This is a genomic window from Kribbella sp. NPDC026596, from assembly GCF_040638415.1.
Lineage (GTDB): Bacteria > Actinomycetota > Actinomycetes > Propionibacteriales > Kribbellaceae > Kribbella.
The window spans coordinates 1-55,230 of sequence record NZ_JBEZYF010000043.1 but is presented as its reverse complement, the minus strand read 5'-3'; the positions used below and the strand labels follow the sequence as shown (position 1 = coordinate 55,230).

Below are 55,230 nucleotides of genomic sequence, written 5' to 3'. Positions count from 1 at the left end.
GGCCTTCGGCCACCCGGGCGGTCTCGTGCCCGCTCAGCGGCCGGCCCGCGAGTAGTTGCGCAAGGCAAGGATGCTGCAGCATCAGCAGCCGCAGAGACCGGCACACCGCCCGCACCTGGTCCGGCCAGGCCACATCCTGCGGTACGGCGGGCAGCAGCCCCATCAGGTGATCCCGGACGGCGTCGTACAGGTCGTCCTTGTTCCGGAAGTAGGTGTAGAGCGCCATCGGGCCGACACCGAGCTCGGCGGCGACACCACGCAGGCTGAAGGCGTCCGCGCCATTGGACTCCATCAACTCGAGCGCGGTCCGCACGATCAGCTCGGAGCTCAACGTGTTCCGCGGTGTGCGCGCCATGTGACGCACCTCCCTTCGATCTATCTAACGTACAGTGTATAGTACGGTGTATGCGAGCGATTCAGATCACCGAGTTCGGTGGACCCGAGGTCCTGAAGATCAGCGACGTGGCGGACCCGATCGCCGGTGACGGCCAGGTGCTGATCACCGTCGACCGGGCCGGCATCAACTACGCCGACACGCATCAGGTCGAGAACAGCTACCTGTCCAAGACCGAGCTCCCACTGATCCCGGGCGGTGAGGTCGTCGGGCACACCGACGACGGCCGCCGCGTGGTCGCACTGGTCGGCTCCGGTGGGTACGCCGAGAAGGCCGTGGCCCACGCGCCGTACGCGTGGGACGTCCCGGAAGGTGTCAGCGACGGCGACGCGCTCGCCCTGGTCCTGCAGGGCACCACCGCCTGGCATCTGCTGAAGACCTCGACGCACCTGCAGCCGGGGGAGTCCGCCCTGGTGCACGCCGGTGCCGGCGGTGTCGGATCGCTCGCCGTGCAGCTCGCGAAGCAGTGGGGCGCAGGCCGCGTGATTGCGACCGCGTCATCGGACGAGAAGCGCAAGCAGGTGCTCGAGCTCGGCGCGGACGCCGCGATCGACGGTACGCCGGAAGGCCTGAAGGACCGGATCATCGAGGCGAACGGCGGCAAGCCCGTCGACATCGTCCTGGAGATGGTCGGTGGGCCGACGTTCGACGAGTCGTTCGCCGCGCTGGCCCGGTTCGGCCGCCTGGTCACCTTCGGTGCCGCGTCCCGGCAGTCCGCCGCGCCGATCGATCCGAGCCGGTTGATGAAGGGCTCGAAGACCATCGCCGGCTTCTGGCTGGCCGACTGCTTCGGCAACCCCGCGTTGCTCGCCAAGCCGCTGGCCGAGCTGTTCGACCTGACCGTGGCCGGCACGCTCCGCCCGATCGTCGGCGGCGAGTACGCGTTGTCCGACATCGCCACCGCCCACGAAGACCTGCGAGCCCGCCGGACCGTCGGCAAGCTCGTGCTCGACCCCACCCGCTAGGAGAAACCTGATATGACGATTGCAGTGGAGAAGGTTCTGTACACCGCGCACGCCACCGCCCACGGCGGTCGCGACGGCAAGGTCGCCACGAACGACGGCAAGCTCGACGTCACGGTCGCGCCGCCGGTCGAGATGGGCGGCAACGGCCAGGGCACGAACCCGGAGCAGCTGTTCGCGGCCGGTTACGCGGCCTGCTTCCACAGCGCGCTGAAGCTGGTCGCGCGCAAGGCCCGCCAGGACGCCGACGGCTCGACCGTCACCGCGTCGGTCGGCATCGGCCCGATCAACGGCGGCGCCGGCTACGGCCTGGAGGTCGAGCTCGAGGTCAGCCTGCCCGGCGTCGACCGCGCGGTCGCCGAGGAGCTCGTCGCGAAGGCCCACGAGGTCTGCCCGTACTCCAACGCCACCCGCGGCAACATCAAGGTCGACCTGACGGTCGCCTAGTCCATTCGAGCGAGGGCCTCTTTCAGGAGGCTCTCGGTCTGGGAGACGGGTGCGGCCGCGATCGTGAGCCCCTCCATGATCGCGACGTACTCGTCGACCTCTTCGCGCTTGTCCAGGTACAGCGCGCTGGCCGCGTGCTCGATGTAGACGACGTCCGGCAGGTCGCCCTCGGGGAACCGCAGGATGCTGAACGCGCCGCCCGCGCCCGGGTACCCGACGCTGCTGAACGGCATCACCTGCAGCGTGATGTTGGGCTGCTGGGTCCACATGATCAGGTGCTCGATCTGGGCCCGGATGATCTTCTCGCCTCCGACCGGCCGGTGCAGGACCGACTCGTCGATGACCACCCACAGCCGGGCCGGGTTCGGCCGGGTCAGGATCTGCTGCCGGTTCACCCGCAGTCCGACCCGTTGGTCGACCTCGGTCCCGGGCAGGTACGACTTGCCGAGCTGGACGACGGCCCGCGCGTACTCCTCGGTCTGCAGCAGGCCGGGGACGAACATCACCTCGTAGGTCCGGATCAGCGTCGCCGCGACCTCGAGGCCGACGTAGTTGGTGAACCAGCTCGGCATCACGTCGCCGTACCGGGACCACCAGCCCGGGTTGTTCGCGGCCCGGGCCAGCTCCATCATCCGGAAGCGTTCCTCGTCGTCGGCCATCCCGTAGAGCTCGAGCAGGTCGCTGACATCGCGTTCCTTGAACCCGACCCGGCCGAGCTCCATCCGGCTGACCTTGGACTCCGACGCGCGGATCTGCCAGCCGGCGTCGGCACGGCTGATCCCGGCCGCCTCCCGCATCCGCCGCAGCTGTCCGCCGAGCATGATCCGGAGCGCGGTCGGACCACCGTCGCCACCACTCACCGTCACTGGATCACTCACTCGACTCCGAACCCACCCTCGCGCGCATCCACTCACCCATTTCAGCCCGCGATGTTACCGCCTGTCCACGGCAACAGGCCGGTCGGCACCCCGCCGAGTCAGATTGCGGACTCGCCGGGCCAGATATCGCGCGTCCCTGTCCACGCCTTGGATGGTCGCGGACGCCACCGTGAACTGGAAATCCAGTCCCAGGAACAGCAGGCCCGGCTCGGTTGCCACGACGCCGCGCTCGTGCCGGACCCGTCCGCCGTCGAACACCGGCAGGTCGATCCAGCTGTGGTCCGGACCGGAACCGGTGCACCACACCACGGTCGACACCTCATCGAGTACGTCGCCCTCCGCGGTCACCGGCCGTCCGTCGCGCACACCCTCGATCCGCCCGATCCGGACGATGCCGGCGGCGTCGAGGTGGGCCAGTTTGTTCCGGGTCAGCGGGAGGCCGCGCTGCTGGGTGCTCGCGATCGCCTTGCGGCCGATCGGTGTCCCCCGGGTGAGCACGTACTTGAAGAGGAACATCACGAGCGGCGTGGTCAGCCGTCCGATGGTGGAGTCGATGTCGACCGGGATCTGGCCCGGGTGCCGGCCGGCCAGCAGGACGCGATGGGTCTTGGCTGCTTCGAGCGCGACGTCCGTACCGGAGTTGGCGGCGCCGACCACCAGCACCGTTCCGTCCGCGAACTGCGCCGGGTTGCGGTACTCCAGCGAGTGCAGTTGCCGGATCGATGGATCGAGCTCAGCGGCGAATGCCGGCCGATGCGCCGTCGTGTGCATGCCTGCCGCAACGACGACCTGATCAGCTCGCCAGTCCCCACCAGTGGTCTCGATCACGAAGCCCTGATCGTCGCGCGACAGACGCGTCACCCGTACGCCGGTTCGGACCGGCAGCTCGTGGTGGACGGCGTACCGCTCCAGGTAGTCGGCCATCTCGTCGCGAGTCGGACAGCCGCGCGTCCCGATCCGCAGTCCCGGAAGACTCGCGTACCGCGGCCGGCTGAACAGCAATAACGAGTCGTACCGCTCCCGCCAGCAGTCACCGATCCGCTCATCCGCAGCGAGGATGACGAAGTCCTCGCCCGCCTTGCGCAGGTAGTAGCCCATCGCCAGACCGGCCTGGCCGCCCCCGATCACCACAATCCCGTTCCTGTTCATGAGTTCACGCTAGGCGTCGGGTCGCCGTCGCCACATCGGCCGACCACGCCAACTCAGTCCGGCGCCGAGTGGTCATTTCTACCCAGTCAGCTTGTGCTGATACGCCCACGCCGTGGCGGCCGCCCGGCTCGAGACTCCCAACTTGCCGAAGATGTTGCTCACGTGCCGGGCGATGGTCCGCTCACTGAGGAAGAGCTGGTCGGCGATGGCTCGGTTCGTCGCGCCGGTGGCGAGCAACCGCAGTACCTCCACCTCTCGCGGACTCAGCACACTGCTGCGATCCGCTTGATCGAGGGCTGCCAGGTCCGCCACCGCACCGAGTCGCTCGAACACCACCCGCGCGCTGTCGAGTTCCATCTGCTCGGCATCGACATCGCCGAGCGCCCGGCAAGCCTGACCCACCAGCAGCCGGGTCCGCGCACCTTCGTACGGCATCTCCAGTTGCTGCCACAGCGTCCAGGCTCGCCGCAACGACGGGATCGCCCCCTGCGGATCGCCGCATGCGATCCGCACCGCACCCTCGGAGTACGCCGCCAGCGCCCGAAGGTACGGCGAGTCCGCTCGAGCCGCCTCGTTCAGCTCGGAAGCGGCCTTGCGGGCGGTCTCGCGGTCGCCCACCTCGATCGCGAGCTCGGCCTGGGCAGCGAGCAGCATCGGATGGTTCGGTGAGAACGGGTCCTCCGCCAGCGCGCGCTCGAGTCCGGCGATCGCGGCGTCGTACTTGCCTTGCATGGCCCGCAGCCGGGCCAAGCCGGGCTGCACGTCCATGCCGTCCGCGGCGGCCGTCTGATAGGCGCGTTCCGCCGCCGCATAGCGGCCTCGCTGGCGCTCCACTTCGGCCAGTCGGTACCACGCGGAGCCGACCGTACCGGCGGACAGCCGACGGCAGGCGTCCTCGGCGGCGCCTGCCGCCTCGGTCCACGCACCGCGCAACTGGAGGATCTGCGCCCGATGCACCAGACACGCGCCGCGATACGGCACCAGGCCGGACTGCTCCTCACACCAGCCGCTCAGCGCCTGCGTCCACTCCTGTGCGCGGCGGATGTCGTACATGTTCAGGGACACCGCGATGACGGCGCAGTAGGCCATCCCGGTGACCTCCGGTCCGACCCGGCCGCTCGTCACGTGCACCATCGCCTCGTCGAAGGCCGCGAGCGCCTCGGTCCAGCGGCCGACCATCCGCAGACAGTTGGCGTGCCCGAGCAGGCCCAGCACCCTCGTGTCCGGATCGACTGCCAACGGCAGGCTGCGCTCGAACAAGGGGAGTGCCGCAGCCCCATCGCCGGCGTACATCAGCAGCGCCGCGTCGGCCTGCAGGAGCAGCCCGGTCAGCTCGCTGTTGTCGTCCGGGACGAGTCGCTCGGTCCGGGCCCGCCAGCCCGCCGCCCGAGCGACCTCGCCGTGCTGCTGCAGATGGAACCCGAGCCAGAAGGCGCTCCGCAACGCCGGCACCAGCTCACCACGGGCCAGGTGTTCCTCGTGCGCGCGCTCCCGGTAGACGGTGACCTCGTCGTCGTGCCCGAGCACGAACGCGGCGACGGCCAGCCGGTCCAGATCCTCCGGTGGCAGCGGACTACGCCGGTCAGCGGCGATCAGTTCAGCGTATTCCGCCGGCCAGTCATGCTGCTCCATCGCCCCATGCCTCGGTCCATCGCTACTGCTGGGCCAGGTCCAGCACTGTTGCTGTCGGCAACTTCGCCAGCTCGGCGCTGTCGAGGAGCAGCTTGGAACCCCGGATCCCGCTGCCGATCACCACCAGCCCGGCCGCGGTGACGCCCGAGTCCACCAGGATCGGCCAGTCCGCGGGCAGTCCGATCGCGGTGATCCCGCCGTACTCCATACCGGTCGAGGCGACCGCGTCGTCCTGGGCGGTGAAGGAGATCTTCCGGACGCCGAGGTGCTTGCGGATCACGCCGTTCACGTCGGCCCGGTCGGTGGCCAGCACCATGACCGCGGCGTACGTCTCCTCGCCGGCGCGCTTGCCGAGCACGATCACGCAGTTCGCCGACGCGGCCATCGGTACGTCGTACTCCGCGCAGAAGGCCGCGGTGTCGGCCAGGCCGGGGTCGATCGCGGCGGCGTACGCCGGGATGTCGCCGAGGGCCTCGCGCACCGGCGGCGCGAGCAATTCGGGTACGTCGGCCGTCGGTCGCCACTCGAGCTTGCCCAGCACCGGGGCCGTCACTCGGACTCCTCGCCGGGGCGCTTGACCAGGTCGGCGTACTCGGTGTGCTCCTCGAGAAAGTCCTGGTAGAACGGGCAGGCCGGCTTCACCCGGAGCCCTTGCGTCCGCGCCTCGTCGAGCGACTGCGTCGCGATCCGGCCGGCTACGCCCCGACCGCGGAAGTCCGGCAGTGTCTCGGCGTGCAGGAAGGCGATCACACCAGGATGCCGCTTGTAGTCGACGAAGCCCATCAGGTTGCCGTCGGCGTCCAGCGCCTCGTACCGGTTGCGCTCCTTGGCGTCCACCACGCTGATCTCGTTCTCCATGCCGCAACTCTAGCCATCGGGTCGGCGTCGTCACCGAGGGTTTGGAATTTGTGACTCCCGGGGCACCGCCGGAGAGGGCTGGCGGCTGTGCTTCCTGATCGGCCCGGTGACGATCATCTTCACCTACGATCTTCGGCAGGTACTCCGTGGCCGCCGTGGTGCTGTTCATCACCGCGATGCTGTTCAACGCCGGTGCACTGAACGCCGCCTCGCTGACCGCCCTGTGGTGCGTGGTCTTCTTCTTCGCCTCGGCCGGTGCGTCGTCGGCGTACCTGACGGTGAGCGAGATCTTCCCGATCGAGCTGCGTGGCCAGGCGATCTCGTTCTTCTTCGCGATCTCGCAGCTGACCGGTGGTGTGATCGCGCCGTTCCTGTTCGCCTCGCTGATCGGTGAGGGCGACAACCCGGCCCGTGGTCCCCTGACCGTCGGATACGTCATCGGCGCCGCGGTCATGCCGGCCGGCGGCATCATCGCGTGGATCTTCGGCGTCGCCGCCGAAGGCCAGTCGCTGGAGAACATCGCCAAACCGCTGTCGGCGCGCGAGCGCGAGTCGACGCGGTTCCAGGGTGCGGCCCCGCGGCTGCCCAGCACCGACGTGCAGGGACGCCGCATCACCCCGGTCAAGCCGGAGGCCGAGCAGGGCAGGCCCACCGACGAGCCATAAGATCACCGGGTGGGTTCGCTCCTGATCGCTGGTACGACGTCCGACGCGGGCAAGACGACTGTCGTGACCGGGCTGTGCCGGTGGCTGGCGCGCCAGGGCGTCCGGGTGGCGCCGTACAAGGCCCAGAACATGTCGAACAACTCGATGGTCTGTGCCGACGGCGCCGAGATCGGCCGCGCGCAGTGGATCCAGGCCGTTGCCGCGGGCGCCGAGCCCGAGGCCGCGATGAACCCGGTCCTGCTCAAACCGGGCAGCGATCGCCGCAGCCACGTCGTCCTGATGGGCGAGCCGTGGGGTGAGCTGACCGCTCGCGGTTTCCTGACCGAGCGGGCCGAGCTCGCCAAGGCGGCCTTCGCGGCGTACGACGACCTCGCGTCCAGGTACGACGTGATCATCAGCGAGGGTGCCGGCAGCCCGACGGAGATCAACCTGCGGCGCTCCGACTACGTGAACATGGGCCTCGCCCAGCACAGCAAGGCGCCGGTGGTCGTGGTCGGGGACATCGATCGCGGGGGAGTGTTCGCGTCGATGTTCGGCACGGTCGCGTTGCTGGACGCCGCCGACCAGGCGCTGATCAGCGGCTTCCTGGTGAACAAGTTCCGCGGTGACGTCTCGCTCCTGCAGCCCGGGATCGACATGCTCACGTCGGTCACCGGCCGGCCGACGTACGGCGTACTCCCGTGGCTGCCCGAGCTCTGGCTGGACTCGGAAGACGCTCTCGACATCCCCGTACGGCGAACTTCCCCGGCCGACCTGCTCACGGTGGCGGTGGTCAGGTTCCCGCGGATCAGCAACTTCACCGATCTGGACGCACTCGCGGTCGAGCCGACCAACAGCGTGTTCTTCACGACGAGCCCGGCCGAGGTGCGGGACGCGGATCTCGTCGTCCTGCCGGGCTCGCGGGCGACCGTCTCGGACCTGGAATGGTTGCGGTCGCAGGGCCTGGCTGACGCTGTGGCGTCCCGGGTCGCGGCCGGCCGGCCGGTGCTCGGGATCTGCGGCGGATACCAGGCCCTCGGCGCCACGATCTCCGATCCTCACGGTGTCGAGGGCGGCGGCGAGCACGCCGGCCTCGGGTTGTTGCCGGTCGCAACGACCTTCCACGCCGAGAAGACGCTGGCCCGTCCGGCCCCCACGGCGTACGAGATCCACCATGGCGTGGTCACGGTCACCGGGGACGCCACCGCGTTCCCGGGTGGCTGCCGCGCGGGTAACATCTGGGGGACCATCTGGCACGGTCTCCTCGACGACGACACCGCCCGTCACACTTTCCTGGCCGAGATCGCCGAGCTGACCGGCAAGCCCGCGCCTGATGGAACCGTTTCCTTCGCCCAGTTGCGCGAGGCGCGCCTGGATCGGCTTGCCGACACCATCGACGAGTACGCCGACACCGCCGCGCTGCTTCGGCTGATCGAGCAGGGCCCGACCTCGGCGCCGTTCGTACCGCCGGGTGCGCCGGAAACTGTCTGACGCCTCGGCTACCGTCCTCCGCATGAAAGCCGAACTCCAGACGTATCTCCAGGCGACCCGGGCGCTGATGCTCGCGAAACTCGACGGGCTGAGTGAGTACGATCGCCGCCGGCCACTGGTGCCCTCCGGGACGAACCTGCTCGGCCTGGTCAAGCACCTGGTCGGGATCGAGTACGTCTACCTCGGCACGAGCGTCGGTCGCCCACCGGCGAAGCAGTTGCCGTGGGACGCGGACGGCACGGTCTGGGAGGGCGCCGACATGTGGGCGCTGCCGACCGAGTCCAGCGACTACCTCACCGGGCTCTACAAGGAAGCCTGCGCGCACAGCGACCGATCGATCGCCGAGCTCGACCTGGACACGCCGGCCGAGGTTCCACACTGGGCTGAGGGCAAGCGGCGTACGACGTTCGGCGCGCTGCTGGTCCGGGTCGTCGACGAAACCGCGCATCACGCCGGACACGCGGACATCGTCCGGGAGCTGATCGACGGTCAGGGCGGCGCGGATGCGGAGATGCTCGACGAGGCCGGCTGGTCGGAGTACTACCTGAAGATCCAGCGTGCGGCGGAGAGCTTCCTGACAGACTGAGTGCGTGGATGACTTCGAGCGTCTGAGGGGACGGCTGTTCGGGATCGCCTATCGGATGCTGGGTACGGCGACCGATGCCGAGGAGATCCTGCAGGACGCGTGGGTGCGCTGGCAGGGCGTCGACCACGCGACCGTGCGAGACCATGACGCCTACCTGGCCAAGGTGGTCACCAATCTCTCGATGAAGGAGCTGACGTCGGCCCGGGTACTGCGGGAGACGTACCTGGGGGAGTGGTTGCCGGAGCCCGTGCTGACCGGGCGGGCGGAGTTCGACGCGCTCGGGCCGCTCGAGGTCGTCGCGGAGCGGGAGTCCGTGTCGTTCGCGCTGCTGTTGTTGCTCGAACGACTCACGCCGGCGGAGCGGGCGGCGTACGTACTGCATGAGGCGTTCGCGTACGGCTATCGCGAGGTCGCCGAGCTGATCGGCACGAGCGAGGCGAACGCGCGTCAGCTCGCGTCGCGGGCCGGCAAACGGATCGCCGCCGGGTCACGCCGGGAGCAGCCCGTCGATCGGGCCGGGTGGCAGAAACTCGTGGAGCGCTTCCTCGCGGCCGCTCGGCTGGGGGAGATCGAGGAGCTGGAGCAGTTGCTGGCCGAGGACGTGGTGTCCACGGCGGACGGCGGCGGCAAGGTCATCGCGGCCAGGAACGCGATCGCCGGGCGGGATCGGGTTGCTCGCTACTTGATCGGCACGCTCCAGCATTTCGGCGCTGGGATCGAGGCGCAACTGGCCGAGGCGAACGGGCGGCCGGCACTGGTTGCCGTCGGCCCCGCAGGAGTCGTGGCGATCTGCTTCGTCGAGGCCGGACCGGACGGTGTCAGCGACCTGCGCGTCGTGATGAACCCGGACAAGCTCGCGTTCGCCGCGAGCCAGTTGTCACGAATCGGACGGCTACCGGATCTGGGCTGGTGAACGAAAGGACACCACATGACGACCCGGAGCACAGTTATGAAGACCTACGTCCGCACGGTCCTGGTGGTCTTCGCCGCCTACGAGATCATCCTCGGTCTCTGGCTCACGATCGTCCCGAAGACGTTCTACGACCATGTCCCGACGGTGAACTGGACCCCGCCGTACAGCGACCATCTGTTCCACGACTTCGGCGGCGCGACCCTCGGCCTCGGCATCGTGCTCACCGCCGCCGCTATCCGCTTCGACCGCTTCCTCACCACCGTCGCCCTGCTGGCGTACCTGGCTTATGCGGTGCCGCACCTGTTCTTCCACCTCGGGCATCTGGAGGGGGACGAATCCGGCTGGTCGATCGCCCTCGCGGTCGTGCTCGCGCTGAGCGCTCTGATTCCGGCCTCCGCGGTGGTGGCGGCGCGCACAATGACTTGACGACTGTGACAGTAGAACTGTCACAATGGCTCGCATGGGTCCACTCGAGGGCGTGAAGGTGGTCGAGCTGGCCGGGATCGGCCCGGCGCCGTTCGCGTGCATGATGCTCGCCGAGCTCGGCGCCGACGTGCTCCGGATCGACCGCCCCGGCGGCGGACTGTCGATGGGTCCACCGGAGCTCGATCTGGTCAACCGCGGTCGTCGCAGTGTGGCCCTGGATCTCAAGAACCCCGCGGCGCCCGACGTCGTACGTCGTCTCGTCGCGCAGGCCGACGTACTCGTTGAGGGGTTCCGGCCTGGCGTCGCCGAGCGGCTGGGCGTCGGTCCGGACGATTGTCACGCGATCAATCCCAAGCTCGTCTACGGCCGGATGACCGGCTGGGGTCAGGACGGCCCGCTCGCGCAGACCGCCGGGCACGACATCGACTACCTCGCGTTGTCCGGCGCACTGCACCTGATCGGCCGCGCCGGTGGTCCGCCCCAGGTCCCGGCGAACCTGCTCGGCGACTTCGCGGGCGGCTCGCTCTACCTGGTCATCGGCGTACTCGCGGCGCTGCACAGCGCCCAGCACAGCGGTCAAGGCCAGGTGGTCGACGCCGCGATCGTCGACGGCTCAGCCCACCTGACCACGATGCTGCTCGGAGCCCTCGCGGCCGGGACGTGGCGGCAGGAGCGCGGGACGAACCAGCTCGACACGGGGGCGCCGTTCTACGACGTGTACGAGACGTCGGACGGCAAGCACGTCGCGGTCGGTGCGCTGGAGCCGCAGTTCTACGCCGAGCTGATCGAGAAACTCGACCTCACCGTCCCGGACCGCAACGACCCGGCGCAGTGGCCCGAGCTCCGGAAGGTGCTGACCGAGACCTTCCGGCAGCGCACCCAGGCCGCGTGGGCTGAGCTGTTCGACGGAACGGACGCCTGTGTCTCGCCCGTCCTCCCGCTGGCCGCCGATCATCCGCATCTCGTTGCCCGAGGCACCTTTGTGGACCACCACGGCATCCGGCAGGCCGCGCCGGCACCACGCTTCGACCGGACGCCGACCAGCCTCGACCGACCGCCCGCGCGAGCGGGACAACACACCCGCGAAGCCCTGGCCGACTGGGGAATCACCGACGTCGACGACCTGCTCGCCGCGGGCGCCGCCATCCAGAACTGAGAGGAACCGCCCGTGGAACGTCAGCTGTTCGACGCCGATCACGATGCCTTCCGGGAGACCGCGCGAGCGTTCTGCGACAAGGAGATCGTGCCGCACCACGACAGCTGGGAGGAGGCCGGCATCGTCCCGCGCGAGCTGTGGACGGCGGCCGGCCAGGCGGGCCTGCTCGGCTTCATGATGCCGGAGCAGTACGGCGGTGGCGGCGCCCGCGACTTCCGGTTCAATGCCGTGCTGATCGAGGAACTGACCCGGGTACGCGCGAGCGGGGTCGGGTTCGCGATCCACACCGACATCAACTCGGCGTACCTGCTGGACTATGCGACCGACGAGCAGAAGGCGCGCTGGCTGCCCGGGTTCTGCTCGGGTGAGACGATCACCGCGATCGCGATGACCGAGCCGGGTGCCGGCAGCGACCTGCAGGGCATCCGGACCACGGCGCGGCGCGACGGTGACTACTACGTGCTGAACGGCCAGAAGACGTTCATCTCGAACGGGATCCTGGCCGACCTCGTCATCGTCGTCGCCAAGACCGACCCCGAAGCCGGTGCGCAAGGCATCTCGCTGCTGGTCGCCGAGCGGGGGATGCCCGGCTTCGAGCGCGGCCGCAACCTGGACAAGATCGGTCTGAAGGCGCAAGACACCGCGGAGTTGTTCTTCGACGACGTCCGCGTCCCAGCGGGGAACCTGCTCGGCGAGGAGGGGCAGGGCTTCGTCTACCTGATGGAGAAGTTGCCTCAGGAGCGCCTGGCCATCGCGGTCGTCGCGGCCGCCGCCTGCGAGAACATCCTCGACGAGACGTTGCGCTACGTGAAGGACCGCAAGGCCTTCGGCCGGCCGATCGGCTCGTTCCAGAACAGCCGCTTCGTACTGGCCGAGCTCGCCACCGAGACCCAGATCGCCCGCGTCTTCGTCGACCGCTGCATCCAGGAACTGATCGCCGGCACGCTGACCATCGCCGAGGCCGCCATGGCGAAGTGGTGGACCACCGAACTGCAGAAGAAGGTCGTCGATCGCTGTTTGCAACTGCATGGTGGCTACGGGTTCATGACCGAGTACCCGATCGCGAAGGCCTACCTCGACACCCGGATCCAGACCATCTACGGCGGCACCACCGAGATCATGAAGGAAATCATCGGCCGCACGTTGGGGGTGTAGCCCGCTCGCAGGAAACCCGCCACTGCTGCGCCCGCGGATGGCGCAGCGTGGCGGGTCCTGCGCCTGATCCGCCAGCCATCCGGTGGGTGCGACCGAAGCTGACTCCTACCGTGCCAAGCCAACCCCTCCCTGTGGCAGGACACGGCCGGCGCCGGGGACTGGGGCTGCCTGGACAGGCCCGCTCAGCGTAGCCATCGACACCGGACTGCGCCAGACTGTGGATCGTTCTACCGCGAGGGCGGGGAGGGGGGAACGGGGATCGCGATCCGATCCTGGACGACCTCGTCGGCGACCGCGGTCAGGCGGCGATTGTTCGCGCGGGCGTAGGACCGCAGCGCGTTGAACGCCTCGTCGACCCCGATGCCGAGGCTGTGGCTCAGGAAGCCCTTCGCCTGCTCGATCTGGATGCGGCTGTTGAGGGCTGTCTGCAGTTGCTCGGTGACGACCTCGTGCCGGGCCACGGCGCGCTGGTGCACGATGCCGATGGTGGCGGCGTCGGCCAGCGCTTGCCCGAGCGCGATCGTGGCGTCGTCCAGCGGTACCGTCGCGGGGCCGAACAGGTTCACGGCTCCGAGGACGGTGTCACGCAGCCGCATCGGCAACGCCTGCACCGAGAAGTAGCCGGCCGCTACGGCCGCGGCCGCGAACTGTGGCCAGCGCGGGTCACCGGCGCGGAGGTCGGCGTGCACCGGTTGTCCGGTGGCGATCGCGTCCAGGCAGGGCCCCTCGGAGTTCTGCAGCTGGATCAGCTCCACCAGCCGGGCCTCCTCGGTCGAGGCCGCCACCAGGTTGAGTGCGCCGCGGTGGTCGACGACCAGGATGCCGCAGGCCGAGACGCCCAGGAGCTCACTGCAGCGTTCCGCGAGCCGGTCCAGGAAGTCGATGATGTCGAAATCCTCGACCAGCGTGTCGACGAGCTCGATGAACACCTCTCGCACTCTCCGATCTGCTGTGCTCATCAGTTCTCCTCCTGTTTGTGCTCGTTGATGCCTTCGCCGCGGTCGCTCTCCAGGACCAGCCGGCCCGCCATCACCTCGACAGCGATCTCGTGCAACGGGCGTTCCCGGCTGTACGCGTAGGCGCGCAGCCGGCTCAAGGCGTCGGCGACATCGATGCGCTGCTGGGCGGCGACGACCCCGGCAGCCTGGTGCACCTCGGCCCGCCGCGCGGAGAACGCCGCATCGATCACGTCGGTCAGGTCGGTGCTGAGGCCGTGCCGGTGGTCCAGCGCCAGGACGAACACCGCGTCTGCAAACATCAGGGCGTCCTGGAGCTGCTCGGGTCGCAGCGGTCCGGCCTGCTCCCGGTACACGCTCAGCACCCCCAGCCGGGCAGCTCCAGCGCCGACCGGAAACGCGAACAGACCGTGCACGCCTCGCGCGGTAGCGGCTGCGGAGAACGCCGGCCACCGCTGGCCGGCGGAGAGGTCGGAGAGGTCAGCCCGCAGGACCGGCGCACCCGTTGCGACGACGTCACCGGTCGGTCCTTCCCCAAGGGTGGCCTGCAGCTCTTCCAGCTCGGCTGTCTGCGCATCGGAGGCCAGCAACGGCTCCAGGAGCTGGCCGTTGCGCTGCATCGACAACCCGGCGCCCATCGCGTCCAGGGCCTTGGCGCACGCGATCACGGCGTACCGCATGGCCGGCGATGCGCCTGCGCTCTTGGCAGCAGCATCGATCGCCCCCCATACCCTGGCACCGCGGTCGTGATCCACCCATTCCGTCCACAGTCGGGCCGCCGCCGGGCGGATGCTCCACCCTAGCGGTACCACCGCCAGAGATCTCATCATCTCCACGCCGTACCCCGTTGACTGATCTTCACTCGTCCGCCGACGGCTCCTCGAGCGGTGTCTCGGCCGATTCCGAGTCGGCCGTCGGTCGTTCGGCCGGCCGCGCGCCCGCGGTCGGCGTCGTTTCGCCGACGGGTCTCAATCCGAACCATTCGCTCATCGGTCCACCCTCTGGGGAACGGTCGCGCGAAGCGCGCCGCCGAGGTCCAGGGCAGCACCACAGACCTGAAGTCTAGGCCGATTCCGGGCGTGGCGCTCGCCCTCGCGGGCGCGCCGGTTCGACGAATTCCCGGCCAGGGGATGGAGTTCGGGCGGAGCCGTGGTTGACTTCCCCTCAGGATCTTCAGGGAGGTCGACATGGGCATCGTGTCGCCAGGGTTCACCGGTCGTCGCGGGGGTGGGGCGGATCTGCCGCCGGGGCAGTATCTGACCAGGGATTTCCCGGTGTTGTCGGCCGGTCCGACTCCGCACGTCCTGACCGAGCACTGGGAGTTCACGGTCACCACCGAGACGGGCGAGATGTCCCGGTGGGACTGGGCCGGGCTGCTCGCGTTGCCGGCCGAGGACATCACCAAGGACATCCACTGCGTGACCCGGTGGTCGAAGCTGCGGACGGAGTGGAAGGGCGTCTCGCTCGACACACTACTCGCTGATGTCGAGACCGGCGCCGACTTCGCACTTGCGCACAGCTACGGCGGGTACACGACCAATCTGCCGCTGGAGGACCTGCTCGACGGCCAGGCCTGGATCGTGTACGAGTACGACGGTGAGCCGCTGGACCCCGAACACGGTGGCCCGGCCCGCCTGCTCGTGCCGCACCTGTACTTCTGGAAGAGCGCGAAGTGGGTCCGCGGACTGGTCCTGACTGACACCGAGGACCTCGGCTTCTGGGAGACCGCCGGCTACCACGAGTACGGAGACCCATGGAAAGAACAGCGATACGCCGGCGACTGACCTGGCAGACAGCCACAGTCTCCGACGTACGGCGTGAGACGGCGACCGCCCGGACGATCGTGCTCGACGTGCCCGAGTGGCCCGGGCACCTCGCCGGGCAGCACCTGGACGTCCGGCTGACCGCACCGGATGGCTACCGGGCCTCCCGTTCGTACTCGATCGCCTCGGCGTGGACCGGCGGCGACACCATCGAGCTGACTGTCGAGCAGGTGCCCGACGGTGAGGTCTCGTCGTACCTGGTCGACGTACTGAAGGTCGGCGACCCGCTGGAGATCCGTGGTCCGGTCGGCGGGTGGTTCGTCTGGAAGCCGGAGCAGGAGGGGCCGGTCCAGCTGATCGGCGGGGGATCGGGGGTCGTCCCGCTGCGGGCGATGCTGCGCGCCCACGCCGCCGCGGACAGTACGACGCCGGTCCGGCTGATCTATTCGGTACGGCGTCCTGCCTCGGTGATCTACGTGGCCGACCTGAAGGAGCTGGCCGGCTCCGACGATGTCGACGTACGACTCGTCTACACGCGCGAGGCGCCGGCGGGTGAGCCGCGGGTGGGACGGATCGATGCCGACGTGATCGAGCGACTCGCGTTCCGGCCCGAGGACGCGCCGACGACGTACGTGTGCGGGCCGACGCCGTTCGTGGAGACGGTGGCGGATCTGCTGGTCGCGGCCGGGCACGACCCGGCCCGGGTGAGAACAGAGCGGTTCGGACCGACAGGAGGGTAACGATGACTGAACCCAGTTATCTCGACGGCAATGCCGCGGCCGGAGCCATGAGTGAGCTCTTCGCCGTCGACATCACCGCCGCGATCACCCGCTGCGCGGCCTGCGGTCAGATGGGAGTGTTCGCGGACTCGCACGTTTATATGAACGCCCCCGGCCTGGTCGCCCGGTGCCGAGGCTGCGACAGCGTCCTCGTCCGGGTGGTGACGACAGGCGAGGAGACGTACCTCGACCTGCGCGGGCTCACCTACCTCCGCATCCCTAGCGCCTAGACCGCACCACCTTGCAACCCCGGTCACAGACCCGACCGGGGACTCAACGCGCCGCCTGTGCTGGCGGGTGCCGGTGGCAAACAAACGGATGACAACTGGACGGCCGGTGCGGGGTCGCCGCACTGAGCTGGTGATATGCAGACCGGAAGCGTAGCGTGAGCACCGCCCCGGACCCTGGCGCCGATCGTCGCGCTGGAGAGGGTCATGGACTCACAATTCCTGGATCGATTGGCGACGTCCGAGCGCCTGGAATCCTGGCAACCCGGGGATCTCGCGGCCGCGCTGGAGGTCGTCGAACGACTGGACGCCGCGCGTCAGGGACCGGACGGGAGCCTGCGGGCGCTGGACATCAGGCTGGCGATCTGCCGGCAACGGCTGCAGTTCGAGCTCGACCGCCGGGCGGCAGAGACCGGCTAGCGGCATCTTGAACCGCTGGACCGTCCGCGAGTGTCAGGGGAACTCGTGGGGAGGGGACGGTCCAGCCCTCAGCGGCGCTGTTTGCTCTGCGTCCGGCGAATGGTGTCGCGCTGGGTCTCGCCGACGGCGCGTTCGTAGGCGAGCACGAGCCCCTGGATCGTGACCGGCTTGAACCGCTCGACCAGCTGCTGGATGTGCTCGGGCGGTCCGCCGGAGTCCCGGTAGTGCGGCCAGACCTTGGTCCGGAATACCTCGGTCAGTTCCTCGGCGATGGCGCGACCGTGCTCGGTGAAGATCCGGCCCGCGGAGAGCACCGCCTCGACCGGCAGGTCCAGGTCGAGCAGCTCGACCCCGAGGCTGAGGTGCGACGTCGCGACCTGGAAGACGTCCTCGTCGGGCGTCGGCTCCACCACGCCGAGCGCGACCAGCATCTCGATGTCGTCGTCGGTCAGTTCGCGACCGGTCCGGCGTACGAGCGTGGCGCGGTTGAGGGTCTCGGGCAGGTCGCGCATCCACGGCGTGAGCAGGGTGCGGTGCAGCGCGATGTCCTGCGGGGTCGCGTCGGTCGGGATGCGCTCCAGGTACCCCTCGATCGCCGACAGTGTGAACCCGTGCGCCTGCAACTCGCGGACCAGGTCGAGCCGGGCGATGTGCTCCGGCCCGTAGTAACCCACCCGTCCGCGCCGGATTGGCGGCGGGATCAGCCCGCGCCCGGCGTAGAACCGCAGCGTCCGCACTGTCATCCCGACCCGTGTCGACAACTCGTCGACCGTAAGGGTCGCAGCATCCCCCGTGACTTCCGACATGGCGGAGATCATAACGACCCCTCCTTGACCATCGTGACAGCGATACTGTCACAATCGGATGGACTTCTCGACCGACGGGATCATCATGAGTGACGAAGCCTTCCTGTACGACGCGATCCGCACCCCACGCGGTAAGGGCAAACCGGCCGGAGCGCTGCACGAGGTCAAGCCGATCCAGCTGATCACCGGCCTCCTGCACGAGCTGCGGGAGCGGCACCCGGACCTGGATCCGACGGCCATCGACGACGTCGTGCTCGGTGTGGTCACGCCGATCGGCGACCAGGGCATGGACATCGCCCGGACCGCGGTCCTCGCCGCGGGCTACCCGGAGACGACCGGTGGCGTGCAGCTCAACCGGTTCTGCGCCTCCGGCCTGGAAGCGGTGAATCAAGCGGCTCAGCGAGTCCGGTCCGGGTGGGAGGACTTCATCCTCGCGGGCGGTGTCGAGTCGATGTCGCGCGTACCGATGGCCTCTGACGGCGGCGCCTGGGCGATGGACCCGGAGACGGCGCTGCAGACCAACTTCATCCCGCAGGGCATCAGCGCCGACCTGATCGCGACCCTCGACGGCTTCTCCCGCACCGACGTCGACGCGTACGCCGCCGAGTCGCACGCTCGCGCCGCCAAGGCGTGGGCCAACGGATACTTCACCCGCTCGGTCGTGCCGGTGCGCGACCGGAACGGGCTGCAGATCCTCGACCACGACCAACTGGTCCGGCCGGGTACGACGGTCGAGACGCTGGCCGGGCTGCCCGCGTCGTTCGCGGCGATCGGCGAGCACGGCGGGTTCGACGCGGTCGCGCTGGAGAAGTACCTGACTGTTGAGCGGATCGAGCACGTGCACCACGCGGGCAACTCGTCCGGCATCGTCGACGGTGCGGCCCTGGTTGCTATCGGCAACGAGAAGGCCGGTGAGGCGCTCGGCCAGGCACCTCGCGGCCGGGTGGTTGCCACCGCGGTGAGCGGCGCGGATCCGACCATCATGCTGACCGGTCCGGCGCCGGCCGCCCGCAAGGCGCTGGCCAAGGCGGGACTCGAGGTCGGCGACATCGATTTGTACGAGATGAACGAGGCATTCGCGGCCGCCGTCCTGCATTTCATGAAGGATCTCGGCGTACCGCACGAGAAGGTGAACGTGAACGGCGGCGCGATCGCGCTCGGTCACCCGCTCGGCGCCACCGGCGCGATGCTGATCGGAACCCTGCTGGACGAACTGGAGCGGCGTGAGCTCCGGTACGGACTGGCCACCCTGTGCGTCGGCGGCGGGATGGGCGTCGCGACAATCATCGAGAGGCTTGCCGCATGATCTCCTGGGACAACGTCGACGGTGTCGTCACGCTGACGATGGACGACCCCGACGCCTCGGCGAACACGATGAACGACACGTACCTCGCGGCGATGGGCTCGGTGGTCGAGCGCCTGCAGGCTTCGTCCGGCTTGAAGGGCGTGATCATCACCAGCGCGAAGTCGACGTTCTTCGCCGGCGGGAACCTGCAGATGCTCTCGCAGATCCTGCCGTCACAAGCGGCTGAGGTCTTCGAAACAGTCGAGGAGGTCAAGCGTCAGCTGCGAATCCTCGAAACCCTGGGTGTGCCGGTCGTTGCGGCCATCAACGGGTCGGCGCTCGGGGGTGGGCTGGAGATCGCGCTTGCCTGTCACCACCGGATCGTGGCCGACGACAACCGGATCGAGCTCGGCGTACCCGAGGTCACCCTCGGACTGCTGCCGGGCGGCGGCGGAGTGACCCGCAGCGTCCGCATGCTCGGGCTGCAGGACGCGCTGATGAAGGTGCTGCTGCAGGGCCAGCGGATGAAGCCCGCGCATGCGTTGAGCGTCGGCATCGTCGACGAGGTGGTCCCGGCTGATCAACTGCTCGACGCCGCGCAGGCCTGGATCGCGTCGTACGACGGCGACGCGAAGCAACCGTGGGATCGCGATGGATACAAGATCCCAGGCGGTACGCCGGCCTCGCCGAAGCTGGCCGCGTTCCTGCCGGCGTTCCCGGCCAACCTGCGCAAGCAGTTGAAGGGTGCGCCGTACCCGGCACCGCGGGCGATCATGAGCGCCGCGGTCGAGGGCAGCCAGGTCGACTTCGCCACCGCGTCGCGGATCGAGTCCCGGTACTTCGTCTCGCTGGCGACCGGGCAGATCGCGAAGAACATGATCCAGGCGTTCTTCTTCGATCTGCAGGCGATCAACGCCGGCGCCTCGCGGCCGAGCGGCGTACCTCGGTACTCCGCGCGCAAGGTCGGCGTACTCGGTGCCGGGATGATGGGCGCGGGGATCGCGTACGTGTGCGCGAAGGCCGGGATCGAGGTCGTGCTCAAGGACGTCTCGCTGGAGGCCGCCGCTCGCGGTAAGGAGTACTCCGAGAAGCTGCTGGCCAAGCGGGTGCAGAAGGGGCGGAGCTCCGCGGCCGACGTGGAGGCGTTCCTGAGCCGGATCACGCCGACCGCGGACCCGAACGACCTGGCCGGGTGCGACCTGGTGATCGAGGCCGTGTTCGAGAGCGAGGAGCTCAAGCAGAAGGTGTTCGCCGAGATCGCCGGCGTGGTCGAGCCGGACGCGCTGCTCTGCTCGAACACCTCGACCCTGCCGATCACGTCGCTCGCCGACGGGATCGACCGGCCGGACGACTTCATCGGCATGCACTTCTTCTCACCGGTCGACCGGATGCCGCTGGTCGAGCTGATCGTGGGGGAGAAGACGTCGGATCGCGCCATCGCCAGGGCGTACGACGTGGTGCGGCAGATCAAGAAGACACCGATCGTGGTCAACGACAGCCGCGGCTTCTTCACCTCGCGGGTGTTCGGCACGCTGATGATGGAGGGCGCGGCGATGGTGGCCGAGGGCGTCGACCCGGTGATGATCGAGCGGGCAGCGACGCAGGCGGGCTTCCCCGCGCCGCCGTTGGCGATGCTCGACGAGGTCACGCTGACGCTCCCGCAGAAGATCCGCGATGCGGCCAGGGCGGCCGGCGAGAGCGCGGGTGCCTTCGGCGACCACCCGGGGATGGCGGTGACGGATCGGCTCGTCAACGAGTTCGATCGCCGTGGCAAGGCGGCCGGTGCCGGGTTCTACGACTATCCGGCCGACGGCGCCAAGCGTCTGTGGCCAGGGCTGTGGGAGCACTTCGCGCGTGACAACGACGTACCGCTGGCGGATCTGCAGGAGCGGATGACGTTCGCGATGTCGCTCGAGACCGTGAAGTGCCTGGACGAAGGTGTACTCCGTTCGGTTGCCGACGCCAACGTGGGTTCGATCTTCGGCATCGGCTTCCCGCCCCTGCACGGCGGGGCGTTGCAGTACATCAACGCCTACGGGTTGCCCGCCTTCGTCGAGCGGTCCCGCGAACTGGCCTCGTCGTACGGCGCACGCTTCGAGCCTCCTGCCCTCCTGGTGCGGAAGGCGGAGGCCGGCGAACAGTTCCGCTGATCACGGCGCGGTATCAACTCCAGCAAACCTCGACATATTCGAACAAACAAGAGCGCGTCCGGTCTTGCGCCGGACGCGCTTTTGAGACATTGTGCTGACACTTCTACAACGATTGACCTTGACCTGGATGGCGTGGCGGCTTCCGATGCGGCGGCTTCCGTGCCAGAAGGGTCCCTGGCGAAGTCTGTTGTGGTGTTGGTTTTAGTTGTACCGTGTGCGAAATCGGAGATGCTTAACGTTGTTAAGTAACTCGGAACCGTCGGCGTCGTACCCCTGCGGCGTCGCTTTCGGGAGGTGGAATACGTGCCTGCTCATGTTCCGAACGCCGGCCTGACCCGGCGGGATCTGCTGAAGCGGACCGGAGGTCTGGCCGCACTCGCAGCGCTGACCGCGGCCTGCGGTGGCAACAGCGGCCGGCCGTCGTCGGACAGCGGCGGAGGCGGCGGAGCGAAGGTCAATCTGTCCCAGTGGTACCACCAGTACGGCGAAGCCGGGACGCAGCAGGCTGCGACGAAGTACGCCAAGGCCTACACCGACGCGAATGTCTCCGTGGCGTGGACCCCCGGTGACTACGCCAGCAAGCTGTCGTCCGGCCTGCTGTCCAACAAGGGCCCGGACGTGTTCGAGAGCCAGCTCAACATCGGCATGGTGAAGAGCAACCAGGTGGTCGCGCTGGACGACATCCTGGCCGAGGTGAAGGACGACTTCCAGCCCGGTGACCTGGCCACCAACACCGTCGACGGCAAGATCTACGGGATCCGGATGATCGTCGACCCGCAGGTCATCTACTACCGCAAGTCCCTGCTGGACAAGGCCGGGATCAAGCCGCCGGAGACCATCGACGACCTGATCTCCGCGGCCAAGGAACTCACCACGAACAAGGTGAAGGGCATCTTCGTCGGCAACGACGGCGGCAACGCGATGGGCGGGCCGGCGATGTGGGCCTCCGGCGGCAACTACCTGACCGACGACAACAAGCCGGGCTTCACCGGCGACAGCCAGGCCAAGGCGTTCGGCAAGCTGCACGAGCTCTACGCGAGCAAGAGCGTCCTGCTGGGCTCGCCGACGGACTGGACCGACCCGGGTGCGATCAACCAGGGCCTCGCGGCGATGCAGTGGATCGGCATGTGGGCCGTGCCCGGGATGCAGAAGGCCCTCGGCGACGACCTCGGCGTGATCCCGTTCCCCGCGCTCGACGCGCAGAACAAGCCGGCCGTGTACTCCGGCGGCTGGACCCAGTTCGTCTCGGCCAAGAGCCCGAACGTCGACGCGGCGAAGAAGTTCGTGAAGTGGCTGTGGATCGACAAGGAGGACTTCCAGGAGGACTGGTCGCTGAACTACGGCTTCCACATCCCACCGCGGAAGAGCCTTGCGGCCAAGGCGTCCAAGCTGCAGAGCGGTGTCGCGGCCGACACGGTCAAGCTGACCCAGGACTACGGCCACACCGACAACCCGGCCTGGACTCCCAAGATGGGTACGGCGTTCGGTGACATGCTCACCAACATCATCAAGAAGGGAGCCGACCCCGCCGCCGAAATCACCAAGGCCGAGAAGACCGTCAACGACGAACTGACCCGGTTGTTCGGATGAGCGCTTCGGTCAAGACTCCCCGCACGACGGACCCCGCCGCCACTGGTGAGCGGCGGGGTTCCCGGCGCCGCAAGGGCATCGCCGGGAACACGATGTGGTTCTGGATCTTCGTCGGCCCGTTCGTGATCGGGCTGCTGGTCTTCTCCTACCTGCCGATCATCTGGAGCCTGGTCCTCAGCTTCTTCGAGGCCTACAACACGGTCACGCCGTCGAAGTTCGTCGGGCTGCAGAACTACATCGACATGCTGAAGGACCACAACTTCATCTCCAGCCTCGGTACGTTCACGATCTTCGCGATCTTCATCGTGCCGCTGACGTTCATCCTGTCGCTGGCCTTGGCGTTGCTGGTCAACCAGGTGAAGATCGCGCGGGCGTTCTTCCGGTCGGTGTTCTTCCTGCCGACCGCGTGTTCGTACGTGGTCGCGTCCCTGATCTGGCGGCTGTCGATCTTCAACGGCGTCCGGTTCGGGCTGGCCAACACGATGCTCGGCTGGTTCGGTGCCGACGGGATCGCGTGGCTGTCGACGGTCGACCCACCGTGGTACTGGCTCCCGATCGTGACGGTCCGGCTGTGGTTGCAGCTCGGGTTCTACATGATCCTGTTCATCGCCGGTCTGCAACGGATCTCGCCGACGCTCTACGAGGCGGCGTACGTCGACGGGGCGAAGCCCGGGTGGCAGGTGTTCCGGTACATCACGCTGCCGCAACTGCGGGCGACGTCGGTCGCCGTACTGATCCTGAACCTGATCGCGGCGTACCAGGCGTTCGACGAGTTCTACAACCTGGTCGGCAACGTGAACTACGCCCGTCCGCCGCTGGTCTACCTGTACGGGATATCCCTGGGGTCGATCCAGGACCTCGGCCACGGCTCCGCCGGTGCGCTCATCCTCGCGGTCATCATCATGATCGTGACGCTGCTGCAGAACCGGATCTTCGGTTTCGGAAAGGCGGGTGACTGATGGCTGTCGCCGAGCGTACGACGGGAACCCCCCAGCCGATCGGCTTCAACCGGAGCGCGATGGGCCGGGTCGGCCTGGTGCTGCGGTGGGTCGCGCTGTTCGTCGCAGTGGTGCTGTTCCTGCTGCCGTTCTACCTGATCCTGCGCAACGCCCTGTCCACCGAGGCCGACATCACGGCGCCTTCGTGGACGTTGTTCCCTTCGCATCTGCAGTGGAGCAACATCACTGAGCTGTTCAACGACACCGAGGTCCCGATGGCGCGGGCGCTCTACAACTCCGCCGTCGTGGGGATCCTGGGTACGGCCGGACAGTTGCTCCTGGCATCAATGGCCGGCTACGGGCTGGCCAGGATCCCGTATCGCCACGCCGACAAGATCTTCTACGCGATCGTCGCGACCCTGATGATCCCGGGTGCGGTCACCTTCATCCCGAGCTTCATCGTCGTGTCGTCGCTGGGCTGGGTCTCGTCGCTGCGTGGTCTGATCATCCCGACGTTGTTCAGCGGGTTCGCGGCGTTCCTGTTCCGGCAGTACTTCCTGGGCTTCCCCAAGGAGCTGGAGGAAGCCGCGCGGGTCGACGGTGCCGGGCACTTCGGTGTGTTCTGGCGGATCGTCGTACCCAACTCCCTGCCGTTCTTCGCGGCGCTGGCGGCGATCACCTTCATCGGCAACTGGAACTCGTTCCTCTGGCCCTTGGTGATCGGCCAGGACTCCTCGTCCTGGACCGTCCAGGTCGCGATGTCGACGTTCGTTACCGCCCAAACCATCAACATCCACGAACTCTTCATGGCAGTAGCCGTCTCCATCCTCCCCTTGGTCCTGATCTTCGCCTTCCTCCAGCGCTACCTGATCCAAGGAGTAACCCAATCCGGCATCAAAGACTGAAAGACAACTGAAGAGAAGTCGGACACCGCTCCGCGGCGGCTGTCTTGTTGGCCGCCTCCGGCGGCGCGCCAACCGCGGACACGGATCGGCGCACCCGGCGAACAAACAACTGAAGAAAACCGACACCGGACGCCGCTACGCGGCGGCTGTCCTTTCGGCCGCCTCCGGCGGCAGTCGCCGACTGCGGATCCGGATCAGGCGCTCGGCGGACGAACCGAGCACAGGCGGACTGCGATCTGGTCCACCGCAAGGCAACAGAAAGCTCCGGCGGGGAGTCCACCAGGCTCCCCGCCGCCGATTCAGCCACCAGCACTCGCGAACGGGCGCCGCTCCGCGGCGACAGTTGCTTTGGTCGCCTTCGGCGCCGCAAATGCCGGCACGGATCGGTGCGTTCGGCTGATGAACTGTGCTCGGCGTCTGCGGAGGGCCGGCGATCGGCTGTTCCTTGCACCGCCAGCCGGTATCGCCTGAACCGCTTTGATACTCCGTTGCCGGAGCAGCGGTGATTCGGTTGGATGCGGACATGGCATCGGACACGAGGCTGGTTGTGCTGTGTGGGTCCTCGTTCTCCGGGAAGAGTACGGTGGCGCGAGCGCTGGCGCCGAGGCTGGCTGCGAGCATCGAGTCTCGACGAGATCAACGAGCGTCGCGGGTTATGGGGTGGTGACGGCATTCCGGTCGAGGAATGGATGCAGACCCATGAGTTCGCCTCCGCCGAGGTTCGTGGGCTCCTTGGGTCAGGGACGTCGGTGATCGTCGATGACACCAGTTCGCCGCGGTTCCTGCGCGACGGCTGGCGGTTGCTGGCCGAGGTGGCTGGGGTCCGATTCACTCTGGTCTACGTCGACGTGGATCACGCGACGATTCGCCGGCGCCGGGCCGACAATCAGCAGGATCCACGTCGGCGGGATGTCGCGGACGCCGTACTGGACCAGCACCTCGCCGACTTCGAGCCGCCGGGGGCCGACGAGCACGCCGTACGGATGGAGTCTGCCGCCGACCTGCAGTACTTGAGGATCTGACCGCCTCATGCGTGGAGCGCCACTCGGTGGTACGGGTCAGCGGTGGGATCAGAAGAGGGCGTGGCCGGCGGTGCCTTCGGGGACGTACTCCTGGGAATCTACCGTCAGGCCGGCTTGGGTTAGCCAGGTGCGGTTGGTGGTGGCGTCGGTGTGGCTCCACCACATGGGGTTCCGCCGTCGAGCCAGTTGTCTTCTACGCCGGTCCACTCGCTTTCGCCGGTCGTGCAGAGGAACACTCCGCCGGGGCGGAGCCAGGTTGCGATCTTGTGCAGGAGTTGCTGTTGTTCGTCCTGCGGGATGTGGATCAGCGCGTAGAGGGACACCACGGCGTCGAAGGACTCGGGTGGAAAGTCGAGCGAGGTGGCGTCTGCGCGGATGAAGTCGGCCTGTGGGACGAGTTGGCGGGCGCGGCGGATCTGTACGTCGCTGATGTCGACGCCGGTGACGTGGTGTCCAGCGGACGCGAGGTCACGGGCCATCGGTACGCCGCTGCCGCAGCCGATGTCGAGGACTCGGCTCGACTCCGGGAGTTGCGCGATCAGGGAGTCGATCCAGGTCCGGTATTTGGAGTCGGCGCCGGTGGCTTCGTCGTACCGCACCGACAAGGCGTCATAGCCACGCCGAACCAGCTGCTTCGGATCGTCCGCAGTCATGTTCGTCGACGCTAGTGACGGTCACAACGGTAGGCAACGGAGTTTGTGCCAGGGGTTGCGGACGTGTGGCACTCACCAACTGCGTGGGGTTGGGGCGGATCACGCTCAGTTCGCGGCTGGTGGTGGGTGTTCGCGGGGTTGGTGAGTGCGGCAGGTCCGCGATGGCGGCGGATGTCATCGCGGTGGGGGGCGAGCCGGGTGGCGCGGACGTGGAGGCCATCACATTGGCAGTGCTCGGGTCGCGCCCCGCGGGGGACCGCGGTGAATCCCCGGTTGTGATGGCCTGGCGGTTCGCTGCCCACCGCACGGAGCTACTCGATCAGGCCCATGGACGGCAGGCGGTTCGGGTCGCTGATGGGCGGTCCTGAGAGGGTGAGGTGGTGGCCTTCGGCCAGGATGAGAGTGAAGGTTCGGCGGTGCCACGGGGTGTCGGTGGGGGGAGTGGAGTCCACCAAGCCGGCCGACACGGCCGCGTCGTACAGGGGGTCGACCAGTACGCCGACGTCGAAGGTGATGGTGGTTGGGGCGATCTCGGCTGTTGCGCGTTGTACGTCGAGGCCGCTGCCGCCGTTCCAGGGAGTGAAGCCGAGGGACGCGAACTCCGGCTCTGGTTCGCCGAACTGGAAGTGGGTGTGCAGGCCGAGCAGGTCGCTCAGGAGGGTGACCGTGGCGGCGACGTCGCGGACGTGGAGGACGGGACGGACCGCGAAGGTGGTCGGGTCTGATGGATGAGCGGCGCGGGCCATGACTACGGACTGGGCGATTTCGCCCTTGTCAGATCGAGGGAGTCGGCCGACGAGGTCGAGACCTGCATGGCGCGCGACGCCGATCGAGCGCGTGTTGCGGGAATCGATCCAGGCTTCGACCCCGGCAATGCTGGGCTGCGACAGGAGGTAGTCGACGACCGTACGCGCCGCCTCGCTCATCAGACCGGAACCCCAGTGATCGCGCTGGAGATACCAGCTCATCCCGCGGATCGGCGTGCCCTGGTCCGAGAAGACGCCGATCACTCCAACGGCGGTCTCGTCCGGCCGGATCCGCAGTACCCAGGTCCAGCCGCCGTTGTCGCCGAACTCCCGTTGCAGCCGGTCGAGACTCTCGTCCTCGCCACGACTCGGCGCGGAGTACCCGGCGCGTGCCCACTCCGGGTCCGCGAACATCGCATGCAGCGCGCCGAGATCGCGGGCAGCGTCGTACGGCGCCAATTCGAGCCGTCGGGTCGTCAGCAGCTCCATCGTCCAAGTCTGCCGCCCGGAGAGGGTCTACTACTCGGTCAAGCCCATGGAGGCTAGGCGGTCCGGGTCGCTGACGGAGGTGATGCCGGTGATGCGGTCGTTGACGATGGTGCAGGCCATCACGCCCAGGAGGTTGCCGTTCGCGCCGTAGGTGACGATGCCGGGCTCGCCGTTGACGAGGGCTGCGCGGGCGGTCACCGTGGCGCGGGCGCCGCGCTGGACGCGGGTGGCGACCTCGGTCGCGCCCTGGCGGACGACCAGGCCGCGCCGGGTGTGGGAGTGCCAGATCACGTCCGGGTCGAGCATCCGCAGCAGGCCTTCGAAGTCGCCCTCGCGGGCTGCCGCGAGGAAGGCGTCGACCACCGCGCGCTGCCGCGACTCGTCGGCCGGGTGCCGCGTGCCCTGCACCTTCCGGCGGGCCCGGCTGGCGAGCATCTTGGTGGCGTCCGCGGACTTGCCGACGATCTGACCGATCTCCGCGAACGGCACCGCGAACAGGTCGTGCAGTACGAACGCCAGCCGCTCGCTGGGACCGAGTGTGTCGAGCACCACAAGCAGCGCCACCCCGACCGACTCGGCCATCAGCGCGTTGTCCTCGGGTGCCTCGGCGCCGTCCTCGATGACCACGAGCTCGGGCAGCTGGTCGTCGTACGACGCCTCGGGCCGGGTCTTGCGGGAGCGCAGTACGTCGATGCAGACCCGGCCCACCACGGTCGTGAGCCAGCCGGAGAGGTTGTCGATCGAGCTGGCATCCTGGCGCGCCAGGCGCAGCCAGGCCTCCTGTACGGCGTCCTCCGCGTCCGCCCGCGATCCGAGCATCCGGTGGGCCACCGCCACCAGCCGTCCGCGCTGTTCCTCGAACGCTCCGGCCAGGGCGTCATCCGGGGTCATCCAGTTACCTTCCTCCAGCGAGTTCCGTCATGACCATGACGAGCCCAGACCGGCGAAGGTAACTGGACGACCCGGGGACTACTCGGCGATCTGGTAGGTCGGAGTGATGATCGCCCGGGCCAGCGTGTGGAAGGCCAGGTTGAAGCTGACCACGGCCGGGCTGGCGTCGGCGTCCACGTCCAGGGCCTCGACGTCGATCGCGTGGACGGCGAAGTAGTAGCGGTGGACCTGGTCACCGGGCGGCGGGGCGGCGCCGCCGAAGTTCTTGGTGCTGAAGTCGTTGCGGACGTGGAAGGCACCGTTGTCGAGGCGGTCGGTGCTGCCGGCGCCGGTGGGGAGCTCGGTCACGGTCGCGGGGAGGTTGACCAGGACCCAGTGCCAGAAGCCGGACGGGACCGGCGCGTCAGGGTCGAAGCAGGTGACGACGAACGCCTTGGTCTCGGCCGGGAAGCCGGACCAGCTGAGCTGCGGCGACTTGTTGCCGCCGGCGAAGGTGTGGTCATCGGACAGCTGCTCGCCGTCGGCGACGTCCGTACTGGTGACCGTGAAGGAACCGGCCTTGGGGAGCAGTTCGTACGGGTCCGGGGTGACGGGACGATCGAGCGACATCTGGATCCTCCGGGATCTCGCGACGTGTGGTGATTCCGACATTACTGTCCACCGGAACCGGATCCGTCCCGGGGCAGGGGTCGGAGGATGCGAAGATCGGGGGCAGCGGAACGGTCGCGCCGCGGACGTGGCGGCCGGCAACGGAGTGGAGGAGCGCGGTGGAGCAGTACCTGGACCGGATCGGACCGGCGGACGAGGTCGCGATGCGAGCGGCCACCGAGCGGCAGGCCGGGTTGACGAAACCGGCCGGTTCCCTCGGTGTGCTCGAGGAGCTGTCCGTCCGGGTGGCCGGGATGACCGGCAGTTGCCCGCCCGCGGTGCCGGCACCGGCCGTGGTGACGGTCTTCGCCGCCGACCACGGCGTGCACGCCCAAGGAGTCTCGCCCTGGCCGCAGGAGGTGACCGCCGCGATGCTGGCGAACTTCGCCGCCGGCGGTGCCGCGGTGAACGCGTTCGCCGCGAACAACCGCGTCGACGTCCGCGTGGTCGATGTCGGGGTCGCGACGCCGGTGGACGAGCTGGACATCGTGCACGCGAAGGTCCGGCCCGGTACGCGCGACCTGTCCACGGAGGCCGCTCTCACCGAGGACGAGGCCCGCGCGGCGATCGCGGTCGGGTTCGACCTGGCGGACACGCTCGTCAGGGACGGCTACCGCTGCCTGCTCACCGGCGACATGGGGATCGCGAACACCACCGCGAGCGCCGCCCTGATCGCCACCTTCACCGGCTCGACCGCCGACGTGGTCACCGGCCGTGGCACCGGTATCGACGACGCCATGCTGGCCCACAAGACCGCAATCGTGCGGTCCGCTCTGGCGCTGCACGACGTACCGGCGACCGATCCGCTCGGCGCACTGCAGGCGTACGGCGGCCTCGAACACGCGGCGTTGGCCGGGTACATCCTGGGGGCCGCGGCCAACAAGGTGCCGGTGATCCTGGACGGCGTGATCGCGGGCGCCGCGGCGCTCGTCGCGCAGGCCCTCCACCCGGCGGTGATCGACTACTGCGTCGCCGGCCACCGGTCCGCCGAGCCCGGGCATGCGGTCGCGCTGAAGACTCTCGGGCTGCAGCCGCTGGTCGATCTCGATCTGCGGCTGGGCGAGGGGACCGGTGCGGTACTCGCATACCCGATCCTGACCTGCGCCGTCCGCGCGCTGGCCGAAATGGCGACGTTCGAGTCCGCGGGGATCACCTCGTGACGAGTCAGTACCTGTCCGGCCTGGTCCTCGACGGGCGGCGCGTTGTCGTCGTCGGAGGCGGCGGCGTGGCCCAGCGTCGGCTGCCCCGGCTGCTCGAGGCGGGCGCCCGGATCGACCTGATCTCGCCGTCGATCACGCCGACGATCGAGGGCCTCCTCAGCAACCCGTCGCTGACCTGGATCGAGCGCGGCTACACCGTCGGCGATCTCGACGGCGCTTGGTACGTCGTGGTCGCGACCGACGACACCGCAGTGAACGACCAGGTCTCGGCAGAGGCCGAGGAGCGGCGGATCTTCTGTGTCCGGTCCGACGACCGTTCGCGCGCGACCGCGTGGACCCCGGCGTCCGGACAGCACGACCATGTGACCATCGGCGTACTCGGTGGCGGCGATCACCGACGCTCGGCCGCGGTCCGGGACGCGATCCTGGAGGGTCTGCGGACGGGGGAGTTGGGAGCGCGCGAGGTCGACAAGCACCCCGGCGTGTACCTGGTCGGCGGGGGACCGGGCGATCCGGATCTGATCACCGTCCGCGGGCGGCGGTTGCTGGCCGAGGCGGACGTGGTGGTGGCGGATCGGCTCGCGCCGCAGCCGTTGCTGGACGAGTTGCATCCGGACGTCGAGCTGTTCGACGCGGCCAAGCTGCCGCGTGGACGAGCGGCTCAGCAGGAGGAGATCAACCGGATCCTGGTGGATCGCGGCCGGCAGGGGAAGGTCGTCGTACGGCTGAAGGGCGGCGATCCGTACGTGTTCGGCCGCGGCTTCGAGGAGGCGCTCGCCTGCGCGGAGGCCGGTGTGCCGTGGACGGTCGTGCCGGGGATCACCAGCTCGATCTCGGTGCCGGCGGTGTCGGGGATTCCGGTCACGCATCGCGGCGTCACGCATGAGTTCACGGTGGTGTCGGGGCACATCCCGCCGTCGCATCCGGACTCGTTGATCAATTGGGACGCGCTGGCCCAGCTGAGCGGGACGCTGGTGCTGTTGATGGCGGTCGAGAACCTGCCCGCCATCACCGAGCGGCTGATCGCCGCCGGGCGGCCCGCGACGACACCCGCCGCGGCGATTGCCGACGGCACCCTTCCGGGGCAGAAGATGGTGACGTCGGAGCTGGCCGGAATCGCCCAGGCGATGAAGGAAGCGGGCGTCGGAGCACCGGCGATCGTTGTCATCGGCAACGTGGTGGCGGTGGCCGAGCAGGCCCGGGGCGCCGGCGGTCGACCGGCGTGAGCCCATTGGTGCCGCTCGATGATCCGGCCGATAGCCGGTTGGCGGACTATGTGCAGTTGCGCGAGGTGAGCCTCCGCCGGTTGCTCGAGGAAGAGCACGGGCTGTTCATTGCCGAGGGCGACAAAGTGATCCGCCGCGCCGCGGACGCCGGTTACGAACCGCGGTCGTTCCTGCTGGCGCCCCGCTGGCTCGATTCGTTGAAAGACGTGCTCGAGAAGTGGCCTGACACCCCGGTGTACGTCGTCTCCGAGGAGCTGGCCGAGCAGGTCACGGGCTTCCACGTGCACCGTGGCGCGCTGGCGTCGTACAAACGCCGCGCCGCCGTCCCGCTGACCGAACTCCTTCGCGATGCTCCCCAGCGGATCGCGATCTTCGACGAAATTGTCGATCACACCAACGTCGGCGCCGGGTTCCGGGCGGCCGCGGCGATGGGCGTCGAGCTCGTGCTGGTGACGCCGACGTGTGCGGATCCGCTGTACCGGCGTTCGATCAAGGTCTCGATGGGCACGGTCTTCCAGGTCCCGTGGACGCGGCTGGAGGCCTGGCCCGGAGATCTGGAACTCCTGCAGGACAATGGATACGTCGCCGCCGCGTTCGCGCTCACCGACGACTCGATCACCCTCGACGACCTCGCGGCGCGCCACGACGAGCGGCTCGCGCTGATCTTCGGCACCGAAGGCCACGGCCTCAAACCCCACGTGCTCGAAAAGGCAGACCTCACCGTGCGCATCCCGATGACCGGCGGCGTCGACTCCCTCAATGTGGCATCCTCGGCAGCAGTCGCGTTCTACGCCACACGACCTTAGGCCGTGTCTGGTGACCTAGGGGGAAGCCATGCGTACGACGGAACGCCTGCTGCTACGTCCGTTTCGTGAAGAGGACCTGGAGCCGTGGGCCGCGCTGAACGCCGACCCGGAGGTGACCGAGTTTCTCGGGGAGCCGTTGAGCCGGGAGGAGTGCGATCGGATCGCGGCGGCGGTGAACGAGCAGTACGCCGCTGAGGGGTTCGGGTTCCTTGCGGTCGAGCGTCGTACGGACGGGGCATTCCTGGGCGCGGCCGGTCTCAGTCGTGAGCAGTGGTACCCCGAAGATCTCGAGATCGGCTGGCGGCTGGCCCGCGAGTACTGGGGTCAGGGCTACGCCACCGAAGCGGCAGCGTCCTGGCTGGACCACGGCTTCACCACGATGGGCCTGCCCCGTATCATCGCCGTCACCGACACCCCCAACCACCGCAGCATCGCCGTCATGCGCCGCCTCGGCATGACCTTCGACCACGAGGCCGTCCTGGCAGAAGACGGCATCGAGTTCGACGCCACGGTCTACTCGATGACGGCGGATACCTGGCGGCACCGGGCGTAGTCTGGCCGTCATGCAGGCGGTCGGTGAATTAGGCACGTTCCTCCGCGCCCGGCGGGCCAGGGTCGAGCCGTCCACGGTCGGTCTTCCGAGCGGTGGTGACCGTCGAGTGGCGGGCCTGCGCCGTGAGGAGGTCGCCGTACTGGCCGTTGTCAGCGCCGACTACTACACACGTCTCGAGCAAGGACGGGAGCGGAATCCGTCGGCGCAGGTGCTCAACGGGATCGCGCACGCGCTGCGGTTGGACGCGGACGGGCGGACGCATCTGTTCCGGCTCGCCGGGCTGGCGCCGGCGCCGCGGCTTGGGGCCGCGCGGGATCAAGTCCATCCGGCGCTCCTGCAGCTGCTGGACAACTTTCCCGCCGCGGCGGCCTATGTGCTGAACCCGGCGTACGAGATCCTCGCCACGAACCGGATCGCCGAGGCGCTGCTGGCACCGTTCGGGATGACCAACATGCTCCGGATGATGTTCGAACACCCACAGGCCCGGACGATCTTCGGCGACTGGGAGGCGGTGGTAGGGCGGGCTGTGTACGCCGTGCGCCTCAACGCGGGGACGTATCCGGCAGACCCCGAGATCAAGGCGCTGGTGAGCGATCTGCTGCCGGACGCCGGGTTCCGCGCTCTCTGGGAGGACCAGACGGCGCGTGGGCTGAGTCGCGCGTACAAGATCTTCCACCACCCGACGGCCGGCCGGATCGAGCTGACCTACCAGACCTTCGACGTACGCGCGGCGCCCGGTCAGCAGCTGCTCGTCGGTACGGCGGAACCGGGCAGCGCGAGCGCGACCGCGCTGGCCGGGCTCTGAACTTCCTGGGTGCGCTGCACCCAGGAAACGGCGACCTTCTCCGTGGCGGCGGGTGGTCGGAGGCTGATCGGTATGACGAACCTGACTTATTCGACCTACGTAGCTCCGTCCAAGCCGGTCGTGTCCGACGACCTTCCGCCGGGCGAGGTACGGCGGCTGTGGTCGCCGACCGCGGCCACGCTGATCCACGGTGACCACGATGCCGTCCTGGTCGATCCGCTGATGACGGCGGCCGAAGGCGAGGACCTGGCCGGCTGGATCGCCGCCACTGGCAAGAACCTGACCACGATCTTCGTCACCCACGGGCACGGCGACCATTTCTTCGGCGCCGCGCCGGTGCTCGAGCGCTTTCCGGCGGCCCGGATGGTCGCAACGCCCGCAGTCGTCGAGGGGATGAGACAGAACCTCAGCCCGGCGTGGCTGGACGGCTTCTGGCGGGCCAGGTTCCCGGGCCAGTTGGCCGATCGCCTGGTCGTCGCCGAGCCGCTCGAGGGTGACGCCTTGGCGCTGGAAGGCGAGGAACTGGCCGCGATCGACCTCGGCCACACCGACACCGACGGCACCACCGCGCTGCATGTCCCATCCATCGGTCTGGTGGTGGCGGGCGATGCCGTGTACGACGACGTCCACCTCTACCTCGCCGAATCGGTGGCCGGGGGCATCGATCACTGGCTGGCCGCACTGGAGGTGCTCGAAGGCCTGCGGCCTACCGCGGTGGTCTCCGGCCACCGCCAGGCCGACGCCTCGGACGATCCACGCTTCATCGACGAGACTCGCAAGTACCTGAAGGTCTTCGCGGCCGCGCAGGCTCGGACGGAGACCGCTCTCGACCTCTACAACGCCGTACTCGCGGCCTACCCGGACCGGCTGAACCGCGGGGTGCTGTGGAACTCGGCGCGGGCGGTCAAAAGCGATGGACACCGATGATGTGATGAGAGCATGCCGAAGGTAGTGCTCGTCACCGGGATGCAGGCCGCGGGGAAGTCGACGGTCGCGCCGCTGCTGGCCGCGCGACTCGGTCCGCCGGCAGCGACGCTGGACGGGGACGTGTTCTATCGCGGCGTGGTCGCAGGCGCCGAGATCATGACGCCGGAGCCCTCCGCGGAGGCTGTGCGGCAGTTGGAGCTGAGGTACGACGCCTCCGCGCTGGTGGCGCAGCACTACGCGGACGCCGGATTCGATTTCGTCTGCAGTGACATCATCCTGGGTGAGCACGTCGAGCGCTGGTTCGACCGGTTGCACGCAGTGGCGACGTACCTGGTGGTGCTGATCCCGTCGGTGGAGTCGATCGTCGAGCGGGAGATCGGTCGAGGCGGCAACAATTCGTACCGCGACTGGGGTCCCTCGCTCGAGGACGGCGTCCGTGCGTTGCAGGCAGGTTTGGAAGAGATCCCGCGCCGGGGGCTGTGGCTCGATACGACCGGACAGACCCCGGAGCAGACCGTCGACGTGATCGTCGCCGACCTGGAGAAAGCCCGCTGGTAGACCGTCAGGTGGCGGGAGTGTCCTCGTGCGCGTCCTCGTGCTCGATCATCGGGGAGACCGGCCAGTCGGACGGGTAGTCGGGGGCGAGCTCCTCGGCCTCTCCGAACAGGCGCTTGCGGTACTTGCGGGACACGCGGTCGCCGAAGACCGTGCCCTGGGTGTGGTCGGTCTCGTGCTGCAGGCAGCGGGCGAGCAGACCGTCGCCCTCGAAGGTGACCGGCTCGCCGTGCTGGTCGACGCCGGTGACCCGGGCGAAGTCGGGGCGGGCGCACTTGGTGAACGCACCCGGCAGGGACAGGCAGCCCTCGTCGCCCTCGTCCAACTGGCGGTCCTTGCCCTCCGGGAGCTCGATCACCGGGTTGCAGACGACGCCCTGGACCCGGTTGCCGTCCTTGTCCGGGCAGTCGAACACGAACAGTTGCAGGTCCACGCCGACCTGGTTCGCGGCCAGGCCGACGCCCTCGGCCGCGTTCATCGTCGCGACCATGTCGGCGACCAGCGTCTGCAGGTCGTCGCCGAAGTCGGTGACCGGCTGGTTGACCCGGTGCATGACGTCCTCACCCCAGCGGGTGATGGGCCGCACCGAACCGTTCTCAGGCAACGTAGACATGCCGGAAATCCTAGCGGGACACCGTTGCGTCCGGAGAACCGTGCGCAACGGCCCTCCGGACGCAGCCGGACTACTTCGCGTTCAGGTCGTCGCGCCAGGCGACCCAGTCACGCAGCAGGCCCAGGTCGTAGTCCGGGCCGGAGGCGTGCACGGTGAACAGCCGGGTGCCGACGTCGAGGAGCGACTTGCCGGTCTCCTCGGGCGTCTTGGTGCCGACCGCGGTCGAGCGCTCGATCTCGCCCGGGTCGCGGCCGATCGTGCGGCAGTGCTCGTCGAGGACGGCGTGCTTGTGCGCGATCGTCTCGGCGTCACCGAAGCCGTGCCAGATGTGCGCGTGCTGGGCGACCAGCTTCAGCGTCTTCTTCTCGCCGCCGCCTCCGATCAGCACCGGGATGTCCCGGGTCGGCTTCGGGTTCAGCTTGGCCCAGCGCTGCTCGATCCGCGGCAGCGCCTCGCCGAGGGCGTCCAGCCGGCCGCCCGCCGTACCGAACTCGTAGCCGTACTCGTCGTAGTCCTTCTCGAACCAGCCCGAACCGATGCCGAAGATCAGCCGGCCGTCGCTGATGTGGTCGACCGTGCGGGCCATGTCGGCGAGCAGGTCGGGGTTGCGGTAGGAGTTGCAGGTGACCAGGGCGCCGATCTCGACCCGCTCGGTCGCCTCGGCCCAGGCGGCCAGCATGGTCCAGCACTCGAAGTGCAGGCCTTCCGGCTCACCCGACAGCGGGTAGAAGTGGTCCCAGTTGAAGAGGACGTCGACACCGATCTCCTCGGCCGCGGCGGCGGTCCGCCGGATGTCGGCGTACTGAGCATGCTGGGGCTGGAGCTGCAGGCCGATCCGAACCGGGAAGGCGGCGTACGGGCGGTCGGTGGACTCGGAATCTGTCATGGTGGTGATCCTATCCGGCGTTGCGGAGGGTCCTCCGGATCGCCCCGGATAGCGGACCACGAGGGGGTACGGCGCGATGCCGGACGAGAACGGGATCGACGAGTTCGCACGGCTGTTCCGGGGCTTCCTGGAGCGGATGCAGTCTCCCGGGCCGAAGAACGCCCGGGAGAGCCTGAGAGAGCGGTTGCGGACGCATCTCGGCGTCGACCCCGAGCAGGTACCGGTGGTGTCGTCGAGCTTCCCGTCGTACGACCTGCCGAACGTGCAGCGCGCGATCGAGGCGTGGTTCGACGAGTTCGAGGTGCTTGGGCTGGCCGGATCGAACCGCGGTCACCACTCGCTCGGCGAGCTGCTCGAACTGGCCGAGTACGACCGGTTCGGGATCGGCGCGGTGGACTACCAGCGGCTGCAGATCGACGTCGACGAGGAGATGGACTGCGTCGCGTTCGGGTTCTACCTCGGTGTCCACGGCGAGGACCGGTACGTCGCTCTGTTGCGCGCGGCGAACCCGCAGTACGGGCGCTCGAGCGTCGACCTCGAGGTGCTGGCACCGGTGAAGGAGGCGGGGGACCGCTTCCTGAGTGCGCTGCCGGACCTGATCCGCGAGCACAACGTGTTCCGGGGCAAGGTGGTGTCGTTCGAGGGGCACGAGTTCGGGCAGGGCGTGGGTCCGTTCCGGCTGCATCCGCGGCCCGGGATCAGCCGGCAGGACGTCGTACTGCCGGACGGTGTGCTGGAGCGGGTCGAGCGGGAGGTCGTCGGCATCGCGGAGCACCGAGAGGCCCTGCTGAGCGCCGGCCAGCACCTGCGTCGCGGTGTGCTGCTCTACGGGCCGCCAGGGACCGGGAAGACCCACACCGTGCGCTACCTGCTGTCACGGCTGCCGGAGTTCACCGTAGTCCTGCTGGCCGGGACGAGCATCCACTTCATCGCGCAGGCGTGTTCACTGGCGCGGATGCTGCAGCCGGCTCTCGTCGTACTGGAGGACTGCGACCTGGTCGCCGAGGCCCGCGACTTCTCGCACGGCGCCGAGAACCCGCTGCTGTTCCAGGTCCTGAACGAGATGGACGGGCTGGCCCAGGACGCCGATGTCGCGTTCCTCCTGACCACCAACCGCGCGGATCTGCTGGAGCCTGCGCTCATGCAGCGCCCGGGCCGCGTCGACCTGGCCGTCGAGGTGCCGCTGCCGGACACTGACGGCCGCGCCCGCTTGCTGCGCCTCTACGGTCCGAACCTCGACCTGACGAACGACGTGATCGAGGAGATCGTGGCTCAGACCGAGGGGACCACCGCGTCCTTCGTGAAGGAACTCGTCCGCCGCACGATCCTGCTTGCCGCCCAGTCGAACGCCACGCCAGCTGCCAGTCACCTCCGCGAAGCCGTCACCGAACTCCTGTCGTCACGCGATGCCCTGACCCGACGCCTCCTCGGAGCAACCGGCGCAGACACAGCGGACTACAGGCCAGGCCCGGCCCGCGGGCCCGTTCCCGGCGTCTACAAAGGCCTCATCGGCTGAGAGTTTCGGCGGGTGGTGCCTGGGATGACGAGCCCTGACTCGTAGGCCGCGATGACGGCCTGGGTGCGGTCGCGCAGGCCGAGCTTGCCGAGCAGCCGGCTGACGTGGGTCTTGACCGTCTCCTCGCTGACCACGAGTCGGCTCGCGATCTCCGGGTTGGACAGACCCTCGGCGATCAGGCGGAGCACCTCCACTTCGCGCGGTGTGAGGCTCCCGAGCGGCACGCCCGATTCCGCTGCGGGCCGGAGTCGCGCGAACTCCGCGATCAGCCGGCGGGTCACAGTCGGCGCGAGCAGGCCGCCTCCGGACGCGATCACCCGGACCGCGTCGAAGAGGCGTTCGGCGGTCACGTCCTTCAGGAGGAAGCCGCTGGCTCCGGCGGCCAACGCGTCGTACACGTGCTCGTCGAGGTCGAACGTCGTCAGCATCAGGATCCGTGGGCCTGGTGCGGGGGCAGACTCGGCGACGATGCGCCGCGTCGCCTCGATACCGTCCAGCACGGGCATCCGCACATCCATCAGGACGACGTCGACGGACACGTCGCGGCACAGCCGGACCGCTTCGCTGCCATCGGCAGCGGTACCCGCGACGACGAAGTCCGGCTGGGTGCCGAGGAGTGCGCCGAACCCGGCCCGGACCACCTCCTGGTCGTCGACGACGGCGATCCGGGTCGGCGCCGTCATGGCTCGTCCGGCGGGATCGGCAGCACGGCCTCGACCACGAAACCGCCGCCCGGCGACCGGCCGAAGACCAGGGTTCCGTCCATCATCGCGGCGCGCTCGCGCATACCCACCAACCCGTGCCCACCGGTTCCGTCCTGGTCGAGCGCGGGGCCTGGGCCGTTGTCGCGGATCCACAGGCGCAGTGCCTCGTCGGTGTAGTCCAACTCGACATCCGCGGCCGCGCCAGGCGCATGCCGCCGCGCGTTGGTCAGCGCCTCCTGCACGATCCGGAACGCCGTCAGCTGGACACCGGGGTCCAGTGGCACGACGTGGCCGCGGACGATCAGCCGGGTACTCGCGCCCGACGACGCGCGGGCCTCGTCGACAAGGGTGTTCAGCTGTTCCAGGCCGGGCTGCGGTGACCGCGTGCTGCGGATGCCGCTGTCGACGTCCTCGCGCAGTACGCCGAGCAGCCGGCGCATCTCCGTGAGCGCGGACCGTGCGGTGTCGCCGATCGCGACCAGTCGTTGCGCGCCCTCGGGCGGCATGCCCGGTGTCGTCAGCCGGGTGGTCTCGGCCTGTACGGCGATGATCGAGATGTGGTGCGCGACGACGTCGTGCAGCTCGCGGGCGATCCGGGCCCGCTCACCTCGTGCCGTGTAGTCGAGCAGCGTCTCCGCTGTCTCCCGGCCGGCCGCCGCGGTGGCGGCCGCGGTGCCGCGCTCCCGCACGGCGGCGCCGAGGAGGACGGCGGCCGTCATCAGCACCAGTACGGCGGTCGAGCCCGGCCGCTGCTCCGCGAGCGCGAACACCACGAACGGCAGCAGGAAGGGAAACGCCAGCCGGCGCGATCGGCTCCGCGCCAGCCGGTACAGAGCGACGAGCCCGGCAAGGACCCCCGCGACGTACGGCGCATCGGAGCCGGCGAGCACCACGACGTTCGCGAGCGTGACGGCCAGCGCGACCGGGATCGGATGGGCCGGCAGGAACGCGATCGGCACGGTCGCGCACAGCCCGAGGAGCAGTCCGGTGCCCAGATCCAGGCCGGTCTGGTCGCCTCTGTTGCCGGCCTCCATGAGGGCGACCAGGGCGAGCGCCACTGCCGCGACGACGAACGCTTCGCGGGTGCCGGCGATCCTGCGGACGCTGACCAGCGCGCGGTCGCCCAGCTCACGGGCCTGGCTCACAGCCTCATTGTCCGCCCGGTTCGTCACCCCCGGCGTCCCCCACGCGAGGGACGCCCAGACGGCTCGGCAGCGTGACGACAGCGGCCCGGCGGCTGCGTAGCGTCAACGCCATGGAAGCGAACACCGTCGAGGTGCACGAGCTACACAAGACCTACGGCGCCACGATCGCGGTGGACGGGCTCTCGTTCACCGTCCGGCCGGGTCAGGTGACCGGCTTCGTCGGGCCGAACGGTGCCGGCAAGTCGACGACGATGCGCGTGATCCTCGGGCTGGACGCGCCGGACAGGGGCAACGCACTGATCGGCGGACGCCGCTACCGGGACCTCGAGACGCCGTTGCGCGACGTCGGCGCGCTGCTCGATGCGGCCGCGGTCCATCCGGGCCGCAAGGCACGCGACCATCTGCTGTGGATGGCGCAGTACAACGGCTTGCCGGCCCGGCGCGTGGATGAGGTCCTCGAACAGGTGGGCCTCACCGAGGTGGCGCGACGCCGGGCCGGCGGGTTCTCCCTGGGGATGCGTCAGCGACTGGGCATCGCCGGCGCCCTGCTGGGGGATCCGCCGGTGCTGCTGTTCGACGAACCGGTGAACGGGCTGGATCCGGAGGGCATCGTGTGGATCCGCGGTCTGCTGAAGTCGCTGGCCGCGGACGGCCGAGCGGTGCTGGTGTCGAGTCACTTGATGGGTGAACTCGAGGGCAGCGCGGACCATCTGATCGTGATCGGCCGTGGCCGGCTGATCGCCGACACCACGGTGCACGAGTTGGTGGCCGCCGCATCGGCGGACCGGGTCGTGCTCCGCACGCTGGACCGGACGCAGGCGATGACAGTGCTGGCGACCGCCGGCGCCACCGTCGCCGCCACGGACCATGATCGGGTGACCGTCACCGGGCTGACGTCAGAGCAGGTCATCAAGATGCTGAACCAGCACGGTCTGGCGTTCACGGAGGTGGCCGCACATCGCGCGTCCTTGGAAGAGGCCTACATGGACCTGACCCGGGACGCGGTCGAGTTCGCCGCGCGGACCCCGCCCCAGGAGGTGTGAGCGATGCGCGGCTTCCTGCGGGTTCTGCACGGGGAGTGGACGAAGTTCCGCACGGTGCGCAGTACGGCGCTGTGCCTGGTCGCCGCCGTCGGAGTCAGCGTGCTGCTGGAAGTGCTGGGCTCGTCGGCCGGCAAGACCGATGCCAACGAGCTGCCGCGGTTCTCGGATCAGGCGTACTTCGTGCACAAGCCGCTGGCCGGCAATGGGTCGGTGATCGCCCGGGTCGTCAGCCAGCAGAGCAGTCATGAGTGGGCGAAGGCCGGCCTGCTGGTGAAGGCCGGCGTTGCGCCGGGAACGCCGTACGCCGCTGTGCTGGTCACGCCGGACCACGGCGTACGGATGGAGGCGATGTTCGACACCGAGCAGGCCGGTCCGGCCGACCGGGCGCCGCGCTGGCTCAAGCTGAGCCGGACCGGCAACTCGATCACCGGGTACTCGTCAGCCGACGGCCAGGCTTGGCAGGAGGTCGGCACGATGACCGTGGCTTTGCCGCGCGAGGTCGAGGTCGGCCTGTTCGTCGCGTCGCCACCGCGCTATGTGTCGACACGGACGGGCAGCGGGTCGGCGATTTCGATCGAGAACACCGTGGGTTCGGCGGTCTTCGACAGCGTCGCGCTGGCAGGGGCGCAACCGGGGCAGCAGGACTGGACCGGCCAGAACATCTCGACGCTTCCGTCGAAGCAGACCGGCGGGGTTCCGACCGGCGACCTGCGCCGGTCCGGCGACACGTTCACGATCACCGGATCGGGCGACATCTCCGGCTACGGCATCGGCAGCTGGCATTCGCCGGGGGAGGACGACGTGGTGCTGCTCAGCCTGTTCGGCGTCCGGGTCGGCATGATCGCGGTGATCGCGCTCGGCGTGCTGTGGATGACTGCGGAGTACCGGACCGGAATGATCCGTACGACGTTCGCCGCCGGACCCCGGCGCGGTCACGTGCTCGCCGCGAAGGCGGTCGTCCTCGGCGGCACGGTCTTCGTCGCCGGGCTGGTCGCGAGCGTTGCCTCGTTCCTGCTTGCCCAGCCGGGCATGCACGCGGGCGGTTACAATCCGCCTGCCTATCCGCATGTGTCGCTGCTCGACGGTCCTAGTCTGCGGGCGGTCATCGGTACGGCGATCTTCCTGGCCCTGATCGCGCTGTTCAGTCTCGGCATCGCGGTGCTCAGGCGGCGCACGGTCGGCGCGATCGTGTTCGTGATCGCGCTCGTCGTGGTGCCACAGATCGTCGTACCGGTGATCTCGCCGGAGGCCGATGTCTGGGCAAGCCGGCTGACGCCGATCGCGGGTCTGGCCGTCCAGCAAACCGTCGACCGGGCCGGCCAGGTGATCGGCCCGTGGGCAGGCCTGGGGGTGCTCTGCGCGTACGTCGTCGTCGCGCTCGGCCTGGCCCGCTGGCAACTCGGCCGCCGGGACGCGTGATGCGTGCCGGGCGGGCGTTGCGAGCAGAGTGGACCAAGCTGCGCACGGCGCCGAGTACGGGCTGGACGCTGCTCGCGGTGATCCTGTCGACAGCAGCGGTCGGTGGCTTGGTGACGTGGGATCTGACCCCGCCGAACTGCGCGCGCTCGGACCCGTCCTGCGACTTCGACCTCGCCAAACTCAGTCTGTCGGGCGTGTACCTCGGCCAGGCCGCGGTGATCGTGGTGGCCGCGCTGGCCGTCACCGCCGAGTACGAGACCGCGATGATCCGGACCACCTTGGCGGCCTGTCCGCGCCGATTCGCCGTACTGGCTGCGAAAGCGGTGACCGTCGGCGCGGCGGTCACCGGCGCTGCCGCCCTGAGTGTGCTCACGTCCTTGCTGGTCGGCCGCGGGTTCCTGGCAGCCAACGGGTTCACCGCGGCGGCGGGTTATCGGCCGCTGTCGCTCGCCGACGGGCCGATCTTGCGCGCGTACGGCGGAACCGTGCTGTACCTCGGCCTGGTCGCCCTGATCAGTCTCGGTGTCGCTTTCGTCGTCCGCCATACCGGCGGCACGGTGACGATCCTGCTCGTGCTGTTCTACGTCGCACCGATCGTTTCGATCGCCGTCACCGATCCGCGGTGGAAGGAGTGGATCCTGAAGGTCTCGCCGATGACGGCCGGCCTCGGGATCCAGGCGACACTGCGCCTGGACGCGCTGCCGATAGCACCGTGGTCGGGACTCGGTGTGCTCGCGCTTTATGCCGTGGCTGCCTTGTCTGCGGGCCTGATCCTGTTCCGCTTCCGGGACGCGTGAGCGAGGCTTACCGGCTGAAGTACGACGCCATGTGACCGAGCATGATCGCCACACCGGGCTTGATGGTCTTCTCGCCCTCGGCGGACAGGCCTACGCTCCGATAGTCCAGCTGGGTCCGCCCGCCGGCCAGCTCCGACAGTTGCACGGTGATCTCCTCGGCCGGCTCGTCGAAGAGGAGTACGACGCTGCGCGGCAGATCGACCGCGCCGAAGCGCAGGGTGAACGGCACCTCGGTGTCGCCTTCGCCGACGAACACGGCCGAGATCTGCCCACCGCGCCGCGCGTCGATGGTGACGCGGTCGGCCGGGGTGGTGAAGCCTTCCGCGAGGAACCAGGCGGCGAACGGCTCTGGCTCGGTGAAGGCGCGGGCGACCTCGGTCGGCGGTGCGTCGATGGTCTGGGTGAGGGTGAACATATCGCGGACCTCCTGGAGTCGGGCTGACTCCGGTACTGTGCCGCGACCGGCTTACGGAATCTTTCCGGTCGGGATCAGTCCGGCCGGGGGACTGAGGTCGAGCGACCGAGGCGGAGACTCCAGAGCGGGAAGAGCAGGTAGGTGCCCGCCCAGCTGAAGCCGCCGAAGTAGGTCCAGGCGGGCGCAGCGTCCATGTCGTCGACACCCATGGCGATGCCGGGTGCGCTGACGAAGCCGAGCAGCATCACGATGCCGGCAACCAGGCCGGCTCTCCTCAGCTGACTGAGCCAGGGGTCGTCGGGCCTTCGGTTGATCGCGACCAGCCAGATCCCGATCATCGCGAACCCGAGGCTCGACACCAGACCCGCGAGGAAGAACCCGGTCGCGTCGGTGAGGACCAGGATCGAACCGATGACGGTGATCGCGGCGCCGAGCGCCGCGATCACCACGAACGCGCGCCCAGCGGTCACGCCGGCCTGCTGGCACCGCCAAGCCAGCGCAGCGCTGAGCAGCCCCAGTACGCCGTTGCCGACGTCGTTGACGGCTCCGAACGCGTCGATTCCGAGGTAGAGCAGGATCAGGCACAGGCAGGTTCCGAGGCCGACGATCCCGTGGATCGTCGGCAGCGTCCGGAGGCTTCCTTCAGGCCGGCTCACCCTTGGATGATCGCGCAAATAGCAGGTTGAGGTCAGCCTGCGGGATCTGGTCGGCCGCGAAGGTGATGGTGCCTTTGGTGGCTAGTTCTTCGGCGCTGCGGCGGATGAAGCCGAGGGCCGCTCGGGCGATGCTGCCGCCGAGGCTGATCCGGGCGACGCCGGCGGACTGGAGGTCGGCGACGGTGAGGGTCGACGTACCGAGGCCGATGACGACGTTGAGGGGTCCGTCGATCTCCCGGACGAGGGTGCGGATCTCGTCGAGGTCGTTCACGCCGGGGACGTAGAGGCAGTCGGCGCCCGCCGCGCGGAAGCGGTTGGCGCGATCGATGGAGTCGCTCAGCGAGGTCGGCGTACGCAGCAACTGACCGTCGGTCCGGGCCGTCAGCACGAAGTCGGAGCCGGCGGCCTCGCGGGCGGCGACGATGCGCTCCACGGACAGCTCGACGTCGTACAGCTCCCGCCCGTCGTAGTCCTCGATGTTCCCGCCGGCCAGCCCGGCGTCGCGGGCCAGGGCGATCGTGTCCGCAACCCGTGAAGGCTGAGCTCCGTACCCGTCCTCGAGGTCGCCGTTGACGGGTACGGCGCTCACCGCCGTGATCTCCCGGATCCGCTCGAACATGACCTCACGGGACACCGACGGCGCGCCATCGGGCAGCGTGTGATCGCCCTTCGCCAGCGAGAAGGCGATCCCGGCACTGGTGGTCGCGATCGCCGGAAAGCCCGCCTCCGCGAGGAGTACGGCGCTGCCGGCGTCCCAGGCGTTCGGCATCACGAAGTGACCGGTGTGCAGCCCGCGGAAGCTCGTCATGCCGCCGAGTCTGCCACCCAGACTGTTCGGCGCCCGCCGAAGTCAGCCTTGACTCTCGGACAGTCCTCCAGCGGCTGCTTGGTCGAGCAACCATAGGGTGCGGTCGAGGCCGCGGGGGCGTGCCGCGGGGACGTCGCCGCCGGACAGGGCCTTCGCGACCGCGTCCGCCTTGTCCTCGCCGGAGACCACGAACCACACCTCGCGCGCCCGGTCGATGGCCGGGAGGGTGAGGGAGACCCGGGTCGGCGGTGGCTTGGGGGAGTCGTGGACGGCGACCGCGGCAACGTCGGTGATCTTCACCTGCGGATAGCCCGGGAACAGCGACGCCACATGCCCGTCCGGACCAACGCCGAGCATCAGTACGTCGAAGGTCGGTGAGCCGGCCGCGGCCAACTCGGCCGCGTAGGCCTCGGCTGCTGCCTCGGCGCCCTGGCCCGTGTCGGCCGGCATCGGGTGCACCCTGGCCGGGTCGACGTCCACATGCGAGAGCAGAGCATCCCTTGCCTGCGTCTCGTTGCGCTCCGGATCGCCGTCGGGCAGGAAGCGCTCGTCACCCCACCAGAACTCGACCCGGCTCCAGTCGATCGCGGTCCGGGCCGGCGACTCCGCGACGGCCCGGTGGACGACCGCGGCGACGCGACCGCCGGTCAGCACGACCTGTGCGACCCGACCGTTGCTCTGGGCATCGACCACCGCAGTGAGGAAGCGCGCCGCGACGGCGTGGGCGAGGCCCTCGGCGTCGCGGTTCAGCAGGACGGACGGGACGCTCATGAGCGTCCCGCCACCCGCTTGCTAGCCGTCTTCTTCGCGGCCGTCTTCTTGGCCGCGGCCTTCTTGACCGCCGTCTTCTTGGCCACGGTCTTCTTGGCAGCCGTCCTGCGTACGGTCGCCTTCTTCGCCCCGGACTTCTCGGCCGCAGCCTTCGCGGTCGCAGCCGCCTTCTTCGCCGAAGCCGGCGAGGCCTCGGCCGTCCGGGCTGCCGCTGTCGACACCGCCGACTGCACCGATCGCTTGTCCGCAGCGTCGACCTTCTTCGCGGCTTCCGGCAGGTTCTCCCGGTCGACCATGCACGCCAGCGTCTTCGCGTACACGTCGTCCGGGTCGAGCCGCCGCAACTCCTCGCTCAGCAGCTCGGACGTCGTACGGCGCTTCAACGCCACCGGCCGATCCGGCTGCCCAGGGATGCTGAACGTCGCCACCGAACCGTCCGGCCGGGTCAGCGCGATCGGCCCCGACGGCGTGAACATCCGGACGGCGGTCACGCCCGGGCCGCGCGAGTTCTTCTGCTCGACCGGGACGCCGAGCCGGCACTGCAGCCACGCGGCCATCAGGTCCGCACTCGGATTGCCCTTGGCCGACACGACCTCGGCAGCCGTCACCGTGGTCGGGTACTGATCCAGGGCAGCCGCCATCAGCGCGCGCCACGGGGTCAGCCGGGCCCACGCGAAGTCGGTGTCGCCGGGCTGGTAGCCCTCGGCCCGCGCGGTGAAGTCGACGGAGGCGCGACGGGTCGCCGCCGCGTCCGTCACCCGGCGCCGGCCGAGCCGGCCCAGTGGGTCGTCGGCCGGAACCTTCGGTCCGCCACCCGGCCACCAAACGATGACGGGGGAGTCGGGCAGCAGCAGCGGCGTGACCACGGACTCCGGCACCTTGGCCAGCTCGCCGTGCAGCCGGAGCAGCACCGCCTCGCCAGGGATGCCTTCGCCGACGCGGACCTCCGCGTCCAGGCCGGTCGCGCCGCGGCCGGGCCGCAGGATCGCAACGAGCACCCGGGACGGGTGCTCTCGGCCGGCCTCGTTCGCGGCCTTCATCGCGTCGTGGTGGGAAGCCTCGTCGACGACCACCACGATCGTGCCGACCATGCCCATCGCCGGCGAGCCCGCGTTCCGGCGGGCCTTCAGCAGCGCCGAGGCGATCTCGCTCGACGTCGTGTCGGTGAGGTCGATGATCATGGCCGCCTCCAGGCGCGTCCGTCGCGGGCGAGCATCTCGTGCGCCGAGTCCGGGCCCCAGCCGCCGGACGCGTACTGCTCCGGCGTGCCGTGCTTGGCCCAGTAGTTGATCACCGGGTCGAGGATCTTCCAGCCCAGCTCCACCTCGGTGTGCTGCGGGAACAGCGGCGGATCACCGAGCAGGACGTCGAGGATGAGCCGCTCGTACGCCTCGGGTGAGGACTCCGTGAACGAACCGCCGTACTGGAAGTCCATGTTGACGTCGCGGATCTCCATCATCGTGCCGGGCACCTTGGCGCCGAAGCGCATGGTGATGCCCTCGTCCGGCTGGATCCGCAGCACCAGTGCGTTCTGGCCGAGCTCTTCGGTCTCGGTCTTGTTGAACGGCAGGTGCGGTGCGCGCTTGAACATCACCGCGACCTCGGTGACCCGGCGGCCCAGGCGCTTGCCCGTACGCAGGTAGAACGGAACCCCTGCCCAGCGACGGGTGTCGACGTCGACGCGCAACGCAGCGAAGGTCTCGGTCGCTGAGGACGCCGGGATGCCGTCCTCCTGCAGGTAGCCCTTGACCTTGGTGCCACCGGCCCAGCCGGCCGCGTACTGACCGCGGGCGGAGTGCAGGTCGAGGCGCTCCGGCAGTTGCACCGCGGCGAGAACCTTCTTCTTCTCCTGGCGCAGCGACCAGGCGTCGAAGCTGACCGGCTCTTCCATCGCAACGAGCGCGAGCAGTTGGAGCAGGTGGTTCTGGATCACGTCGCGGGCCGCGCCGATGCCGTCGTAGTACCCGGCCCGGCCGCCGATGCCGATGTCCTCGGCCATGGTGATCTGGACGTGGTCGACGTAGTGGCTGTTCCACACCGGCTCGAACATGGCGTTGGCGAACCGCAGCGCCAGCATGTTCTGGACGGTTTCCTTGCCCAGGTAGTGGTCGATCCGGAAGACCGCCTCGGGCGGGAACACGGACTCGACCACGCGGTTCAGCTCCCGCGCGCTCTTCAGGTCGTGGCCGAACGGCTTCTCGATCACCACCCGCCGCCACGAGCCGGGCGTCTCGTCGGTCAGCCCGTGCTCGGACAGCTGCCGCACGACCTCCGGGAACAGCCCCGGCGGGATGGACAGGTAGAAGGCGTGGTTGCCACCGGTACCGCGGGTGACGTCCAGCTCGTCCACGGTTTCCCGCAGCCGCTTGAACGCCTCGTCGTCGGTCAGGTCACCCGGCACGAACCGGAAGCCCTCGGCGAGCTGCTGCCAGACCTCCTCGCGGAACGGCGTCCGGGCGTGCTCCTTCACCGAGTCGTGCACGATCTGGGCGAAGTCCTGGTTGGTGTAGTCGCGGCGGGCGAACCCGACCAGGGCGAAACCCGGGGGCAGCAGCCCCCGGTTCGCGAGGTCGTAGACCGCCGGCATCAGCTTCTTGCGGGCCAGGTCGCCGGTGACACCGAAGATCACCAGGCTGCACGGCCCGGCGATCCGCGGCAGCCGCCGGTCCTGCGGGTCCCGCAGCGGGTTCACCGGGCCGGCCGGCCCGTCGTCGAGCTCAGCGGTCATCAGCCGCTTCCCTCCGAGGTTTCTAGTTACCGAACAGGGACAGGAGTTGCTGTACGCCGCTCGCCGGATCGGTCAGGTGGAGCCGCAGCACCGGACGGCCGCGCTCGGCGAGCACATTCGCGTCTCCGGCGGCCTGCGCCGAGATCAGTGTGCCGAACGTGAACGGCCGATCGGGGATTTCCACATCCGTCGGGTGTGCCGCGGTGATCTGCAGGAACACGCCCTGCGGGTGGCCACCCTTGTGGTACTGACCGGTCGAGTGCAGGAACCGCGGACCCCAGCCGAAGGTCACCGGCCGTCCCGTCCGCGACGCCAGCGCCGGCCGAACACCCGCCAGGTCGGCGTCGCGCTCGGAGTCCAGGTACGCCATCACGGCCAGGTAGCCGACCGCGTCGAGCTTGCCCAGCAGCGCGTCGACCGCGCCCTGCAGCGAGTCCACACCGTCCAGCAGACCCTCGGAGCCACGGACCTCGACGACACCGTCGGTGAAGGCCGCCGCCTCGGGCTCGGGCTGAGCGTCCAGCAGACCGCGAGCGGCCTTCTTCGCGCTCTCCACGTCCGGCTGGTCGAACGGGTCGATGCCCAGCAGGTAGCCGGCCACCGCCGTCGCCACCTCCCAGAGCAGGAACTGACCACCGAGCGAACCCGAGGTCAGCGCCGTCGGAACACCGCTCGTCGCCTTCTCCGCCAGCAGCGCGTTGGTCAGGTCCGCCGCCTCGCTGCGCAGCTCCGGCGCACCGACCTCGACCGCGACCGGCAGTACGCCGGTGCCCTGCTTGCCGGTGCTTTCCGCGATCAGCTGCTCGGCCCAGTCCGGGAACCCGACGATGTCGGACCCGTCGGCCGTGATGATCGCTTTGTCCCGGCCCGCGCTGGCCGCGAGTACGGCGCCCAGCCACAGGGCCGGGTTGTCCGTCGAGTCAGCCTGCAGAGCCGGGGCGGCCTCGGCCGCCTGGTCGAGCAGCTCGGCGATGTCGGCCCCGGCCAGACCGGACGGAACCAGTCCGAACGCGGTCAGCGCGCTGTAGCGGCCGCCCACGTTCGGGTCGGCCAGGAACGTCTTGCGGTACCCCTCGTCGGCCGACAGCTTCTCGAACGGCGACCCCGGGTCCGTCACCACGACGACTCGCGAAGCGGCGTCGATGCCCGCGTCGGTGAACGCCTTGACGAAGGTCCGCCGGTGGCTGTCCGTCTCGACCGTCCCACCGGACTTGCTGGACACCACGATCACTGTCTTCGACAGGTCACCGGCCAGCGCCCGCCCGACCACGCTGGGGTCGGTCGAGTCCAGTACGACGAGCTCCACGCCGGCGGTCCGGGTGATCACCTCGGGTGCCAGCGACGAACCGCCCATGCCGGACAGCACGATCCGGTCCAGACCCTCGGAACGCAGGTCCGCCTGCAGGGCCTCGATCTCGGCCAGCAGCGGCCGCGAGGTCTCGTGCAGGTCGACCCAGCCGAGCCGGATCGAGGCCTCGGACTCCGCGTCCGGACCCCAGATCGTCGCGTCCTTCGCGGCGATCCGGGACGCGATCTTCTCCTCGACGAGCTTGCCGACCACCTCGGCCCAGTCGCCGTTCTGCGTGCTGACCTGCGGAGCGCTCACTTGGCCGCACCCTTCAGGGCCGCGGTGACGGTGTCCTGCAGCTCCGACCAGGACGCGTCGAACTTCGCCACGCCCTCGTCCTCGAGCACCTGCACGACCTCGTCGTACGAGATGCCGAGCCGCTCCAGGTCGTCGATCACCTTGCGGTCGCCGGCGTAGTCGCCGCGGACCGTGTCACCGGAGAACTCGCTGTGCTCCTCGGCCGCCTTGATGGTTGCCTCGGGCATCGTGTTGACCACGCCGCTGGTGACCAGGTTGTCGACGTACAGCGTGGGGGAGTACGCCGGGTCCTTGGTGCCGGTGGAGGCCCACAGCGGGCGCTGCGGCTTGGCGCCGGCGGTCTCGATCTCGCGCCAGCGGTCGGTGTCGAAGATCTCCTCGTACGCCTCGAAGGCGAGCCGGGCGTTGGCGATCGCGGCCTTGCCCTTGAGCGCCTTCGCCTGGTCGGTGCCGATCGCGTCCAGCCGCTTGTCCACCTCGGTGTCGACCCGGCTGACGAAGAACGACGCCACGCTGGCCAGCTTGGTCACGTCGTGGCCGTTCTCGATCGCCTGCTCGAGGCCGGACAGGAACGCGTCCACGACCGCCTTGTAGCGGTCGAGGGAGAAGATCAGCGTCACGTTCACGCTGATCCCGGCGGCCAGCGTCGCGGTGATCGCCGGCAGGCCCGCCTTGGTGGCGGGGATCTTCACGAAGACGTTCTCCCGGCCGACGATGTCCCACAGCAGCTTGGCCTGCTCGATCGTCTTGCCGGTGTCGTGGGCCAGGCTCGGCTCGACCTCGATCGAGACCCGGCCGTCCTGCCCCTCGGTGTCGTCGTAGACCGGTTTGAAGAGGTCGGCGGCGTTCCGGACGTCGTCGGTCGTGATCGCCCGGATCGCCAGGTCGGTGCTGACGCCGTCGGCGGCCAGGCGGGACACCTGCTCGGCGTACGCGTCGGCGTCCGAGATCGCCTTGGCGAAGATGGTCGGGTTGGTGGTCACGCCGACCACGTGCTTGTCCTGGATCAGGGCGGCCAGGCTTCCGCTGGTCAGCCGCTCCCGGGAGAGGTCGTCGAGCCAGATGGAGACACCCGCGTCAGCGAGTGCTTTCAAGCGATCGTTCATGTCCGAAGCCTTCCGAATCTTCTGTTGTGGGTGTCTCAGTTGGCGGCGTCGGCGGGTCCGACCGGGCCGGCGGCGGCGCGCTTGGGCGGCACGCCCGGGCCGCTGATCCCGGCGGCGGTGGCGATGCTGTCCTTGGCGGCCTGGACGACGGCCTCGGCGGTGATGCCGAACTCGTCGTACAGGGTCTGGTAGGCGGCCGACGCGCCGTAGTGCTCCAGGCTGACCGTGCGGCCGGCGTCGCCGACGATGTCGTGCCAGCTCTGTGCGATCCCGGCCTCGACCGAGACCCGGGCCCGGACGTCCGCCGGGATGACGGACTCGCGGTACGCGTCGTCCTGCTCGTCGAACCACTCGCGGGAGACCATCGAGACGACGCGCGCCTTGATGCCCTCGGCGGCCAGCGTGTTGCGGGCCTCGACGGCCAGCTGCAGCTCGGAGCCGGTCCCGATCAGGACCACGTCCGGCGTGCCGTCGGTGTCGAGCAGCGTGTAGCCGCCCTTCTTCACGTTCTCCGTGGTGGCGAAGCCGTCGGTGCCCCGCGGGAACGTCGGCACGTTCTGCCGGGTCAGCGCCAGGCCGGCCGGGCGGTCGGTGTGCTCGAGGATCGTGGCCCACGCGGCCGCGGTCTCGTTGGCGTCACCAGGCCGTACGACGTCCAGGCCCGGGATGGCCCGCAGTGCCGACAGGTGCTCGATCGGCTGGTGCGTCGGGCCGTCCTCGCCGAGGCCGATCGAGTCGTGCGTCCACACGTAGGTGACCGGGAGCCGCATCAGCGCGGCCAGCCGGACCGCCGGGCGCATGTAGTCGCTGAAGACCAGGAACGTACCGCCGTACGGGCGGGTCAGGCCGTGCAGGGCGATGCCGTTCAGCACCGAGCCCATGCCGTGCTCGCGGATGCCGAAGTGCAGGACCCGGCCGTACTCGTTGCCCTGGAACTCCTTGGTGGCGTGCTCGGCCGGGATGAACGACGGCTCACCCTTCGGGGTGGTGTTGTTCGAACCGGCCAGGTCGGCCGAACCGCCCCAGAGCTCGGGCAGCTCCGGCGCCAGCTTGGTCAGCACGTCACCGGAGGCGGCGCGGGTGGCCACGCCCTTGGCGTCGGCGTCCCAGCTCGGCAGCGCGTCCTTCCAGCCGGCCGGCAGCTCACGCTTGCCCAGCCGGTCGTACAGCTCCGCGCGCTCCGGGGTGGCCGTCCGCCAGGCGTCGTACTTGATGTTCCAGTCGTCCTGCAGGGCCTTGCCGCGGTCGAGCGCCTTGCGGGTGTAGGCGATCACGTCGTCGGCGACCTGGAAGGTCTGCTCCGGGTCCCAGCCGAGCACCTTCTTGGTCGCGGCGACCTCGTCGGCACCGAGGGCGGACCCGTGGATCTTGCCGGTGTTCTGCTTGGTCGGGGCCGGCCAGCCGATGATCGTGTGCAGCCGGATGAAGCTCGGCTTGTCGGTGACCGCCCGGGCCGCCTCGATGGCGTCGTACAGGGCCTGGGCGTCCTCCTCGTAGCCGGTGCCGCCGTTGGTCCAGTCGACGTCCTGGACGTGCCAGCCGTACGCCGCGTAACGGGCCGCGACGTCCTCGGAGAACGCGATGTTGGTGTCGTCCTCGATCGAGATCTTGTTCGCGTCGTAGATCACCGTGAGGTTGCCGAGCTGCTGGTGACCGGCCAGCGAGGACGCCTCCGCCGAGACACCTTCCTCCAGGTCACCGTCCGAAGCGATCACGTAGATCTGGTGGTCGAACACACCCGCGCCGGAGGCTGCCTCGGGCTCGAGCAGGCCGCGCTCGCGGCGGGCCGCCATCGCCATGCCGACCGCGTTGCCGACGCCCTGGCCGAGCGGGCCGGTGGTCGTCTCGACACCGGGGGTGTGGGCGTACTCCGGGTGACCGGGGGTCCTGCTGCCCCAGGTCCGCAGCGCCTTCAGGTCGTCCAGCTCGAGGCCGAAGCCGGCCAGGTACAGCTGGATGTACAGGGTGAGGCTGGAGTGACCGGCCGAGAGCACGAACCGGTCGCGGCCGGCCCAGTGCGGGTCGGCCGGGTTGTGCCGCATCACCTTCTGGAACAGCAGGTACGCCGCCGGTGCCAGGCTCATCGCCGTCCCGGGGTGGCCGTTGCCGACCTTCTCGACCGCGTCCATAGCGAGCACCCGCACGGTGTCGACCGCGCGCTGGTCGAGCTCGGTCCATTCAAGCTTGGGGCTGGTCTTCTCCGTCACGCCGGCGGCGCTCCTCTCGATGGCTGTGGACACGTACTGGTCCTCCGCCAGGAGCCTACTCGCCAGCACGTTTCAGGCTTCTCACAGACAAGCAACTCGGACATGTCCATCGTTGTTCCCGGACTCACCCAGGGGGGTGGTCAGCCCCTCCTACGAGGCGTCGTAGACTGTCGAATCGTCAGCGCCGGGCCTCCGGCGTCAACCCACTGTTTTCGAGGTGTTCGTGACGGCCGTCGACCCGCGTCCAGCCGCGACGACGTCGTACCCGACGCCGCTGGTGGACGCTCCTGCTGTAGTGAGTCCGTCGGTGCGCGACGTGGTGAAGGCGTACGTCGGTCTGACCAAGCCACGCATCATCGAGCTGCTGCTGATCACCACGGTGCCGGTGATGTTCCTGGCCGCCGGGGGAGTGCCCGGTCTGGGCGTCGTCGCGGCCACCCTGGTCGGCGGCATCCTGGCCTCCGGCAGCGCCAACACGATCAACTGCGTGCTGGACCGCGACATCGACGAGCAGATGCGCCGGACCCGTCGCCGGCCGCTGCCGCGGCACGCGGTCAGCCCGCGCTCGGCGACGATCTTCGGTGTCGTGCTCGGCATCCTGGCCACGCTCGAGCTCGGGTTCTTCGTCAACTGGCTGTCGTCCGGCCTGGCGCTCGCCGCGAACCTGTTCTACGTGTTCGGCTACACGATGGTGCTCAAGCGCCGGACCGTGCAGAACATCGTCTGGGGCGGGATCGCCGGCTGCTTCCCGACCCTGATCGGCTGGACCGCGGTCACCAACGAGCTGGCCTGGACGCCGATCGTGCTGTTCGGGGTGGTGTTCTTCTGGACCCCGCCGCACACCTGGTCGCTGGCGATGCGCTACCGCGAGGACTACGCGTCGGTCGACGTACCGATGCTGCCTGTAGTCGCCACCCCGGTCGCCACCGCCCGGCAGATCATGGCCTACTCGGTGGTCATGGTGATCACCTCGATCGCCCTGTGGCCGGTCGCCGACACCGGCTTCGTCTACCCGCTGGCCGCGATCGTGCTCGGCGTGCTCTTCCTCCGCGAGGCCCGCGCGTTGTTGCTCCGAGCCCACACCGGCGCCGACGGAGCCGCCCTCCGCCCCATGCGCCTGTTCCACTTCTCCAACATCTACTTGGCCCTCCTCTTCATAGCCGCAGCCATCGACCCCCTCCTGCACTAACCCCCCTGGGTACGTCGGCGCTGTGGGCCTAGGTGACTGTGGTGCCGCGGCTCCGGGCTGCGTGATGGTGCTAGTCGGGGTGGCATGCGTCAAGGGCGCCTTTGGCGTCCCTGCGGGACCTTCGACCCTTGACCCACACCACCCCGACCAGGGAAGGCCGCAGCTATGCCCGGAGCCGCTCAGCCGAGTGGTCGCACGCCAACCGGATTCCGTCAACGAACCGGGTGGTGAGCGCGCCGGGTATTTGAACCGGGTGGCTCTGCGGTCGGGCTGGGTCGGTCGAGCAGTTGGGTGGTGCTGCTCGTCGCTGTGTCGAGTCGTGGAGATTGGCGCCCACCCGATCCGCCGAGTCGCGGGAACTGGTTGCGCCACGCCGACGAGTCCCCGCCAAGATCCACGACTCGCCGCCCAGACCGCGCCCGGCCCGGCCTCAGCCCGGGATGTGGTCGGATCCGTCCGCATCGCGGGAATTGGGCCTGAGATCGGGGTAACTGCAGGGGGCTTGCACCCCGGGTGGTGGGGGGGGTGAAGGTTGTTGGGGTGGTTTTCCCACCCCCCCGGGCCCCAACCCCCCCCGACCCCCCCCCCCCCCCCGCCCCCGGCCCGCGGTCGGCCCAGGGGGACGGCGGG

The 55,230-nt window shown here is 69.2% G+C and carries 57 protein-coding genes and 1 pseudogene (1 of these 58 only partly in view); 31 read left to right on the top strand and 27 right to left on the bottom strand.

From position 1 onward, the window contains the following. A protein-coding gene (locus AB0E63_RS29875; protein WP_360373559.1) for a TetR/AcrR family transcriptional regulator crosses the window boundary here: on the bottom strand, positions 1-355 show its 5' portion. It extends 296 nt beyond the left edge of the window; 355 of the gene's 651 nt are visible here — the first part of the coding sequence; it begins with the start codon at positions 353-355; the stop codon falls past the left edge of the window. Between the two features lie 50 nt (positions 356-405). Between AB0E63_RS29875 and AB0E63_RS29870 the strand changes: the two genes are divergently transcribed. Together AB0E63_RS29870 and AB0E63_RS29865 are read left to right on the top strand one after the other, a co-directional pair. Further along, positions 406-1,359, top strand: coding sequence for a zinc-binding dehydrogenase (locus tag AB0E63_RS29870; protein WP_360373556.1), 954 nt, complete (start codon positions 406-408; stop codon positions 1,357-1,359). 12 nt (positions 1,360-1,371) lie between these two features. Next, positions 1,372-1,803, top strand: a complete 432-nt coding sequence (locus tag AB0E63_RS29865; RefSeq protein ID WP_360373553.1) for an organic hydroperoxide resistance protein — start codon at positions 1,372-1,374, stop codon at positions 1,801-1,803. Here the strand turns inward: AB0E63_RS29865 and AB0E63_RS29860 are convergent. The 5 genes from AB0E63_RS29860 to AB0E63_RS29840 form a co-directional block, all read right to left on the bottom strand. Then, on the bottom strand, positions 1,800-2,624 hold the full coding sequence (locus AB0E63_RS29860) for a helix-turn-helix transcriptional regulator (RefSeq protein ID WP_360373618.1): 825 nt from the start codon (positions 2,622-2,624) through the stop codon (positions 1,800-1,802). The genes AB0E63_RS29865 and AB0E63_RS29860 overlap by 4 nt on opposite strands. 111 nt (positions 2,625-2,735) lie before the next feature. Further along, a complete protein-coding gene (locus AB0E63_RS29855) occupies positions 2,736-3,830 on the bottom strand; it encodes an NAD(P)/FAD-dependent oxidoreductase (protein ID WP_360373550.1) in 1,095 nt (364 codons plus the stop codon). Between the two features lie 78 nt (positions 3,831-3,908). Then, a complete protein-coding gene (locus AB0E63_RS29850) occupies positions 3,909-5,462 on the bottom strand; it encodes a LuxR C-terminal-related transcriptional regulator (protein ID WP_360373547.1) in 1,554 nt (517 codons plus the stop codon). Positions 5,463-5,484: 22 nt separating this feature from the next. Further along, positions 5,485-6,015 (bottom strand): YbaK/EbsC family protein, encoded by a 531-nt coding sequence (locus AB0E63_RS29845; RefSeq protein ID WP_360373544.1) that lies wholly within the window; start codon positions 6,013-6,015, stop codon positions 5,485-5,487. Continuing rightward, positions 6,012-6,320: a GNAT family N-acetyltransferase gene (locus AB0E63_RS29840; RefSeq protein ID WP_360373541.1), complete on the bottom strand. Its 309-nt coding sequence runs from the start codon at positions 6,318-6,320 to the stop codon at positions 6,012-6,014. The genes AB0E63_RS29845 and AB0E63_RS29840 overlap by 4 nt, the downstream gene beginning before the upstream one ends. A 128-nt stretch (positions 6,321-6,448) precedes the next feature. On the opposite strand from AB0E63_RS29840, the pseudogene AB0E63_RS29835 reads away from it, so the two are divergent. The 7 genes and pseudogenes from AB0E63_RS29835 to AB0E63_RS29805 form a co-directional block, all read left to right on the top strand. Continuing rightward, positions 6,449-6,985, top strand: a pseudogene (locus AB0E63_RS29835) (MFS transporter); the annotation flags it as partial. A gap of 9 nt (positions 6,986-6,994) precedes the next feature. Continuing rightward, positions 6,995-8,455 (top strand): cobyric acid synthase, encoded by a 1,461-nt coding sequence (locus tag AB0E63_RS29830; RefSeq protein ID WP_360373538.1) that lies wholly within the window; start codon positions 6,995-6,997, stop codon positions 8,453-8,455. Positions 8,456-8,477: 22 nt separating this feature from the next. Further along, entirely contained in the window at positions 8,478-9,041 is a 564-nt protein-coding gene (locus AB0E63_RS29825; protein ID WP_360373535.1) for a DinB family protein, read from the top strand. A gap of 4 nt (positions 9,042-9,045) precedes the next feature. Beyond that, positions 9,046-9,954, top strand: coding sequence for an RNA polymerase sigma factor SigJ (sigJ, locus tag AB0E63_RS29820; protein ID WP_360373533.1), 909 nt, complete (start codon positions 9,046-9,048; stop codon positions 9,952-9,954). A gap of 15 nt (positions 9,955-9,969) precedes the next feature. Beyond that, positions 9,970-10,380 (top strand): hypothetical protein, encoded by a 411-nt coding sequence (locus AB0E63_RS29815; protein WP_360373530.1) that lies wholly within the window; start codon positions 9,970-9,972, stop codon positions 10,378-10,380. A gap of 34 nt (positions 10,381-10,414) precedes the next feature. Then, on the top strand, positions 10,415-11,536 hold the full coding sequence (locus tag AB0E63_RS29810; protein WP_360373527.1) for a CaiB/BaiF CoA-transferase family protein: 1,122 nt from the start codon (positions 10,415-10,417) through the stop codon (positions 11,534-11,536). A gap of 12 nt (positions 11,537-11,548) precedes the next feature. Next, complete coding sequence (locus tag AB0E63_RS29805) at positions 11,549-12,691, top strand: acyl-CoA dehydrogenase family protein (RefSeq protein ID WP_360373524.1); 1,143 nt, start codon at positions 11,549-11,551, stop codon at positions 12,689-12,691. Positions 12,692-12,918: 227 nt separating this feature from the next. Here AB0E63_RS29805 and AB0E63_RS29800 read toward each other — a convergent pair whose 3' ends face one another. The 3 genes from AB0E63_RS29800 to AB0E63_RS29790 all read right to left on the bottom strand — a co-directional run bounded on the left by AB0E63_RS29800 (position 12,919) and on the right by AB0E63_RS29790 (position 14,637). Beyond that, positions 12,919-13,650 carry a GAF and ANTAR domain-containing protein gene (locus AB0E63_RS29800; protein WP_360373521.1) on the bottom strand — a complete coding sequence of 244 codons (732 nt, stop codon included), beginning with the start codon at positions 13,648-13,650 and terminating at the stop codon, positions 12,919-12,921. Then, positions 13,650-14,327 carry a GAF and ANTAR domain-containing protein gene (locus tag AB0E63_RS29795; protein ID WP_360373518.1) on the bottom strand — a complete coding sequence of 226 codons (678 nt, stop codon included), beginning with the start codon at positions 14,325-14,327 and terminating at the stop codon, positions 13,650-13,652. Before AB0E63_RS29795 ends, AB0E63_RS29800 begins: the two co-directional genes overlap by 1 nt. A 178-nt stretch (positions 14,328-14,505) precedes the next feature. Beyond that, complete coding sequence (locus tag AB0E63_RS29790) at positions 14,506-14,637, bottom strand: hypothetical protein (RefSeq protein WP_360373516.1); 132 nt, start codon at positions 14,635-14,637, stop codon at positions 14,506-14,508. A gap of 197 nt (positions 14,638-14,834) precedes the next feature. On the opposite strand from AB0E63_RS29790, the gene AB0E63_RS29785 reads away from it, so the two are divergent. From AB0E63_RS29785 to AB0E63_RS29770, 4 genes are all read left to right on the top strand, one after another. Further along, positions 14,835-15,431: a sulfite oxidase-like oxidoreductase gene (locus AB0E63_RS29785; protein WP_360373513.1), complete on the top strand. Its 597-nt coding sequence runs from the start codon at positions 14,835-14,837 to the stop codon at positions 15,429-15,431. Next, a complete protein-coding gene (locus tag AB0E63_RS29780; RefSeq protein WP_360373510.1) occupies positions 15,401-16,150 on the top strand; it encodes a ferredoxin reductase in 750 nt (249 codons plus the stop codon). The genes AB0E63_RS29785 and AB0E63_RS29780 overlap by 31 nt, the downstream gene beginning before the upstream one ends. Positions 16,151-16,152: 2 nt before the next feature. After that, a complete protein-coding gene (locus tag AB0E63_RS29775) occupies positions 16,153-16,419 on the top strand; it encodes a DUF6510 family protein (RefSeq protein WP_360373507.1) in 267 nt (88 codons plus the stop codon). Between the two features lie 204 nt (positions 16,420-16,623). Beyond that, positions 16,624-16,836 carry a hypothetical protein gene (locus AB0E63_RS29770; protein WP_360373504.1) on the top strand — a complete coding sequence of 71 codons (213 nt, stop codon included), beginning with the start codon at positions 16,624-16,626 and terminating at the stop codon, positions 16,834-16,836. Positions 16,837-16,904: 68 nt separating this feature from the next. On the opposite strand, the gene AB0E63_RS29765 is transcribed toward AB0E63_RS29770, so the two are convergent. Next, a complete protein-coding gene (locus AB0E63_RS29765) occupies positions 16,905-17,642 on the bottom strand; it encodes a MerR family transcriptional regulator (RefSeq protein ID WP_360373501.1) in 738 nt (245 codons plus the stop codon). A gap of 85 nt (positions 17,643-17,727) precedes the next feature. On the opposite strand from AB0E63_RS29765, the gene AB0E63_RS29760 reads away from it, so the two are divergent. From AB0E63_RS29760 to AB0E63_RS29735, 6 genes are all read left to right on the top strand, one after another. Then, a complete protein-coding gene (locus tag AB0E63_RS29760) occupies positions 17,728-18,948 on the top strand; it encodes an acetyl-CoA C-acetyltransferase (RefSeq protein WP_360373615.1) in 1,221 nt (406 codons plus the stop codon). Continuing rightward, positions 18,945-21,077: a 3-hydroxyacyl-CoA dehydrogenase NAD-binding domain-containing protein gene (locus tag AB0E63_RS29755; RefSeq protein ID WP_360373498.1), complete on the top strand. Its 2,133-nt coding sequence runs from the start codon at positions 18,945-18,947 to the stop codon at positions 21,075-21,077. Before AB0E63_RS29760 ends, AB0E63_RS29755 begins: the two co-directional genes overlap by 4 nt. Before the next feature lie 303 nt (positions 21,078-21,380). Next, positions 21,381-22,667, top strand: coding sequence for a sugar ABC transporter substrate-binding protein (locus AB0E63_RS29750; RefSeq protein ID WP_360373495.1), 1,287 nt, complete (start codon positions 21,381-21,383; stop codon positions 22,665-22,667). Beyond that, a complete protein-coding gene (locus tag AB0E63_RS29745; RefSeq protein WP_360373492.1) occupies positions 22,664-23,626 on the top strand; it encodes a sugar ABC transporter permease in 963 nt (320 codons plus the stop codon). The genes AB0E63_RS29750 and AB0E63_RS29745 overlap by 4 nt, the downstream gene beginning before the upstream one ends. Further along, a complete protein-coding gene (locus AB0E63_RS29740; RefSeq protein WP_360373489.1) occupies positions 23,626-24,510 on the top strand; it encodes a carbohydrate ABC transporter permease in 885 nt (294 codons plus the stop codon). The genes AB0E63_RS29745 and AB0E63_RS29740 overlap by 1 nt, the downstream gene beginning before the upstream one ends. A gap of 515 nt (positions 24,511-25,025) precedes the next feature. After that, positions 25,026-25,532, top strand: coding sequence for an AAA family ATPase (locus AB0E63_RS29735; protein ID WP_360373486.1), 507 nt, complete (start codon positions 25,026-25,028; stop codon positions 25,530-25,532). Positions 25,533-25,651: 119 nt separating this feature from the next. On the opposite strand, the gene AB0E63_RS29730 is transcribed toward AB0E63_RS29735, so the two are convergent. From AB0E63_RS29730 to AB0E63_RS29715, 4 genes are all read right to left on the bottom strand, one after another. Then, positions 25,652-26,185, bottom strand: coding sequence for a class I SAM-dependent methyltransferase (locus tag AB0E63_RS29730; protein ID WP_360373483.1), 534 nt, complete (start codon positions 26,183-26,185; stop codon positions 25,652-25,654). Positions 26,186-26,496: 311 nt separating this feature from the next. Then, on the bottom strand, positions 26,497-27,420 hold the full coding sequence (locus AB0E63_RS29725; protein WP_360373481.1) for a GNAT family N-acetyltransferase: 924 nt from the start codon (positions 27,418-27,420) through the stop codon (positions 26,497-26,499). Positions 27,421-27,450: 30 nt separating this feature from the next. Beyond that, complete coding sequence (locus AB0E63_RS29720) at positions 27,451-28,311, bottom strand: sigma-70 family RNA polymerase sigma factor (RefSeq protein WP_360373478.1); 861 nt, start codon at positions 28,309-28,311, stop codon at positions 27,451-27,453. A gap of 78 nt (positions 28,312-28,389) precedes the next feature. Further along, positions 28,390-28,920, bottom strand: coding sequence for a YbhB/YbcL family Raf kinase inhibitor-like protein (locus tag AB0E63_RS29715; protein WP_360373475.1), 531 nt, complete (start codon positions 28,918-28,920; stop codon positions 28,390-28,392). Positions 28,921-29,078: 158 nt separating this feature from the next. Here AB0E63_RS29715 and cobT point away from each other — a divergent pair, with 158 nt between their 5' ends. From cobT to AB0E63_RS29680, 7 genes are all read left to right on the top strand, one after another. Continuing rightward, positions 29,079-30,119, top strand: coding sequence for a nicotinate-nucleotide--dimethylbenzimidazole phosphoribosyltransferase (gene cobT, locus AB0E63_RS29710; protein ID WP_360373472.1), 1,041 nt, complete (start codon positions 29,079-29,081; stop codon positions 30,117-30,119). Next, positions 30,116-31,345: a uroporphyrinogen-III C-methyltransferase gene (gene cobA, locus AB0E63_RS29705; protein WP_360373469.1), complete on the top strand. Its 1,230-nt coding sequence runs from the start codon at positions 30,116-30,118 to the stop codon at positions 31,343-31,345. Before cobT ends, cobA begins: the two co-directional genes overlap by 4 nt. Next, complete coding sequence (locus tag AB0E63_RS29700) at positions 31,342-32,151, top strand: RNA methyltransferase (protein WP_360373466.1); 810 nt, start codon at positions 31,342-31,344, stop codon at positions 32,149-32,151. The genes cobA and AB0E63_RS29700 overlap by 4 nt, the downstream gene beginning before the upstream one ends. Positions 32,152-32,179: 28 nt before the next feature. Further along, a complete protein-coding gene (locus AB0E63_RS29695) occupies positions 32,180-32,704 on the top strand; it encodes a GNAT family N-acetyltransferase (RefSeq protein ID WP_360373463.1) in 525 nt (174 codons plus the stop codon). Between the two features lie 10 nt (positions 32,705-32,714). After that, positions 32,715-33,509, top strand: a complete 795-nt coding sequence (locus AB0E63_RS29690) for a helix-turn-helix transcriptional regulator (protein ID WP_360373461.1) — start codon at positions 32,715-32,717, stop codon at positions 33,507-33,509. Between the two features lie 72 nt (positions 33,510-33,581). Next, positions 33,582-34,436 (top strand): MBL fold metallo-hydrolase, encoded by an 855-nt coding sequence (locus AB0E63_RS29685; RefSeq protein ID WP_360373458.1) that lies wholly within the window; start codon positions 33,582-33,584, stop codon positions 34,434-34,436. A gap of 12 nt (positions 34,437-34,448) precedes the next feature. Next, positions 34,449-34,994, top strand: a complete 546-nt coding sequence (locus AB0E63_RS29680) for an AAA family ATPase (RefSeq protein WP_360373455.1) — start codon at positions 34,449-34,451, stop codon at positions 34,992-34,994. 4 nt (positions 34,995-34,998) lie between these two features. On the opposite strand, the gene def is transcribed toward AB0E63_RS29680, so the two are convergent. Beyond that, positions 34,999-35,604 (bottom strand): peptide deformylase, encoded by a 606-nt coding sequence (gene def, locus AB0E63_RS29675; protein WP_360373452.1) that lies wholly within the window; start codon positions 35,602-35,604, stop codon positions 34,999-35,001. A gap of 70 nt (positions 35,605-35,674) precedes the next feature. Beyond that, positions 35,675-36,490, bottom strand: a complete 816-nt coding sequence (locus AB0E63_RS29670) for an LLM class F420-dependent oxidoreductase (protein ID WP_360373449.1) — start codon at positions 36,488-36,490, stop codon at positions 35,675-35,677. A gap of 76 nt (positions 36,491-36,566) precedes the next feature. Here AB0E63_RS29670 and AB0E63_RS29665 point away from each other — a divergent pair, with 76 nt between their 5' ends. Further along, positions 36,567-38,006 (top strand): ATP-binding protein, encoded by a 1,440-nt coding sequence (locus AB0E63_RS29665; protein ID WP_360373446.1) that lies wholly within the window; start codon positions 36,567-36,569, stop codon positions 38,004-38,006. Here AB0E63_RS29665 and AB0E63_RS29660 read toward each other — a convergent pair. Both AB0E63_RS29660 and AB0E63_RS29655 read right to left on the bottom strand, forming a co-directional pair. Next, a complete protein-coding gene (locus AB0E63_RS29660) occupies positions 37,985-38,689 on the bottom strand; it encodes a response regulator transcription factor (protein ID WP_360373443.1) in 705 nt (234 codons plus the stop codon). The genes AB0E63_RS29665 and AB0E63_RS29660 overlap by 22 nt on opposite strands. Then, positions 38,686-39,855 carry a sensor histidine kinase gene (locus tag AB0E63_RS29655; RefSeq protein WP_360373440.1) on the bottom strand — a complete coding sequence of 390 codons (1,170 nt, stop codon included), beginning with the start codon at positions 39,853-39,855 and terminating at the stop codon, positions 38,686-38,688. The genes AB0E63_RS29660 and AB0E63_RS29655 overlap by 4 nt, the downstream gene beginning before the upstream one ends. A 110-nt stretch (positions 39,856-39,965) precedes the next feature. On the opposite strand from AB0E63_RS29655, the gene AB0E63_RS29650 reads away from it, so the two are divergent. The 3 genes from AB0E63_RS29650 to AB0E63_RS29640 are packed head-to-tail and all read left to right on the top strand — an operon-like array spanning position 39,966 to position 43,114. Beyond that, complete coding sequence (locus tag AB0E63_RS29650) at positions 39,966-40,898, top strand: ATP-binding cassette domain-containing protein (RefSeq protein WP_360373437.1); 933 nt, start codon at positions 39,966-39,968, stop codon at positions 40,896-40,898. A gap of 3 nt (positions 40,899-40,901) precedes the next feature. Then, positions 40,902-42,317, top strand: a complete 1,416-nt coding sequence (locus AB0E63_RS29645) for an ABC transporter permease subunit (RefSeq protein WP_360373434.1) — start codon at positions 40,902-40,904, stop codon at positions 42,315-42,317. Beyond that, positions 42,317-43,114 (top strand): ABC transporter permease, encoded by a 798-nt coding sequence (locus AB0E63_RS29640; protein WP_360373431.1) that lies wholly within the window; start codon positions 42,317-42,319, stop codon positions 43,112-43,114. The genes AB0E63_RS29645 and AB0E63_RS29640 overlap by 1 nt, the downstream gene beginning before the upstream one ends. Positions 43,115-43,121: 7 nt before the next feature. Here the strand turns inward: AB0E63_RS29640 and AB0E63_RS29635 are convergent, their stop codons facing one another. The 9 genes from AB0E63_RS29635 to tkt all read right to left on the bottom strand — a co-directional run bounded on the left by AB0E63_RS29635 (position 43,122) and on the right by tkt (position 53,411). Then, the gene (locus AB0E63_RS29635; protein ID WP_360373429.1) at positions 43,122-43,529 is read right to left on the bottom strand and encodes an SRPBCC domain-containing protein; all 408 of its coding nucleotides are present in this window, start codon (positions 43,527-43,529) and stop codon (positions 43,122-43,124) included. Positions 43,530-43,603: 74 nt separating this feature from the next. After that, on the bottom strand, positions 43,604-44,185 hold the full coding sequence (locus tag AB0E63_RS29630) for a hypothetical protein (RefSeq protein WP_360373426.1): 582 nt from the start codon (positions 44,183-44,185) through the stop codon (positions 43,604-43,606). Further along, positions 44,172-44,993: an isocitrate lyase/phosphoenolpyruvate mutase family protein gene (locus AB0E63_RS29625; RefSeq protein ID WP_360373423.1), complete on the bottom strand. Its 822-nt coding sequence runs from the start codon at positions 44,991-44,993 to the stop codon at positions 44,172-44,174. The genes AB0E63_RS29630 and AB0E63_RS29625 overlap by 14 nt, the downstream gene beginning before the upstream one ends. Positions 44,994-45,035: 42 nt before the next feature. Continuing rightward, complete coding sequence (pgl, locus tag AB0E63_RS29620) at positions 45,036-45,764, bottom strand: 6-phosphogluconolactonase (RefSeq protein WP_360373420.1); 729 nt, start codon at positions 45,762-45,764, stop codon at positions 45,036-45,038. Then, entirely contained in the window at positions 45,761-46,945 is a 1,185-nt protein-coding gene (locus AB0E63_RS29615) for a glucose-6-phosphate dehydrogenase assembly protein OpcA (protein ID WP_360373417.1), read from the bottom strand. The genes pgl and AB0E63_RS29615 overlap by 4 nt, the downstream gene beginning before the upstream one ends. After that, positions 46,942-48,492, bottom strand: a complete 1,551-nt coding sequence (zwf, locus tag AB0E63_RS29610; protein ID WP_360373414.1) for a glucose-6-phosphate dehydrogenase — start codon at positions 48,490-48,492, stop codon at positions 46,942-46,944. Before zwf ends, AB0E63_RS29615 begins: the two co-directional genes overlap by 4 nt. A 22-nt stretch (positions 48,493-48,514) precedes the next feature. Next, positions 48,515-50,098, bottom strand: coding sequence for a glucose-6-phosphate isomerase (locus AB0E63_RS29605; protein WP_360373411.1), 1,584 nt, complete (start codon positions 50,096-50,098; stop codon positions 48,515-48,517). Then, positions 50,095-51,204 carry a transaldolase gene (gene tal, locus AB0E63_RS29600; RefSeq protein WP_360373408.1) on the bottom strand — a complete coding sequence of 370 codons (1,110 nt, stop codon included), beginning with the start codon at positions 51,202-51,204 and terminating at the stop codon, positions 50,095-50,097. Before tal ends, AB0E63_RS29605 begins: the two co-directional genes overlap by 4 nt. A gap of 35 nt (positions 51,205-51,239) precedes the next feature. Beyond that, entirely contained in the window at positions 51,240-53,411 is a 2,172-nt protein-coding gene (gene tkt / locus AB0E63_RS29595) for a transketolase (protein WP_360373612.1), read from the bottom strand. A gap of 274 nt (positions 53,412-53,685) precedes the next feature. On the opposite strand from tkt, the gene AB0E63_RS29590 reads away from it, so the two are divergent. Further along, the gene (locus AB0E63_RS29590; protein ID WP_360373609.1) at positions 53,686-54,600 is read left to right on the top strand and encodes a heme o synthase; all 915 of its coding nucleotides are present in this window, start codon (positions 53,686-53,688) and stop codon (positions 54,598-54,600) included. Positions 54,601-55,230 lie beyond the last annotated feature (630 nt).

What these genes read in the sequence shown, in the direction of transcription:
- AB0E63_RS29870 (WP_360373556.1), top strand. Translation starts at nt 406, where the DNA reads ATGCGAGCGATTCAGATCACCGAGTTCGGTGGACCCGAGGTCCTGAAG.
- AB0E63_RS29865 (WP_360373553.1), top strand. Translation starts at nt 1,372, where the DNA reads ATGACGATTGCAGTGGAGAAGGTTCTGTACACCGCGCACGCCACCGCC.
- AB0E63_RS29860 (WP_360373618.1), bottom strand. Translation starts at nt 2,624, where the DNA reads ATGCTCGGCGGACAGCTGCGGCGGATGCGGGAGGCGGCCGGGATCAGC.
- AB0E63_RS29855 (WP_360373550.1), bottom strand. Translation starts at nt 3,830, where the DNA reads ATGAACAGGAACGGGATTGTGGTGATCGGGGGCGGCCAGGCCGGTCTG.
- AB0E63_RS29850 (WP_360373547.1), bottom strand. Translation starts at nt 5,462, where the DNA reads ATGGAGCAGCATGACTGGCCGGCGGAATACGCTGAACTGATCGCCGCT.
- AB0E63_RS29840 (WP_360373541.1), bottom strand. Translation starts at nt 6,320, where the DNA reads ATGGAGAACGAGATCAGCGTGGTGGACGCCAAGGAGCGCAACCGGTAC.
- AB0E63_RS29825 (WP_360373535.1), top strand. Translation starts at nt 8,478, where the DNA reads ATGAAAGCCGAACTCCAGACGTATCTCCAGGCGACCCGGGCGCTGATG.
- AB0E63_RS29815 (WP_360373530.1), top strand. Translation starts at nt 9,970, where the DNA reads ATGACGACCCGGAGCACAGTTATGAAGACCTACGTCCGCACGGTCCTG.
- AB0E63_RS29810 (WP_360373527.1), top strand. Translation starts at nt 10,415, where the DNA reads ATGGGTCCACTCGAGGGCGTGAAGGTGGTCGAGCTGGCCGGGATCGGC.
- AB0E63_RS29800 (WP_360373521.1), bottom strand. Translation starts at nt 13,650, where the DNA reads ATGAGCACAGCAGATCGGAGAGTGCGAGAGGTGTTCATCGAGCTCGTC.
- AB0E63_RS29795 (WP_360373518.1), bottom strand. Translation starts at nt 14,327, where the DNA reads ATGCGGTACGCCGTGATCGCGTGCGCCAAGGCCCTGGACGCGATGGGC.
- AB0E63_RS29790 (WP_360373516.1), bottom strand. Translation starts at nt 14,637, where the DNA reads ATGAGCGAATGGTTCGGATTGAGACCCGTCGGCGAAACGACGCCGACC.
- AB0E63_RS29785 (WP_360373513.1), top strand. Translation starts at nt 14,835, where the DNA reads ATGGGCATCGTGTCGCCAGGGTTCACCGGTCGTCGCGGGGGTGGGGCG.
- AB0E63_RS29780 (WP_360373510.1), top strand. Translation starts at nt 15,401, where the DNA reads ATGGAAAGAACAGCGATACGCCGGCGACTGACCTGGCAGACAGCCACA.
- AB0E63_RS29775 (WP_360373507.1), top strand. Translation starts at nt 16,153, where the DNA reads ATGACTGAACCCAGTTATCTCGACGGCAATGCCGCGGCCGGAGCCATG.
- AB0E63_RS29770 (WP_360373504.1), top strand. Translation starts at nt 16,624, where the DNA reads ATGGACTCACAATTCCTGGATCGATTGGCGACGTCCGAGCGCCTGGAA.
- AB0E63_RS29765 (WP_360373501.1), bottom strand. Translation starts at nt 17,642, where the DNA reads ATGTCGGAAGTCACGGGGGATGCTGCGACCCTTACGGTCGACGAGTTG.
- AB0E63_RS29760 (WP_360373615.1), top strand. Translation starts at nt 17,728, where the DNA reads ATGAGTGACGAAGCCTTCCTGTACGACGCGATCCGCACCCCACGCGGT.
- AB0E63_RS29755 (WP_360373498.1), top strand. Translation starts at nt 18,945, where the DNA reads ATGATCTCCTGGGACAACGTCGACGGTGTCGTCACGCTGACGATGGAC.
- AB0E63_RS29745 (WP_360373492.1), top strand. Translation starts at nt 22,664, where the DNA reads ATGAGCGCTTCGGTCAAGACTCCCCGCACGACGGACCCCGCCGCCACT.
- AB0E63_RS29740 (WP_360373489.1), top strand. Translation starts at nt 23,626, where the DNA reads ATGGCTGTCGCCGAGCGTACGACGGGAACCCCCCAGCCGATCGGCTTC.
- AB0E63_RS29735 (WP_360373486.1), top strand. Translation starts at nt 25,026, where the DNA reads ATGCGGACATGGCATCGGACACGAGGCTGGTTGTGCTGTGTGGGTCCT.
- AB0E63_RS29730 (WP_360373483.1), bottom strand. Translation starts at nt 26,185, where the DNA reads ATGACTGCGGACGATCCGAAGCAGCTGGTTCGGCGTGGCTATGACGCC.
- AB0E63_RS29725 (WP_360373481.1), bottom strand. Translation starts at nt 27,420, where the DNA reads ATGGAGCTGCTGACGACCCGACGGCTCGAATTGGCGCCGTACGACGCT.
- AB0E63_RS29720 (WP_360373478.1), bottom strand. Translation starts at nt 28,311, where the DNA reads ATGACCCCGGATGACGCCCTGGCCGGAGCGTTCGAGGAACAGCGCGGA.
- AB0E63_RS29715 (WP_360373475.1), bottom strand. Translation starts at nt 28,920, where the DNA reads ATGTCGCTCGATCGTCCCGTCACCCCGGACCCGTACGAACTGCTCCCC.
- AB0E63_RS29695 (WP_360373463.1), top strand. Translation starts at nt 32,180, where the DNA reads ATGCGTACGACGGAACGCCTGCTGCTACGTCCGTTTCGTGAAGAGGAC.
- AB0E63_RS29690 (WP_360373461.1), top strand. Translation starts at nt 32,715, where the DNA reads ATGCAGGCGGTCGGTGAATTAGGCACGTTCCTCCGCGCCCGGCGGGCC.
- AB0E63_RS29685 (WP_360373458.1), top strand. Translation starts at nt 33,582, where the DNA reads ATGACGAACCTGACTTATTCGACCTACGTAGCTCCGTCCAAGCCGGTC.
- AB0E63_RS29680 (WP_360373455.1), top strand. Translation starts at nt 34,449, where the DNA reads ATGCCGAAGGTAGTGCTCGTCACCGGGATGCAGGCCGCGGGGAAGTCG.
- def (WP_360373452.1), bottom strand. Translation starts at nt 35,604, where the DNA reads ATGTCTACGTTGCCTGAGAACGGTTCGGTGCGGCCCATCACCCGCTGG.
- AB0E63_RS29670 (WP_360373449.1), bottom strand. Translation starts at nt 36,490, where the DNA reads ATGACAGATTCCGAGTCCACCGACCGCCCGTACGCCGCCTTCCCGGTT.
- AB0E63_RS29665 (WP_360373446.1), top strand. Translation starts at nt 36,567, where the DNA reads ATGCCGGACGAGAACGGGATCGACGAGTTCGCACGGCTGTTCCGGGGC.
- AB0E63_RS29660 (WP_360373443.1), bottom strand. Translation starts at nt 38,689, where the DNA reads ATGACGGCGCCGACCCGGATCGCCGTCGTCGACGACCAGGAGGTGGTC.
- AB0E63_RS29650 (WP_360373437.1), top strand. Translation starts at nt 39,966, where the DNA reads ATGGAAGCGAACACCGTCGAGGTGCACGAGCTACACAAGACCTACGGC.
- AB0E63_RS29645 (WP_360373434.1), top strand. Translation starts at nt 40,902, where the DNA reads ATGCGCGGCTTCCTGCGGGTTCTGCACGGGGAGTGGACGAAGTTCCGC.
- AB0E63_RS29640 (WP_360373431.1), top strand. Translation starts at nt 42,317, where the DNA reads ATGCGTGCCGGGCGGGCGTTGCGAGCAGAGTGGACCAAGCTGCGCACG.
- AB0E63_RS29635 (WP_360373429.1), bottom strand. Translation starts at nt 43,529, where the DNA reads ATGTTCACCCTCACCCAGACCATCGACGCACCGCCGACCGAGGTCGCC.
- AB0E63_RS29625 (WP_360373423.1), bottom strand. Translation starts at nt 44,993, where the DNA reads ATGACGAGCTTCCGCGGGCTGCACACCGGTCACTTCGTGATGCCGAAC.
- pgl (WP_360373420.1), bottom strand. Translation starts at nt 45,764, where the DNA reads ATGAGCGTCCCGTCCGTCCTGCTGAACCGCGACGCCGAGGGCCTCGCC.
- AB0E63_RS29615 (WP_360373417.1), bottom strand. Translation starts at nt 46,945, where the DNA reads ATGATCATCGACCTCACCGACACGACGTCGAGCGAGATCGCCTCGGCG.
- zwf (WP_360373414.1), bottom strand. Translation starts at nt 48,492, where the DNA reads ATGACCGCTGAGCTCGACGACGGGCCGGCCGGCCCGGTGAACCCGCTG.
- tal (WP_360373408.1), bottom strand. Translation starts at nt 51,204, where the DNA reads ATGAACGATCGCTTGAAAGCACTCGCTGACGCGGGTGTCTCCATCTGG.